Genomic DNA, 56,937 nt, shown 5'->3' with positions numbered 1-56,937 from the left:
GGCCCCGGTTCCCTGGTCGGGGTGTGTCTGCACCGCTCGGTCGACTTGATGGTCACCATCCTGGGTGTGCTCAAGTCGGGTGCGGCCTATGTGCCGCTCGACCCGACGTACCCCGCGGAGCGGCTGCGCCTGAACGTCGCCCAGCTCGCCGCCATGACCCTTGTGGTGGCCTCGGAGGACACGCGCCGGCTGGTCGGCCAAGGCGATGCCGAGGTACTCGCCCCGGACGCCGTCCTGGCCGGGTCCCACGACCACCACACGCCGGAGGGTGACCCTCGTCCGCACCTCGCCCCGGAGGCTCCGTGCTACGTGGTGTTCACCTCCGGGTCGACCGGCACGCCGAAGGCGGCGGCCGTCCGGCACGAGGGCTGGTTCAACCTGCTGGAGTCGCTGGCCGTGTCGTACGGGCTCGATGCTGAGTCGTCCAACCTGGTCGTCAGCTCGTTCGGGTTCGACATCACCCAGCGCAGTCTGCTGATGCCCCTGTTCACCGGCGCCACCCTGCACTTGCTGCCCAGCCGCAGATTCGACGCGCTGCTCGCCCGTCGCCTCATCCGCGAGTTCGGGGTGCGCACGCTGCACTGTGCTCCCAGCACCCTCTACCTGCTGGTCGAGGAGGACGATGAGACGCAGGCGGTTTCCGCGTTGGAATCCCTGCGGGTGCTGTTCTGCGGGGGCGAGGCGCTGTCGGCAGGACGGATCTCCCCCTGGGCGCGCGGCCCGGGCCACGGCTGCCGTCTGGTCAACCTGTACGGAGTCGCCGAGTGCAGCGATGTGTCCACGGCGCACGAACTCCACGACTGGGAGCGCTACACGACCTGCGGTGTGCCGGCAGGGCTTCCGCTCGCCAACACCGACGTACACGTCCTCGACAGCGACCTGGCGCCGGTGGCGCAGGGCCGGACCGGCGAGATATGCGTGGCGGGGCGCGGTGTCGGTGCCGGGTACCTCAACGCCGATCCCGAGAGCGGGAAGCGGTTCACCCGCCTGGCCACGTCCCACGGGTCCGTCGAGCTGTATCGCACCGGAGACCTCGGACGGGTCGGCCCCGACGGTGAGCTGCTCTTCGTCGGACGGATGGATTCCCAGGTCAAGGTGCGGGGCATGCGCGTCGACCTGGGGGACGTCGAGACGGCACTGCGGACGCTGCCCGATGTCGCCGACGCCGCTGCCGTCACCACCGGCGCGGACGAGCTGGTCGCGTACGTCGTACCGGCACCCGCAGGACGGGTGGACGACCGGGCCGTGCGGATCGCGCTGCGGGATTCCGTCCCGGACCACATGGTCCCGCAGCGCGTCGTCCCGGTGTCCGCGTTCCCCCTCAGCCCCAATGGAAAGGTCGACCGGACGGCTCTGACCCGTCTGGCACACAATTGAGGAATTCTCTTGATCACTGAGCAGATGCACCACATTTGGGCCGAGGTCCTGGGCCTGGACGACTTCTCCGACGATGACGACTTCTTCGTGCTGGGCGGGCACTCCCTGCTGATGGTGCGCATGCAGGCGCTCATCAGGCAGCGCCTCGGCGTCGAGGTGCCGATGGACGAGCTCTTCGAGCGACCGACGGTGGCAGGCGTCTGCGCCTACCTGAAGAGCGGAGCGTCCCTGTGATACCGCCTTCCGCCGCCTCTCCCGTGGTCCGGTCCTTCCGGGACGTCACCGGGTCGATCCGGTCGGCGCCCGAGCGTCCGGTGGTCACCCTGTTCAGCGGCGGACTCGACAGCACCTACCTGCTCCACCGGCTGCGGCTGGCGGGAGCGTCGAACGTGCACGCCGTCAGCGTCGGCCTCGACGCGGACGAGCGGCACGACCCCAAGGAGCAGATCGCGGCCAAGCTGGGCGTCACCTTGCACGTGGTCGACGCACGGGAGCGGTTCGCGGCCGAGTTCGTCCGTCCCGCCATCGCCGCCCAAGCGGTGTACCTCGGCACCCATCCCATCAGCTCGTCGCTCAGCCGGCCCCTGATCGCGGCGGAAGCGGTAAGGGTGGCCGACCGGCTCGGTGCGGGGCTGCTGCTGCACACGGCAAACCGCTCGCAGAACACCCTCCGGCGGCTCAACGGCGCCCTGGAGCTGCTCCGCTGGCCCGGCCGCTACGGCAGCCCGTACGACCTGGCCCCGGTGGAGCGCACGCAGAAGATCCAGGAACTGAAGGAGGCCGGTGTCGACGAGCTGGACGGCCGTACCGTGAGCGGCGACTCCAATTTGTGGTGCCGCGAATTCGAATCCGGGCTCCTGGACGATCCGGAATCGCACGCGGTACCGGAGCAACTGTACCGGTGGAGCAGACGTCCCGACGCTCATGCGCTCGGCGGGGAGATGGTGGAGGTGGCGTTCCGGGCGGGCGTTCCGGTGGCGCTCGACGGCAGGGCGCTCCCGCTGACCGCTCTGATCGCCGAGCTGAACGCGCGCGTGGGCCGCTACGGTATGGGGCGCTACAGCGGTCTGGAGCACCTCGACCACGGGGAGAAGGTGCTGGAGATCCGCGAGATGCCGGCGGCCTGGCTGCTGCTGCACGGCTACCGGCTCCTGGAGAACGCCGTGCTGGACGCGGAGACGCTGCGGGAGAAGATGTCCGTTGAGCAGCTCTGGGTCCGCGAGGCCCTGGAGGGCCGCTGGTACGGAGAACTCCGGGCTGCGGTACAGGCGTTCATCGATGTCTGTGCACGCGACATCACGGGTTCGGTGCGCTGGCGGCTCGCGCCTGGTTCGGCGGAGACCCGCTCGATCGTCGCCGAGCGTCCTCGCTACCTACGGGACCGGGAGTCGTGGGAGCGCCAGTCCATCGCGGCGGAGGTCGCCTCGCACCGGCCCGCGATCTGAGCGACCGCTCCGGGCGCCGGGCAGCAGGGACGTGCCCTGCCGGAACCAACTCCGGCAGGGCCAGCGCCGCCGCGCCCCGCACCACCCACGGCCACCACCCCGGCCGCTGCGTCCAGATCGGCTCACTCACCAAGGTCCTCACCGGAACCGCCTTCGTCCGCATGGCCGCAGCCGGCCTGCTGACCGCCGCCGACGCAGTGGAACGCCGGCTCCCGGCAGCCTCCTGGGCTGCCCGGCAAGGACCCCTACCGCGCCGGACGCACCGAGGACGCCGTCACCGCCCTCGCCCAGCACGCCCCCGCGAACGGCCACGTCCTGGCCGGCCACCTCATCGACCTGGGCCGCACGGACGAAGCCCTGACCCTCCTCAAGCCGCCCGCTCCCCCGACGCCGCCCCGTCTGTCAGACGGCGCCCGGCACGACGCTCCGCCGTTCTGAGCCATGCCTCGTACGGGCCGGCACGAAAGGATGCGGAGAGAACACCGCGCGCACGTCCACGGGTGGGGTGACGGTGCCGGCTTCTGCCTCGGCGCGATCCACAAGCACACCGCTTGACGTCGCGAGCCGGGGGGCAGCGGCCTCACGAGGCATCCGCGGCATGCGCTAAGCCCTTCGGGTGGCTCCGGGAATACCCCGCGACCGGTGGTGACTTGGTCCGTACATGAACGCCACTCCATACGACCCGCGCACGCTGCTCGCGGAGAGCCGCCTCGGCATTCTCGCGACGATCAAATCGGACGGCCGTCCGCAGCTCTCGCCCGTCATGCCCTTCTACGATCCGGAGGGCGATGTCCTCTACGTATCGATGACCGAGGGACGTGCCAAGACGGCGAACCTGCGGCGGGACCCCCGCGCCGCACTGGAGGTGACCAGCCCGGACGGCTGGGCCTGGGCCACCGCCGAAGGGAACGTGACCCTGACCGGGCCGGGGACCGACCCGCACGGCCCGGAGGTCGAGGCGCTGGTGCGGTACTACCGCGCTGCCGCCGGCGAGCACCCGGACTGGGACGAGTACCGGAAGGCGATGGTGGCCGATCGGCGGGTGCTGATGACGATGACGGTCGACCACGTGTACGGGGACAAGATCCGCTGAGCGTTCCCCGCACATCGGCCCGTCCCCGCCGTCGGCGGTGGCACGCCCCCCCTGTCGGGCCGGATCAGGTCAGGCTCCACGACCAGGTCCCGTCCGCGGTGACGAGGCAGGCGAGGACGACCAGGTCGGCAAGGCCCAGGGCGATGCCCAAGCGGGCCCGGCCGGGCCTGGTCGTGTCGTGGCGGGCGGCGGTGTTGTCGTCGGCGCGGCCAGGCCGGGCGGCGGATATCCAGATCAGGCGCCCCTTCTCGTCCGTCAGGGCGAGGAAGTGCAGGCCGTGGCTGCGGTGGTTGCCGGAATGGTTGTGCCGGTCGGCCAGAGGCTCTGGACGCGCTCCTTTCGGATGTCGGGGTCCCCGTTCAGCTGCACACATCGCGCACCCGGCGGCCCAAGCCTCCACCGAAGCCCCGTCGGTCACGTTCGGCTCATGCCGGGGTGATCGCCAACAACGGGTGGTCGGGGAGGTCGGGATCTGGCAACGCTGCCGGCTTCTGAGGACCGCTCAGGCCGAGGTCGGTCAGCGCGGCGGGGGCGTCGAGTCAGTCGATCGCACTGACAGACGGCCTACTCCCCAGGCATCCTCCCCTGCCCCCCGGCGGGTGTCCCTGCCGCTCTTCGTACGTGGCGGTGAGGAGGGGGAGTGCGTCCTCGATCTGCTGGCGGCGGGTCGACTGCCAGCCGATGAGCCGCTGGTCGATATGCACCTTTCCACGCGTCACCGCCAACCGTGCACGAGCTCGTCAGGTGCGATCCTGTAGGCATGAACCGTCTCGGCGACGCACGCTGGCACAACGGGACGCTGCGCTTTATGACCCTCATGGCAGCCGGCACTCAGGATCAGATCGCCTGGCTGGGCGAGCGTGAGCTGGAGACGAAGGACGTCGTTGAGGAGGCGGAGCTCCTTTGCCGCGTCTCTGAAGGACTGGCGGAGCGCGGAGTCTTCGAGCCCGCGGATCTGCGCAATCTCCGGGCCATCGGCCGTCGCCTCGGCGAGATCGATGCCACCTGCCGCGTCGGCTTCTGGAACAACGCCCTGGTCACCGACACTGCGTGGGACGACATACGTTCCCTCGCCCGTCAGTTCCTCCTCACGAACCTGGGCGACTGGCGTCAGCCACTGCCACGCCCCGTGCGCCCGCACACAGGCGACCACTGAGCCGTCCAGGCCGTCGTCCCAGACGGACCGAGTGTTGTTCGCTGCTGGGTTTCTGGCGTCCGTTCGCAGCCGACGATGACCCGGAGGAGGAGCAGGGCTGCTACTTCAGCTCGGTCCTGCTGGCACGGCCTGGCTACTACGACACCCCTGCGCAGGCTGCGGAGCGCCTCCGGCAGAGCTCGTGACGGGCTTTCGAGACCGTTGCCGAAGGCGTGGAGGCCGGGCAGGTCGTCGGCGCGGACCACCTTGATCCACTGCCGGAGCTGCCCGGCCTGCGGGTCTCGATGTCGGCCAGAACAGTTCCGTGAGCACGCCTCGACGGGGCGCTCCCGCCCGCCGGGACGGTCTGCCGCCCCTCGGGGTCAGGGGCCGGCCACTGCCTTGGAGGCGGGGGAGGACGTGGACGCTTTGCGCAGGTCTGGCGTCGTGGCACCCACCAGGGCCACGGCTCCGAGGCAGAGCAGGCCGCCGCTGACGAGGGCCGCTGTCCCTGATGCGGCGTCTGCCACGAGGCCGCCGCGCAGGTTGCCGATGTCGGGCCCGGCCTGTCCCACGATCTGTTCGGCCGCGCTGACGCGGCCGAGCAGTTCCTGGGGCGTGTGCATCTGGACGACGGTGCTCCGCGAGACGACGGAGACGGTGTCGGCGGCGCCGGCCAGCACGAGGAAGGCCAGCCCGACCCATCGGTTGGTCGAGGTGCCGAACAGCGCCAGCGCCGCTCCCCAGGTCGCGGAACCGGCGAGCATCACGAGGCCTGGTCGGGGGAACCGGGTGAAGGTCCCGGAGAAGAGGGACGCCGCGACGCCGCCGACGGCGATCGCCGTGAGGAACAGTCCGAGCGTGCGCGGGTTCCCTCCGAACCGCTCCGCGTTGATCAGGGGGAACAGGCTGATGGGCATCGACAGCACGGTCGTGGCCAGGTCGGTGAGCAGGGCCCCGCGAATGACCGGGGTGCGGCCCAGGAAGGCCAGGCCGTCCACGACCCCCCGCAGGCCGGGCCGGGCGGGCTCGTCTCCGGGGGTCATCCGCGGCAGGCCGAAAGCCCCGTAGAACGCGGCGGCGAACGTCAGGGCGTCGATCAGGTAGCAGGCGCCGACTCCCAGCTCGCCGACGATCAGTCCGCCGAGGGCGGGGCCGATCAGCATGGCGCCCTGGAAGGAAATGCGCTTCAGCGCCAGCCCCGCGGCCAGCTGGTGTTTGGGGAGGAGCTGCGGGATGAAGGTGCGCGAGGCGGGCCCGCCGCCCGCGACGAAGCACGACTGGAGTGCGACGAGTCCCAGGACCCCGGCGACGGGAACGTGTCCGAGGAAGCCCTGGAGGGCGAGGAGGAGCGCACACACGGCTTGTCCGCTGGTCGTGAACAGGTAGAACTTGCGCCGGTCCACCCGGTCGACGAGGGATCCTGCGAACAGACCGAGCACGACGAGCGGAACCGCCTGGGCGAGCCCGACGGCACCGGTCCAGGTGGGGCTCTTCGTCATCTGCCAGACCTGGAACATGACGGCGACGACCGTCATCTGACTGCCGAAACCGGAGAAGGTCTGGCCGATCCACAACCGCCGGAAGGGTGGGGACGACCGTAACGGAGCCACGTCGATCAGCGCGCCCGTCAGCCCCATGCGGGATCCTCCTTCAACTTCTCGGAGATCCGGTCGTGGAAGCTCTTGCGCTCCAGGGCCCGCTCGATCTCGGTGACGACCTGGGACAGCGGGGTGGGAATCTCGGCCTCGAGCTCGGCGAGGGCGGCCTCGGTGGCCCGCCATTCCGCCACCAGGCGGTCGACGACGCGACGGGCCTTGTCGGTGAGCTCCACCTTCCTGGTGCGTGCGTCGTCCCCCACGACGGTCCGGACCCAGCCGGCCGTGCGCATCGCGGCGACCTTCTGGCTGAGTGCCGAGTGCGTGAGCTGAACGGACTCGGCGAGTTCCGCGATGGTCATGGGCCCGCGGGAGTGCAGCCGGAGCAACTGCATGACGAAGCTGGGCTTGAGCCCTTCGATCCGCTGCTCGGAGTAGATCCGGGCGATGTCGGCGTCCATGGACGCCTGCAGCAGACGAAGGGGCCGCCAGAGGCTTTGCTGCGTCGGGTCGAGCGCAGAGGTGTCGGCCATGGCGCACATCGTAACAGCACTTATATAAGTACTGTCGCTTCTCGCCGGTTCCAGCCCCACCCGCGCCACCCCGAAGGGAGCGGCCGACCTGCACCGATCGCATCACGGCGATGCCACGCACCGCCCCCTCCGCCCCACCGGCCACGACTGCCACCGGATCCCGCGATGACCTTGAGGGGTTGACGATCACTCGGGCGCTGTGTAAAGGTCGTCAACGGCCCTGATTTCACTGGCCATTCAAATCCATTACCTCTACTGTAGAGCGCATCCCTACCAAGGAAGCAGAGCGTCGCCAGCGCCTGCGTCCTTTTCGAGTGTCCGAGCCGTCGTCCGACTGCTCCGACATACTCCGGGAAAGGGAATAGATTTGATGAACGGCTCCCCGCGAGATGATTCCTTACTCGAGCGGTTCCACTTTCTTGTCAACGCGCCAGCCCTGTTCAACGCGGTCACCACAGCGGTTGAGTTGGGCGTATTCAGCCACCTGTCCGCTCGGCGCTCGGCAACGTTCGAGCAGATTCGCGAGCACGTCTCCATTCCCCCACACCAACTACGCGTGCTGCTCCAGGCCGTGTGCACGACCGGTCTCCTCGTCCGCAGGGACGGTGTGTACGAGAACTCGGCGGTGGCAGAAGATCTGTTGACATCCGATGCCGACGACAGCTGGACGCACATCCTCCTGGGCTGGAAGGAAGTGTATTATCCGGCCTTCTCCCGCATGACCAGTGCGATGCGCTCCGGAACCAACACGGCCCTCTCGGACCATCCCGGCGATGAACCGACCCTCTATCAACGGTTGCCGCGAAACCCCGGTTTGGAGGCCGTGTTCCACCGCGCGATGAGCGCATTCACCCTCCGCTCGATCGACGGGCTCGTGGAGCGCCCGGAATTCTCCGCCGTACGACACCTGCTGGACGTCGGCGGCGGTGACGGAACCACTTCCGCGCATCTCAGCGCCCGCCACCCCGACATGAGGATCACGGTGTTCGACATCCCGAGCGTCTCCGGGATGGCAAAGGACAGGACCGCCTCCCGCTTCGGAGGAAGGATCGAACTGCACCCCGGAGACTTCTTCGAGGACGAGTTCCCCGGGGGCGTCGACGCCGTTCTCTTCAGCCATGTGCTGGAGATATTCTCCGCGGAGCAGATCCTCGCGCAACTGAGGAAGGCCTACGACGTCCTGCCTTCCGGCGGCAGGGTGTTCGTCTACGGCTACAACGTGTCCGACGACGAAACGCGCGGAATCTTCTCGGCGAGACTCGGCCTGTACTTCAACGTCCTCGCGTCCGGGCAGGGCATGGCCTATCCCGCCAAGGACTACGAGACATGGATCGGCCAGGCCGGCTTCGACGAAGTCCACACCATCGGCGGGCTCCCCTACGAACACGGGTTGAGCATGGGCCGCAAGCCCTGACTCCCCGTCCGTCCCGCCTACGAGCCCACCCCCACGAGCTTTCGCCATGCGAGCCGCACGGCCGACGCTGAAGTGCGCCCTCCGGCCGCTGGACGCCCGGCAGGACTCCAGTGGCCGCGCCGGAGCCCTCGCACCCGCTCCCGTACCGGCCCGGCGATCGGCCCCTGGCCCGTCCCGCACGGGCTGATCCGCGCTGCCCTGCGGTCCCGGACGAGGGCATCGCCCCCGCCCCAGCGCGCCTGACGGATCGGCCCCGCCACACGTGATCCGCGTGCCGCACCGGCACACGACCCCATGGAAGGTGAGGCAATGGACGGCCACGCAGAGCGGGATGCCTGGGCTGCGCTCCTGCAAGGCGCCGGCTCTCTGGAGCTCGCCGTGGACCGGCCGCGGCTCACCGCCCGCGACTACCGGCCCGGCAGCGAGTCGGTGAAGATCTCCCCCGAGTCGTTGGCGAAACTGCAGGGTTTCGCCGCCGCACCGGAGCTGGTCGTGCTGACCGCTTGGGCGGGCGTCGCACACCGGCACACCCTGCAGACCGACTTCCTGCTGGGTCTGGACTCCTCCACGTTCTCCGGCCTCCTCAAGGAGCCGACCATCCCGGTCCGCCCGCTGCCGCCCGTCCTGCCGCTGAGGATCCGCCTGTGCCCGGAAGCGTCCTTCCGGACGGCACTCGAGCGAGTGCAGGACTCCGTGATCGAGAGCCTGGATGTCGCGGCCGTCCACGGCGCACCCGACCAGGCCGTGGCACTGCGCGCCTTCGCCGGGGCCGCCCCCGATGCGACACTGCGGCAGCACGCGCCTGACGTGGCACTCCACCTGGGCGACGGACGGCTTGAGTTGCGGTACAACGCGAGCCTGCTCACCCGCGCGGGCGCCCGATGGATGCTGCGCCATTGCTCCACGTTCCTCGACCACGCCGTCACCGGTCCCGACCGGGCGCTGCGCGATCTACCGGTGCAGGGGGGCGATCCGGTTCCGCCCGCCTGGTCCTTACCCGTCCCCGACGGGTACGTCGCCCTCCGGCCCCCGCACCCGGGTGAGAGCCTGGTCGCCCGGTTCGCGGTCACGGCCTCCCTGTACGCGTCACGCGACGCCGTGACCGGGCCTTCGGGCACACTGACCTACGGAGAACTCGATCGTCTCAGCACGAGCACGGCGCGGAGGCTCGCACGATCCGCCGGCCCGGGCCGGCGGATCGGCGTGCTGTGCACGCACGATGTGTACGGTGTCGCCGCCATCTGGTCAGTGCTCAAGACCGGGGCGGCCTATGTCCCGCTCGATCCCCGCCAGCCCGACGGCCGGCTGTCACGCCTGCTGCTCGACGGCGAAGTCAGCGCGGTAGTCTGCGACCCCGGGCTCGTCGATCGCGCCACGTCCCTGGCGCGCGGCAAGCGCGTGGTACCGGTGGACGCCTCGGTCCCACCCCCGGCGGACGCCGGCCTGGATCCCCGGTGCGCCGACGACTCGGTGGCGTACCTCCTGCACACCTCGGGGTCCACGGGGACGCCGAAAGCGGTCGTGCAGAGTCACGGCAACGCCCTGGCGCACGCGTTGACCTACGCGGACCGCCTGCGCATCGGCCCGGGCGACCACATCCCCCTGCTGGCCCGGTGCACCTTCGACGCAGCCGTCATGGACTTGTTCGGCGCCCTGCTCACGGGTGCGACCCTGCACATGGTGGACGCCCTCCTGCCGGCGCCCGACCTCCGGCGTCGACTGGGCGCAACGGGTGCCTCCATCGTCCACTGCACGCCGACGCTCTTCCGGCACCTCACCGGCGATCTGGCCGCCAAGTCACGTGGCCCTGCCGTGGAGTTCGGTACCGTGCGCGCCGTCGTACTGGGCGGGGAAGCCGCCACTCCCCAGGACCTTCGGGCCTTCCTCGCCGCCTTCCCCCCGACGAGCGTGCTCGTGAACGGACTTGGACCCACCGAGTGCACCATGGCTCTCCAGCACGCCGTGACCCGCGACGATCTCGCAGGCACGGGGCTGCCCGTCGGGCACCCCGTGGAAGGCATCGAGGTCCGGCTGGTCGATACCGAAGGTCATCCCACGGAGATCTACGGGGAACTGGAGATCCGCAGCGCGCGCGTCGCGCTCGGGTACCACGGGCAGCCGGAAACGACGAAGGCCGCGTTCGGCGTCGATGAAGCGGGCACGCGCTGCTACCGCACCGGGGACATGGTCCGGCGCAGGGCTGACGGAGCGTTGGTCTTCAGCGGCCGCGCCGATCGCCAGATCAAGATTCGCGGCCACCGCATCGAACCGGGCGAGATCGAAGCCGTCCTGCGCGGCCATCCCACCGTGGCGGAGGCCGTCGTCACCGTCCATGGCGAGCAGGCGGCCGCGCGACTGGTGGCCTATGTGACGCCTTCGACGCCCTTCCCTCCCGATCCGGAGGAACTGCACGGGTTCCTGACGCGCACGCTGCCGGAGTACGCGGTGCCCTGGCGACTGGTGCCTCTGGAGAGGCTTCCGCTGGGGCCCACCGGCAAACTGGACCGCTCGATGCTCCCCGCACCCGACCGGTCCGCAGCTGCGCGGGCCGAGGCGTTCTCCTCGCCCACCGAAGTCGCCGTCGCCGCCGTGTGGTGTCGTGTGCTCGGCGTCTCCTCCGTGGGCCGCAATGCCAACTTCATGGCCAGTGGCGGTGATTCGCTCCGTCTCCTCGAGGTTCTGGCCTCGGTGAAGTCCGAGTTCGACACGGAGGTCGACCTCGTCGACTTCCTCGCCGTCCCCACCATCGCACGCATGGCAGAGATCATCGAACGGGAGAGCGCATGCTGATCCTTCCCGGGCACCGGAAGCAGAGTCCGCCCGCGCGTCCTGATGGCGGGGCCACGACTCGGGTGCTGATAGGCAACGATTTCAGCGAGGACGTCCGCACCGACCGCGGCTGGACCGGATGGTGGGTACAGCGCATGGTCTGGTTCGCGGAGGACGGCGACATCCTGGTCCTTCCGGTACGTCCCGACGATGATCTGACGGAGTACGTCACCGGTCTTACCGGGACGCGCCGGAACACCTTGACCGTGGTCGTGCCGCCCTCCCACGAAGGAAGCGAAGGTACGCTCTCGGCCGCCCGTCTGGCCGACCCCGCGTTCATCGCATCCCTCGAACAGGCGATAGGCGACCGCGAAGTGACCCACCTTTCCGGACTGTGGCCCGACGTCTCCGTCACCCGCCTGGCCCGGGCACTGGGGGTCCAGGAGGCCGTGCCCGGTTACGGGTTCGTCGACCAAGCCGGCGGCGTCATGGTCAACAGCAAGTCGGCCTTCCGGACGCTGGCCGCCGGGGTCGGCGTACCGCTCCCTCCCGGCGCCGTCTGTACCGGTCCCAAGGCCGCGGAGGACGCCGTCCTCGACCTCCTCGACGGCGGACCGGTCGTCCTCAAACACGACTACCTCTCCGGCGGTCACGGCAATGAGATCCTGACGACCGGTGAACCGTTCCGTCCCATCGGCGCCCGCCGAGTCGTCACCGTCGGCGACCGGAACGCGGTCCGCTCGTACCTGGCGGAATCCTGGGAGTGGCTCAGCTCCTCCGGGCGGGGAAAGCCCGTCGTCGAGCGCTACGTGCGGGACAGCTCGGCCTTCTTCGCCGAGTTCCTCATCTCCGCGGACGACGTCGAGCTGACGGGGGACGGCGAGCTGCTCTCGGCCCCCTACGCCGTGGGGGAGATCATGCCCGCGCGGGCCCTGGACCCGGATCTCCTCGACCAGATGGTCGCGGGGGGCCGCAGGCTCGCCTGGGCCCTGCACGCGATCGGCTACCGGGGCGTACTGTGCCCCGACGCGATCGTCACCCCGGAACGGGAAGTGCTGTTCACGGAGTACAACGGGCGCATCACAGGGTCCACCCACATCTACGGCCGGATCGGAAGGGTCGTCGTCGGCGAGGGGTTCGGCAAGGACCGCGTACTCCTCGAGCGCGTCTGGCCCGAAGGCTGGCACACCCCGTCGTTCGCGGCCGCCCTGGACACCCTCGACCGGGCCGGCCTGGCCTACGATCCCCGATCGCGTACGGGCGTCATCCTCACCACGGCCCACGACGGCAACAACGGCGTCATGTACTGCATCGCCGCGGAGGACATCGCCTCGGCCTGGGAACGGGATCGCCAGATCAAGCCGCTCTTCGCCGGCCGCCCGGGGAAATGAAGCCCTGACGCGTCAACCAGCATGTCGATCATCTTGAGAAGGGCAGGAGAATGCCGGTCAATCACGATGTCATAGTCATCGGAAACGGTGCGCTGGGGTCGTCCATCGCCTTCGAGCTGGCTCGCCGTGGAATCAATGTGGCGCGGGTCGGGGGTTCGGCACGGCGGCACGCCGCGTCGACCGCCGCCGGTGCCATGCTCGGGTGCTTCGGCGAGGTCACGGAGCCGCTGATGTCCACCGAGCATGGGCGCTCCAAGCTGTCCCTGGACCACCAGGCGCGGGACCTGTGGGCGGAGTGGCTCCGCGCGCTCTCGGAGTACTCCGGCGACGAATCCGAACTGATCACGGCGGACGGCACGTTCGTGTTCCTGAACTCCGTGGGCACGGCCGCGATCGACACGACCAACTTCGCGGTCATCGAGGCGGCGCTGAACCAGTACGACGAGCCCTACGAGTCGGTCGACGCGGAGAGCATCGACTGGATGCGGCCCAATGAGCTCTTCCGTCCGCTGCGTGCGCTCTACATGCCGCGGGAGCACGCCGTCGACACGTCCCGGCTGTTCGAGAAGCTGGACGCGGCACTGCTCAAGGCCTCGGGCACGATCGTCGAGGACCACGTCGCCTCGCTCGTGATCGAAGGCGATTCCGTGACCGGGGTGGTGCTCGCGGACGGCCGGACCCTCAGCGCGGGACAGGTCGTGGTGGCCGCGGGTGCCAAGTCCGTGGACCTGCTCGCGGACCTGGAGGAGGTCCATCGCAAGATTCCCCCGATGGTGAGCGGGTACGGCGTCTCGGCGCTCGTGCGCACCAAGGACCGGTCGCTCCCGGGCTCCGTACTGCGGACGCCGAACCGCGCCCTCGCCTGCGGGTTGCACTGTGTGCCCCGCGCCGACGGCGTGCTGTACCTCGGAGCGACGAACATCATCTCCGACGCTCCACGCGATCACGCCGATCTCAGGGACCTGAAGTTCCTGGTCGACTGCTCCATCGACCAGCTCCACACGGACCTGGAGGAGGCGGCCCTGCTCAACGTACAGGTCGGCAACCGGCCGATCCCCGCCGACGGTTACCCCCTGTTCGGCGCCACCGGAGTCGCCGGGCTGTGGATGGCGAGCGGCACGTACCGCGACGGGCTGCACCAATCGCCGCTCCTCGCCCGGGAAATGGCGGACATGCTGGAGAACGGCAGCGGCCGGACCGCCGAGCTGAGGGCCTTCGCACCGGTGCGTGCGCCGCTCGCCCCCGGCACTCGCCGACAGGTGGTGTCCAGCGCCGTCTCGCACATGGTCGCCACCGGCTACGAGCGCAAGTGGAACATCACCGGGGAGTGGCCGGCCGTCATCGAGGAGTCGCTGGCCACGAAGTACCTCAAGACGGCCGACTCCCTGGACGAGGAGTTCACTCCTCCCGCGGAGTTCCTCGTGACGATGAGCGACCACAAGTGGGCGGCGCTCCGGCGCTACTACGCCGCGTGGCGCTGACGCATCGACCCGGCCCTGACGCCCATGGGAGCGACGCAGGTGAAGCTCGCTGAACGACTGCCCCTGTCACCATCTCCTGAAATCGTCGGAGTGGGCACGTCGGTGCCCGCGACGACGTACACCCAAGAGGAACTCCTCGCGGAATTCGGCATCACGGATCCGCGCATGAGGTCGGTGTTCCTGAACGGCGCCATCGAACGTCGGGGGCTGACTCTTCCCCCGCGCCGGGAGGACGGCTCGCGCAGTGTGGAAACGCAAGGCGAACTCCTCGGCAAGCACGTCGCGAACGGCCTCGCGATGGGCCGGGAGGCAATCGAATCCTGCCTCAAGGACGCGAACGCCACGCTCGCGGACCTCCGCCATCTGTGTTGCGTGACGTCCACCGGCTTCATCACGCCCGGCTTCTCCGCGCTGCTCATCAAGGAACTCGGCATCAGCCGGCACTGCTCCCGCCTGGACGTCGTCGGGATGGGGTGCAACGCGGGACTCAACGCGCTGTCGTCGGTGGCGGGCTGGTCCCGCGCCCACCCCGGCGAACTCGCCCTGATGGTGTGCATCGAGGTGTGCTCAGCGGCATACGTCTTCGACGGCACCATGCGCACTTCCGTCGTCAACAGCCTGTTCGGTGACGGCTCCGCCGCCGTCGCCGTCAGGACCACGAGCCCGGACGCGCCGTCGCACGCCCTGCCGCGTCCGCGTCTGCTGCGGTTCACCAGCTGCATCATTCCCGACGCCGTGGACGCGATGCGGTACGACTGGGACGACGGTCAGGGAAAGTTCAGCTTCTACCTCGACCCCGATATTCCCTACGTGATCGGCGCCCACGCGGAACTCAGCGTCGACCGGCTTCTCGATGGAACCGGCCTGCGGCGCTCCGACATTTCCCATTGGATCGTTCATTCCGGCGGCAAGAAAGTGATCGACGCCGTCCGTGTCAACCTCGGGCTGACACGGCAGGAAGTCCGGCATACGACAGGGGTCCTGCGCGACCACGGGAACCTGTCGAGCGGATCCTTCCTCTTCTCCTACCGGCGACTGGTGGACGAATTCCTGGTCGAACCGGGAGAGCACGGAATATTCATGACGATGGGGCCCGGATCGACGATCGAAACGGCTCTGGTGGGCTGGTGACGAAGAAGGAGTGCAGCTGATGCAGCAAACCGCCGACCTGAGCAGTGCGCCGGCCGATTGCGCCATCACATTGGAAGTCGAGGGTACCCGGACGCTCGCGGAACTCACTGCCGCGCTCAACGGGACCTGCGAACGGGCGGAGGACCGGAAGGGCGAGCGCGTCGTCGTCGTCCTGCGGCTGGCGGCTTCCGGCACCGGAACCCGGGCCTGGCCCGGTCCCGTCAGCGTTCAGGACGTCAATCGCTGGGAGCGCGCGGTACGCCGCCTGGAGCGCCTTCCCGCCATGAACACCGCCGTCGGGTACGGGGCGTGCAGTGGGCCGGCGCTGGACCTGCTGCTCGCCGCGGACTTCCGGATCGCCTCGCCGGACCTGATGATCGGGCTGCCGGTCAACGACGGGCACTTCTGGCCGGGTATGGCGCTGTACCGGCTCGTGCAGCACGTCGGCCTGTCCCGGGCCCGCCAGATCGTCCTCTGGGGCGGCGACATCACGGCGGCGAGAGCCCAGGAGCTGGGCCTCGTCGACCATGTCGCCGACGACATCGACGCGGCCCTGCACACCGCGACCGTTCTCATGGGCCGCACCTCCGACCAGGAACTCGCCGTGCGGCGTCGGCTCCTGCTGGAGGCCGCCTCCGCCGACTACGACGACGCTCTGGGGGTCCATCTGGCCGCGTGCGACCGGGAGTTACGACGACAGCGCGAGGCGGCCGGAGTCGCGGACGACGACGACCAGGAGGATCGTGGCGAATGAGCACACGACTCGCTCCGGCCCGTCTCCCCTGGGACGAATCCGCACCGGGGTTCACGGGAGCACTGGAAACCGACGCCTCCCTGCTCGCGGACTACGCGGAGGCGGCCGAGCACCACGTGGGCCTCCTGCCTCCGCCACCTCACCGTCTCGGTGATCAACGACTAGAGGCGGAGCGCACCCTGGCACTGGCCCGTACCGCCCGTGGGGCATTCATGGCCCTGCATGCCGACGAGGTCTACAGCCGGCTCACCGAGGACCGCACGCGGTACCTGCGGCTCGACGCCCTCCTGGCCGCCGCAGCGGAGGGCTTTCCCGGGCTGGTGCCGGATCAGGCCCAGGTGCGGGCCGAAGCGGCACGGATCCAGGCCCACAAGGACGGCCGGGAGATGGATCAGGCGGTCTTCTGCGGAGCCGTTCTCCGCTCCGCCTCCGCGGGCACCCACCTGATCGAGGCCATGCTGCGGCCGACCGCCGGGGCACGGGACCTTCTGGAGGAGTTCCGCGGAGTCGGCCGGATCGCCCTGAGCAGCGTCACCGTCGAACGCGAGGGCCGGGCCGCTTACGTCACCTTCCGCAATGCCCACTGCCTCAATGCCGAGGACAACCAGCTCATCGCAGACCTGGAAACCGCGGTCGACCTCGTCCTGCTGGACGATCAGGTAGGCGTCGGGGTCTTGCGCGGAGGGGAGGTGGATCACCGGCGGTACGCGGGGAGACGCGTCTTCAGCGCCGGCATCAACCTCAAGGACCTGCGCAACGGCGACATCTCCTTCGTCGATTTCCTCCTGGGCCGGGAGCTCGGCTACGTGCACAAGATGGCGAGGGGCCTCCTCGTCGACCCGGCTGTGGCCTCCTGGGCCGATCGATGCACCTCGAAGCCCTGGGTGGGTGCCGTCGATTCGTTCGCCATCGGCGGTGGGATGCAATTGCTGCTCGTGCTCGACCACGTCATCGCGGAGAGCGAGGCCTTCTTCTCCCTTCCGGCCGCCGAGGAGGGCATCGTGCCCGGGCTCGCGAACCTGCGGCTCACGCGCGCGGTGGGGACCCGGCTCGCCAGACAGATCATCCTGCGGGGCCGGACCGTTCACGCGAAGGACGCGGAAGCCTCCCTGGTCTGCGACGAGATCGTGCCCGCCGCCGGCATGGAGGCGGCGATCCACCGGGCGGTGCGGGAGCTCGGCGCACCCGCGGTCGCCGCCAACCGCGCCATGCTGTTCCACGCCGAAGAGCCCCTGGACCTCTACCGCACCTACCTGGCCGAATTCGCGACGGTTCAGGCCGCCCGCGCCTACAGCCCCGATGTCCTGGACAAGGTCGAACGCCGGTGGCGGCGGTCGCGAGCCCGGAAGTGATCCCCCGTGCCTTCACTTGCGCTTGACCAGCTCCACGACTCCCTCAGCAGTCCCCTGCTCGGGTCCATCGGCTTCCTCAACGAGGTGATGGGGCGCTACCCGGACGCCGTCTCCTTCGCTCCGGGCGCCCCGCACCCCGCCACTTTCACCGAGATCGACATCGACTCCTGCACCCGGCGGTTCATCGCGCACCTCGCCGACGAAGAGGGGCTGACCGAAGCCCGGGCGCGGCGGACACTGTTCGAGTACGGCCCCAGTCGCGGCATCATCAACGGCCTGGTCGCGGATGCGCTACGGCGCGACTACGGGATGGACGTCCATCCCGACTCCGTCGTCATCACCGTCGGCGCCCAGGAAGCCATGGTCCTCACCCTTCGCGCGCTGTGCGCAGGGCCGCAGGACGTCCTGGCCGTCGCCGATCCGTGTTTCGCCGGCATCACCGGTGCGGCTCGGCTCCTCGGGATTCCCCTGATCGGCGTCGAGGAATCCTCCGCCGGCGTCGATCTGGACGCCCTGCGCCGGGAATGCCGGGCCGCGCGGCGCCGCGGGCAGCGCGTTCGTGCCTGTTACGTGGCCCCGGACTTCTCCAATCCGGGCGGACGCCGCATGCCGCTGGAGAACCGTCACGGCTTGCTCGACGCGGCGGAGCGTGAGGACTTCCACATCCTCGAGGACAACGCCTACGGGTTCACCGCACCCGTCGAATCCGAGATCCCCCAGCTCAAGGCCTTGGACACCGGCCGACGCGTGGTCCACATCGGTACGTTCGCCAAAGTGTGCTTCCCCGGCGCGCGCGTCGGCTACGTGGTCGCGGACCAGCCGGTCCGGGCACCGGGCGGAAGCCAGCTGCTGGCTCGTCATATCGCGGCGCTCAAAAGCACGGTGACGGTCAACACCTCACCGCTCGGCCAGGCGGTGATCGGCGGCATGCTCCTGGAACACGGCGGCTCCCTGATGGAGTTGAGCCGGGAGAAGGCGGCGCTCTACCGCCGCAACCTCACCCATCTCGCCCGCGCCCTGGACCGGGACCTCACGGACGTCGACCCGCGCATCCGATGGAACCTTCCCGAAGGCGGGTTCTTCATCCGTGTCCGGATTCCCGTGCGGGCGGACATGGACCTGCTCGCCGTATCGGCCGAGAAGTACGGGGTGCTCTGGACCCCCATGAGCCAATTCCATCTGGGTCTCGCCGGCGACTGCGAACTCCGCCTGTCGTGCAGCTATCTCACTGCGGAGGAGATCGACGAGGGGGTACGGCGCCTCACCAGATTCCTGAAGACCGAAACGCTGAAGCCTCGTCGCTAACGGAAGCCGTCTGGAGCGGGAGCATTGAGCAGCATCCACATCTCCTCCGTCCGATTCGTCTGCGGTGAACTCCGCAAAGTATCCGAGCTCGTCCACCCGGATCGGGCGTACCTGCAGCCCCTGGTGGAGGAGATCGTTCATTTCCGCGAGACCGACGCGGACATCAGGGAACTGGCCCGGGACGCCGCCGCGCAGACCTTGGCGGACTCCGGAAGGGAGCCTGATCTCATCCTCTACGTCAGCGAGAACGACACGGACAGCTCCGCCTCCTTGGCCTATCTCGCAGACCAGCTGGGCCTTACGGCGACCGACTACCTGGCCCTGTCCGGACACGACTGCGGCAATCTGGCACCGGCGCTGCGCACTGCCGGGGACGCGCTGCTCGCAGGACGGCACCGGCGGGTGCTGCTGGTCCTGGCCGATCGGGCGACATCACAGCGCCGCGTCATGGCGAGCGGCTTGTCCGTCTTCAGTGACAGCGCGGTCGCATGCGTGATCACCCCTGTCCCGGAGGGAGCCGGGCCACGGCTGCGCATGGACGCCGTGGTGCAGCGGACCCTCGTCCGTCACGACGACCGGGCGACGGCGCAGGACCGTGTGCTGGCCACGGTCGAGGTCGCCTCCACAGCCATGCAGGCGCTCGTGACCGCTCTGGGAGTCGAACGCGAGGAGTACGAGTACGCCGTGTTCCCCAATTACCGGCCCGCGGCACAGAAGTTCCTGATGGCGGCCTTGAAGCTTCCTGCGGACAAGCTGGTGCTCGGCCCCGTCACCGAGTTGGGGCACTGCTTCTCCGGAGACGTCCTCATCACCCTGCACCAGCACGCCGGGTCGGGCGCACTCGTCGCCGGGCAGCGGATCCTCGCGTCCGTCAGCGGACCACATTCCTGGGCTTCGATGGCCTTCACCATCCTTCCGGGAACCCCTGAAGCACAGGACACCCAGCGGAGCAGGAGGACCTCCCGTGATTGACGATGCGTTCCATGCCGCCGTGCAGCCCCTCCAGGTCCCCGAGATGGCCACGGATGCCACGGCTCCGCTGCTCTACTGGCTCATCCGGACACTGCGACCGCAGCACGTCCTGGAGGTGGGGATGGGATACACCACCCCCTTCCTCGCGAAGGCGCTGAAAGACAACAAGGAGGCGTACGCGGCCGAACGGGACCTGCTCGGCACCCCGGAATCGCAGACGGTCCAACCCATGGCACACGCCCCCTACTACGACGACCCCTACGAGCCTCGGCTGATCTGCATCGACCGCATGACCGACACCGCGTCCTCCGCTCCCCGCGCCTTGAAGATCCTGGAAGAACTCGGACTCGCCGGCGTGTGCCAGGTCATCGAAGGGGACCTCCGGGGCTCCGCCGGTCAGGTGCGTGAAGCGGTCGGCCTCGTCGACTTCGCCTGGATCGACACATGGGACACGCTGGCCTTCGTCCGCGAGTACTGGGACCTCATCAATCCGGCGGGCGGCATGTTCGCGGCGCACTACCTCATGACCTACCCGGAAGGGCGTGCGGTCCTGCGCTATCTGGAGTCGTTGCGCGGGAGGGAGAACGGACGCCTGGAAATCACGAATCTCCGCGAACCGCATCGGTACGGACAGAACAGTACGACGCTGATCCGGCGGACCCGCGACTACGTGGACCCCGATGATCTCCGCCCCGCCGGAAACAGCAACGACCCCACCGGTGTACTCAACGTCGACTGAGAACGACGAGGAAACCATGGACATCTACTCCGTCACACCGGAATCGATCAGCCCGCACCACACCTTCGAGGAGGATTTCCTCACCCGGGTGCGCGACACCTCGCTTCGATGTGAGGGAGCCGGCTGGTCGGGAATCCTGGTCCCGCACAATCTGCACGAGGTCGACCCCTGGATCGTGGCGGCCTACATCGGGTCGGTGACCCGGACCCTGGTCCCGCTCATCGCCGTGCAACCCTCCTCACTGCCTCCCCATACCGCCGCGTCCATGGCCGCCGCCTACGCCTCGCTCTACGGCCGCCCCCTGTACTTCAACCTGGTCGCGGGCGCACGTGACGACGAGCTCCGACGGACCGGGGACACCCTGACGCATGACGAGCGCTACGCGCGCATGCGGGAGTACGGGCGCATCCTTCGCTCGCTCCTCCGGGGAGAGACCGTCGACCTCGAAGGCGGCCACTACCGGTTCCGCGATTTCAAGCTGGAGCCGCGACCGGATGTCCTCTCCCGGTGCAAGCTGTTCGTCGCCGGCTCCTCTCCGGCCAGCGTCAGCGTCGCGAAGGACATCGCCGATGTCGTGGTCACTCATCCCGCTCCGTACGAGGAATGGGAAGAAACGTTCCTCAAGCCCTTGCGCGGGGAGGGATACACGGGAGAGATCGGCATCCGCATCGGCCTCATTCCCCGGGACGAGCGGACGGAGGCCTGGCGCGTCGCGTACGAGCGCTTCCCCCAGACCTGGCGGGGACGCCAGGAGACCCTCCTGAAGACGCGGTCGCCCAGCGCGTGGTCGCGCCAACTGGCCACACAGGCGGTCGCCGAACAGGAAGCCGGCGCCGACGGCATCGGCGACGACCCCTACTGGCTCGGAGCCTTCCGCAGCAGTCGGGCGAGCGCGCCCTTCCTCGTCGGCTCGCACACGGAGGTGAGCGAGCGGCTCGCCCAGTACGTGCGTGCCGGGGTCGGGCACGTGCTGCTCAACGGCAGTCACGAGGGCGACTACGGCGAGATCTCCCGAGCGGTAGAGCGAGTCCGGCTCAGTACGGCCGGTACGGAATCCCGATATCGACGCCAGGAGGCGCGAGCCATGTCAGAGGTACGCGAACAGTTGGCCAGGATCTGGACGAACCTTCTCAAGGTCGAGGAGGTGACCGACGACTCTGACTTCTTCGACAACGGCGGCACCTCGATCACCGCGGTCTATCTTGCCGCCGACATCCAGGAGGAGTGCCGGCTCGCGGTCGACGCGATCGAAATCATCTCGAACCCCACGTTCGGGAAGCTCGTGGCTCTCGTCCAAGAGCGGTCCGCTGCGTAACGAGGAAGGGAGCACCCAGTGGGAGTCAACCCCGGCAGGCTGGTACCGGTGGACTACGACGGGAGGATCCCGGTCACTCCGAACCAAGAGGAACGGCTCCGCTCCAACGGAGCCCGGAAATTCCTGGTGATGGGCAACCTGCGGTTCTCGGGGGAACTGGACGTCGCCGCTCTCGAAGCCGCACTGACCGGCCTCCTGACCCGGCACCCGTACCTCGGGGCCGTTTTCGGCCTTGACTCGGCCGGCCACTACTGCACGGTGCGACACGCCCCGCGCATCCCTCTCAGGCGGATACGAGTACCGCACGACATCCCGGGCGCCGGGCGCCATGAGGCGGGGCTGAAACTCGTCTCGGACGTGGCGGACGAGCCGTTCACCGTTCTCGGTGAGCCCCTGTTCAGGGCTGTACTCGTCGAAGTGGGCAGCACGGACCACCTTCTCGGCATCACCATGGACCATGTCCTGGCGGACGGCCTTTCCCGAGACATCGTGCTGAACGATCTGATTCGGTTCTACCGGCAGGAAGCCGGGCACGGGCGGGCCGTCCTGCCCGACTCCCCCGCCGGGTTCCCCGAGTACGCGACATGGCTGATGAACCACCTGCGGGGCCCCGACGGCGCGGCAGCCGTGAAGGAATGGACGGACCGCCTCGCGGGAGTGGGGCCGATCCCCCGTTCCCGCCTGATGGACCCCGACGCCCCTGGCGGGGAACCGCACGGCGCCTCTCTCAGCTTGTCCCTAACAGGGGATGCCACATCGAAACTGGAAGCGGCGCTGACGAGCGAGCGCCTGACGACGGGCACTCTGTGCGCGACGGCACTCAAGGTCGCGGTGGCGGGAATGCGGAGGGAACAGGGGGACCTCGATCCCGGAGACGTCGCGATCATGGCATCAGCGGAGAACCGCGTCATGCGGGAGATCCGGAGTGCGGTGGGGTACTTCGCGACGCCGATCACCCTCCGGACCGACCTTTCCGGCGGCCTGACGGTGCTGGAGTCACTGAAATCGGTCCAACTGACATCGCTTCACGCACTGACCCACCAGGAGGTTCCCCATTCCCTGCTCGTACAGGAAATGGATGCGGCCCTCTACGGCGTGCGACACGCGGCGGACCTCGACGCTGCGCCGCCGTACGTCAACTTCGACCACGCGAGGATCGGCGCGACCCGCACCGAGAAGGTCGGCGATCTGCTGATCTCGCCCTTCAGCCTGCCGAATCCATCCATCTCCGTTCCCCGCGGCGGCATACGGATCCAGTCCCTGGAATCGGCCGGCGAGTTGGTCTTCGAGGTCTACTACCGCGGGGACCGATACGGTTCACCCTGGATCCGGCGACTGATCGGGAGGGTCGGAGAATTCATCGACCTGGTCGCGCGGGGCGAATTCAAAGCACCGATGCCCCTTTAGTCCCGGTCCAAGGGGTCGGAGGCGCGGGCGACGATGGTGGTCGGCGGCTTCCTGCGTGATCGGGACGCGCGAGTCGCGGTGCTTGAAACCAGGCTGCCACGACCAGGAGGATGGTCCGCCGGACGACGCCCTGAGCGCTGTACCGCACCCAGGGGCGTTGGGGCGGATTCCGCGCGGGCGGTCGCGGGCCTCGGGCAGGATACGTACGTGCAGACGACGGAGCTGGTCATGAGGGCGGGTGCGCTGGCCGCCCGGGGCGGTCGGCGGATTCTCGGCATCGCCGGGCCGCCGGGGGCCGGGAAGTCGACGCTGGCGGCGCGGATCGCCGGGGCGCTCGGGCCGGAGCGGGCCGTGGTGGTGCCGATGGACGGGTTCCACCTCGCGCAGGCCGAGCTGCACCGGCTGGGGCGGGCCGACCGCAAGGGGGCCCCGGACACCTTCGACGCGGCGGGCTACGTCTGCCTGCTGCGCCGGCTGCGCACGCCCGAGGGGGCCACCGTGTACGCGCCCGCTTTCGACCGCTCGCTGGAGGAGCCGATCGCCGGCAGCATCCCCGTAGGACCGGCCGTACCGCTGGTGATCACCGAGGGAAACTACTTGCTGCACGACGCGGCGGACTGGGCGCCGGTTCGGCCTCTCCTGGATGAGGCCTGGTACCTCGCCCCGGACGAGGCCCTGCGAGTGGCCCGGCTCGTCGACCGGCACGTGCACCACGGCAAGGACCCGGCAGATGCGCGCGCGTGGGTGGCGCGGTCGGACGAGGCCAACGCCCGGCTCGTCGCCCCCGGCCGCCACCGCGCCGACCTCGTCCTCGACTCCGGCTGACGTGCCCGTGCGGGGGCAGAATGGGGCTGTGGCCAGGGAAGTGTCGGTCATCGAGGCACCCTCCGTCCTGGGGCTGCGGCCCTCCGGGGTGCAGGACCTGCCGGAGGCGCTGCTGGGCGCCGGGCTCCTGGCGGAACGCCCCCGGGCGGTCCGCGCCGCCCGGATCGAGGCTCCGGCCTACGATCCGCGGCGGGACCCCGACACCGGCGTCCTCAACCCTGCCGCGCTCGCCGCCTACTCCGTCCGGCTGGCCGACGCGGTCGGCTCCGTGCTCGACGCGGGCCGCTTCCCCCTGGTCCTGGGCGGCGACTGCAGCATCCTGCTCGGCAACCTCCTCGCCCTGCGCCGCCGGGGACGCCACGGGCTGCTGTTCCTCGACGGGCACACCGACTTCTACCAGCCCTCGGCCGAGCCCGCCGGCGAGGCGGCCTCGATGGAACTCGCCCTGGCCACCGGGCGCGGCCCCCTGCTGCTCGCCGACCTCGAAGGACTCGGGCCCCTGGTCCGGGACGAGGACGTCGCCGCCCTCGGCTTCCGCGACTCCGAGGAGTCGCGCCGGGACGGGATGCAGCCGCTGCCCCCGCGGCTGCACGCGATCGACCTCGACGCGGTCCGGGCGGCCGGCGCCGCCTCCGCCGCGCGCGAGGCGATCGGCCGGCTCACCGCGGGCGGCAGTCGCGGCTACTGGGTCCACCTCGACGTGGACGTCCTGGACGACGCGGTCATGCCCGCCGTCGACTACCGCCAGCCCGGCGGGCTGAGCTGGTCCGAGCTGGAGGCCGTACTGCGGACGGCACTGGCCGCGGACCAGGCCGTCGGCTTCGACGTCACGATCTTCAACCCCCGCCTCGATCCCGGTGGACGGCTCGCGGGGCGGCTCGCCACCTGCGTGAACCGGGGTCTGTCGGCACGGACCGACCCCTGAACCGGCCGGCCGGCCTCGCGCTCAGAAGCTGTTGCGGCGGCGCATCCCGAAGGGGCGGCCGTCCGGGTCGATCAGGGCGCGGTGCAGGGGCGCCGCGAGCAGGCGCCGCGTGCGCGACAGGTCCGGCGGGACGTAGCGGCGCAGCCGGCCCGCAGGGCGCGGTCCGCGGCTGCCGGCCGCGTGCCAGTCGTCCAGGGCCGCGGCGGAACGCCCGAACCGATCGAAGGCGGTCTCCGGATCGCGCAGCTCCGGCGCGGTCCCGTCCGGCGCGTCCAGGTGCTCGCGCATGAGCTCCAGGCGCAGCCGCCGGGCGAAGGGGCGGGCTCCGTCCCCCAGCCCGCCCGGATCGTACGGCGGATCGGGATCTCGGCTCCGGTCGAGGACGGTGCAGCTCAGCTCGGAGTCGTGCGTCCACGAGCGCAGGTTGACGTTGTCGGACCCGATGGCGGCCCATACGTCGTCGATCACGCAGACCTTGGCGTGCACGTACACGGGGGTTCCGGCGTGGTTCTCCAGGCCGTACACCGCGACCCGGTCCCCGCCCGCCCGCCGCAGCTCCTCCAGTGCGGTGATCCGCCCGATCAGGTTCATGGGGCGGGTGAGCCGGCCGTCCTGGTCCGGAACGGAGGGGATGACGGCGATCAGCCGGAGCCCGGGGTGTGCGCGCAGCGCCCGGGCGAAGCAGGCCACGACGCGCGGGGACCACAGGTACTGGTCCTCCAGGTAGATGAGCGCCCGGGCGCGCCGCAGGGCCTTGAGGTAGCCGCGGGCGATGCTCCGCTCGCCGTCGGGGGCGAAGGGGTACCCGCGCAGCAGCCGGTTCGGGTAGGTGCGCAGTACCTGTACGGCGTGCGTACCGCACGGCTGGGGGTCGGGCCCCTGCGGAGGCAGCTCGTCGGCGCTGGTGTCCTCCCGGCCCCACCACTGCCGCAGGCGGATCACGGGGCTGCGGGAGAGCGGCGCGGGATCCTCCCACCGTTCGCGGAAGACGGCTTCGACATCGCCGACGACGGGCCCGCTCACGGCCAGCTGGACGTCGTGCCACGGCGGGTGCGGGCCGTACGCCGGGGCCATGGGCAGCGACTGGCGGTCGCCCCGGTGGGCGGAGTCGTCGTTGCGGTTGTGGCACAGGTCGATACCGCCGACGTACGCGATGTCGCGCTCCGGGCGGCCTTCGTGGCGCAGGACGACCAGCTTCTGGTGGTGCGAGCCGCCGGGCCGTACGCGCAGGTCGAGCAGGCATTCGCCGCCCGCGGCCTCGATGTCCTCGCCGAGGGAGCGGTTCTCCTCCTCGCTGAAGCGGAAGCCGTCCAGGTGGGAGCGCCACAACAGCCCCTTGACGATGACACCGCGTTCCGCCGCTCCGCCCAGTACGGCCGCGATCTCCGTACCGGCTCCGGCCAGCCGTTCGTCGGGGTCGCCGCGCCAGTCGGTGAACAGGAGCAGGTCGCCCGCGCGCGTCTCGCGGATCCTGGCGAGGAGCTCCGCGAAGTACGCGGCTCCGTGGACCAGGGGACGGGCGTCGTTGCCCTCGGACCAGGCAGCCCCGCCCGCACGGCGCTCCTCCAGCCGTGTGGCGGGGTTTCCGCGTTCTCCGGGCTCCAGCAGCCAGTCCGAGCGGGCCATGCGACGACCTCCACCCTGTACCTACCCCCTCCCGGGGCCGTGCACCGCGAGCCGGTGCCGGCCGAGGCGCGGGGGCGACCGGTCGTATCGAAGCGGGGCGACCCGTGTCCGTGTCGGCGCGGCCTCCCGTAGCCCGCGTCCGCCTCTCCCGGCGGCCCGCGTCAGGCCGCGGAGGCAGCCCCGGGAGGCTTGCGCAGGACGCCGATCTTGTCGATGCGGTGCTCGGGGTTGCCCTGCGCGTCGCTCCAGAAGTTCCCCTCGGCGTGGTCCTCGGGTGTGGCACAGGTGGAGATCGTGATCATGGCCTGGGTGGCGGTCGCACCGGGCTTCCCGGGTACGGCGGCGCGCTGTTCGCTCAGCGAGCGCTCGGAGCGGAAGGACGTCTTGCGGGTCTCGACGATCTCGTAGGTGTACGTCTGCCCTCCCGCGGTCACGAGGACCGTGTCGCCCTCGTCCACGGCGGGCAGGTCGCGCAGCGGGCCGCCCGCCGAGAGGCGGTGCGCGGTGACCAGGAAATTACCCACCTGGCCAGGTCCGGCTCCGCCGCCCTTCCCGTGTGGGCTGGCCGCGACACCCAGGTCCTGTATGCGGGTCCCCTGTGCGTCGTCGGTCGTGCCCACGTAGGGAACCACGCGCAGCCCGGCGATACCCGCGGAGGGTATGGACAGCATCGATTCCCCGCTCGGAACGGGCACGGGCGCCTGCGGGGAGGGGGCGGCGGGGGCCACCGGGGGCAGCTCCAGGGCGGGCGTGTGCGAGACGGAGGCGGCGGGCGGTGGGGCGGCTGCACCCGCGGCGGCCGAGGGCCCGCACGCCGCCAGCAGCGCGACTACGGCGCCGGCCAGTACGGCGGGTACGGCTCGGGAGGGAGACGGCAGGGACATGGGGCGATTCCGTGTCGGTCGGCCGGGTCCTGCGGCAGATGGGGGGACCCGGTTCTCCGGGCCAGAGTGGCATACGGAGCAAGGGGTCCATAAGGGCCCCGTCCTGTGACCTCGCTCCCCTGCCCGGCACCGGAGGCGCGGAAGAATCCCGGAACACGAAGATCACCGAGCTCGAACTCCACCGGGCCGCCCTCCGTCGGCAGCTCCCGCCGGTGCGCGATCCGGCACCGCATCGTGCCCGGGAAGCGTCGGCTGACCCAGCCGGGTCCGAGAGGCGGGCCTACGCTGAAAGAGCGGCCGGGCAGGTGAGCGGCCTTCCGGCCGCCGGGCCCGGCCGTGGGCGTCTCCTCCCCCTCAGCAGACGCCCGCGCCGGGCCGCGCCGCCAGTGCCGTGTCGTACCTGTGAGCCCCCGGCGACCGGGTCCGTACGGCACGGGCCCCGGTGTCCGCATGCCGGTCCCGGTGTACGCCGACGCGGGTACCTCGCCATGATGGGCCCATGATGCACAGCGACGACCAGCACACCGACTCGCCGGCGATGGCCCTGCTCAAGGAGATGGGAGCGGAGACGACCAAGCACTCCGGCGGCACCCTCCTGACCCACCTGCTGCGCGTCGAGGCGCTGCTCGCCGCGTGGGGTGCACGGCCCGCCTTGCAGACCGCGGCCCTGTGCCACGCCTTCTACGGCACGGACGGGCTGCCGTTGGTACTCCTGGAGCTGTCCGAGCGCGATCGCCTCGCCCAGGCGATCGGTACGGAGGCGGAAGAGCTCGTGTACTTCTACGCCAGCTGCGACCGCAAGGCCTCCTACCCCGGCCTCGCCGCCCCGGACGGGGCGTCGGTGACCTTCCGGGACCGGTTCACGGGTGAGGAGTTCACCCCGTCCCTCCAGCAGCGCCGCGACTTCGCCGAGCTCACGGTGGCCAACGAACTGGACCTGGCCAAGGTGAACGAGTCCTTCCGCGAGCGCAACGGGGCGGCCCTGCTCGAGCTCTTCACGCGCTGGGCGCCCCTCCTGTCGGAGGCGACCCGCCGAGAAGTGACCGCGGTCCTGGGCTGAGCCCGGCCCTCGGGTGACCGCGCGCCGTCGGCGGGATCCGAGGTACGGGAGTGGGCGATGGAGCGGCGTACGCCGGCTCCTGGCCGGACGGCATCCGATCGGCGGATCAACCGGACCGCGGGATGCTGCCGGCGGCGGCCGGCAGGAGGTTTCGCCAGTCGGCGGGCCAGTTGGCCAGGGCGAGGATGCCCATGACGACGAGGTGGGTCGGCGCGGCCCAGCTTTCTCCCGCCGGGTCGTGGTTGACGATGTGGGTGGTGGCCGCGCCGGTGAGCACGAACGCCAGCGTCGTGGCGGCCAGGAAGCGTGTGCGCCGGTCAGGGATCACGAGGAGGACGGCGGCGACGCCTTCCAGGGCACCGACCGCGAAGCGCATCCAGGACGGGTAACCCCAGTCGGCGAACTTCACGGAGTACGCGGTGCTGAACATCGTGTCGCCCGGCCACCACTTCGTCACGGCTCCCAGCGCGAACTCAAGGGCCAGGAACCAGTACAGGCCCGTTTTGACATGTTTCGACATGTGCATCCCTTTCGGGGGGAGTGGGTGACGCCGGTTCTCAGTCCCGCAGGGCGGCGACGGCCTTCTCGATGCGCCGCAGGCGCGTCTCGGGCTTCTTCGCGCTCTCGATGGCGCGCACGTGTTCACGCTTCCGGCTGTCGGTGAGACCGTCGAAGGCGGCGCGGGCGGCCGGGGCGTCGTCGAGGGCTCGGGCGAGGTCCGCGGGCACGACGACGACGCGGGGCTCGGTGTCGAGCTCCACCTCGACCTCGACCTCTTCACCTGTCGCGACACCCGCGGCCCGCCGGTTGGCGTTGCTGAGGCCGAGCAGGTGACGGCCGCGCAGGATGGCGACGCGGCTCTTCCAGCGATGCCCGTTGACGGTGATCGTCACCGGCGGTCGGGCGCCCTCGCCGAGCGCCTCGACCACCTCGGGCGGAACCTCCAGTCCCCGCATGGGCTCGGGCGGCTCGACGAGGGTGCGGAACTTCACGACGTGCTCCTTTGGTCCGTGCGGGGCCGGGCCGGTTCCGTGGGCGGAAGCGGCGGTTGCCATGACCCTCACGCTAGGGGTCGGGTGGCGGCCGGGGCTTCTCGATTCCTGACCGGTCCCGCGACCCGCCCGCCTACGGACGCACGTCAGGTGTCGCACTCGCCGTTCCACGGAGCCGAGAAGCCCTCGGGGGTGGAGCTCGGCCCATTCATCGACGGTGAGCCGGAACGGGCGGATCGCGAGGCGTACGCAGCCGGCGGACCGGCCCGGCCGGTCCGCCGGCCCTGGCCGCTAGCGCTTGACCCTGGTCAGGTGGACGGCCTTGACGTCGCTCCCGGTCACCGAGGCCTGGTAGTCGCTGTCGTAGGCGGTGGCGGTCGCCTTGACCTCGACGTCGCCCGCCTGGAAGGGGCTGGCCCCCGTCGGATCCGCCTCGGCGCTCCAGGCGACGGGGGCCCCGGGACGCACTTCACGACGGTGCTGTACGGGCCCCGGATCAGGGTGTTGCGCTTGACCTGGGTCACCAGGCCCGACACGTCCACCTGGGCCGGCTTGTTGCAGTTGACCTTGCCGTGCACCGTGGCGCGGCCGTTCAGGGCGCCGGCCTGGCCCTCGACCGATACGCCGACGCCCAGGGAGAGCGCGGCCGGGGGTGCGGGGTTCTTGATGTGGACCTGGCCGCGCAGGGCGGGGCCGCTGCCTTCGCAGTGCTGCTCGTAGGCGGCGTCGAGGGCCTCGACGTAGCCGTTCGGGCCCCAGGTGATCTTCGAGATGGTGAAGGAACCGGTCAGGGTGTTGCAGCCGCGGCCGTTTCCGTCATGACTGAGGCCCGGAGCGGCGCCGTCGTTGAACGGGTACCGGGTCGCGCCCTCGTACGTGCCGGCCCGGAGCTCCTGCCCTGCCGGAGCGGCCAGTGAGAGGGACCACCAGTCGCCGTTGGCACCGGTGATGCCGATGCCCAGGGTGGTCCGGGCGGCGGAACCGTTGACCTGGATCTGGTCGGTGCCGGCGGCGTAGGCATAGGATCCGCCGCCGCTGATGTAGTCGCCCGGGTCGCCGGTGAAGCCGACGCTGCCTTCCGCCACCGGCTGCGCGTGCGCGCCGACGGCGGTGATCAGGCCGCCGGTGGCCAGGGCTAGCGTGAGACCCAGCCCGGTGGCGGCACGCGCGAGGGCGCGCCGCATCGGGTGTCGCATCGGGTGTCGCATCGCGATCAAATCCCCCCACGTGTTGCTGCGTGGTCCCCGGGCGGCGGTTGCCGCAAGGGCGAACGGAGTGTCGCAAGGCCGGTGGTGGGCTACAACTCCTTTTACTGGAGCGGCAGATGGGGTTGGCCGGATTTCCACGCGGGCGGCACGGGCCGGTCCCGGCGGCTGCCGGGGGACGCCGTGCGGGCGGAGCCTGGGGCGAGGAGAGGACGCTCCGCCCGCCGGGCCGCGTACACCCCCCGCTGGTAAGATCGGGGGGTTCCAGCCGTGTCGGGGGCCGAGCGGTACGGTCGTGATGCGTGTATGAAGACCTCCCGCGCCTCCCTGCCCTTCCGGCCGTCCCGCCGGGGCCGCGGCGTCCCCGGCCTCCTGGCCCGCGGGGCTCTGGCCGTGTCCTGCTCGGCGGTGCTGATCGCGGGGGCCGCCGCGCCCGGCGGGTGGGCGGCCGCGGTACCGGACCCGGCGGGCACTCCTTCCGCGACGGCCGGCGTGCCCCGTTCCTCCGCCTCCGCGCTGAAGCCCATCGATCCGGCCGCATTCCAGGCCTCCGTCGAACGCATGGCGGAGAAGCTCATGGTGCCCGGCGCGTTCGTTCTGCTCCGCACCCCGCAGGGCACCTACCGGGCCGTCGTCGGCACCACCGAGCGGGGCACCGCGCGGCCGCCGGACGCCCGGGACCACTTCCGGATCGCCTCCAACACCAAGACCATGACCGCGGCGTTGATCATGCTGCTGGCCCAGGACGGGAAGCTGAAGCCGGGCGATCCGGTCTCCGCGTACGTTCCGGGCGTGCCCGACGGCGCCCGCATCACCATCGCCGAACTCCTCAGGATGCGCAGCGGGCTCTACAACTACACCAACGCCCCCGAACTCGCCTCCGCCCTGGACGCCGACCCGGGGAAGGCGTACACCCCACAGGACGTACTGGCCATGGCCTTCCGGCGGCCGCCGAACTTCGCGCCCGACGCGGACTACGAGTACTCCAACACCAACTACGCCCTGCTCGGCCTCGTCGCGGAGAAGGCCGGCGGCCGCCCCCTCGCCGAGCAGCTCCGGGACCGGCTCTTCGCCCCGCTGGGCCTGTCGGGAACCTACCTGCCCGGCATCCACGACAGGTCCCTCGCCGAGCCCTCTTCCCACGGCTACATGTACGGCGGCACGTCCTACGCCCTGGTCGACGAGCCGTACCCGGCCGCCCTCCGCCGGGCCGCCGAGGCGGGGAAGCTCGCGCCCGTCGACTACACCCGCCAGAACCCCTCCTACGCCACCGCCGCCGGAGGAGCCGTCTCCACCGCGCAGGACCTGGCCACCTGGATCAGGTCGCTGGTCACGGGGAAGGTCCTCGGCCCCGCGACCCAGCGGCAGTGGCTCGCCGGCCCGCAGGCCGAGGACCCGGCCGCGCCCGACGGTCAGAAGTACGGCTACGGCATCGCCCAGCAGAAGTTCGGCCCGAACGCGGCGATGTACTACCACGGCGGTGAGCTCCCGGGCTTCAACTCCTTCATCGGTCACGACCCCGCCCATGACGTCACGCTCGTCATCTGGACGAACCTGACCCTGTCGCCCGACGGCCGGACCACCGCCCAGGCCCTGCTCCCCACCGTGCTCAACCAGATCTACACCGGGCTCGACCTGCCGACGGGCTGACGCTCCCGCCCGGCATTCGAGTGCGGTGCCCGGATGCGGGCCCCTGCGGGCCACCGAGGTGCCAGCAGGCCAGTACCTGGGACCGGGCGGGGTCACAGGGTGCACACTGCCGGTCGCGCCTCCGGTCCGCGGGAGGCGGCCTGATGCCACGGTGGGCGGGCCCGCGCGGCCTGTCGAGCAGCGGGTTCACTCGGGCCGGGGCGGCAGCGGGGTACCGCAACCGGTGCAGTAGCGGGCATCGGCTTCGATCGCGTGGCGGTGGCAGCCCCCGCACACCAGATGCACCGCGCACGCCGGGGGCGGGGCGGTGGTGACGCCTTGGATGCTCAGCCCGGAGCGTCGGCGGTGCGCGGTCAGTACGACCAGGCCGTCCGGGCCTGCGAGCAGCGCCCGGGGAGTGCCGCGGGGCAGGAAGGTGAAGCGGCCGGGCGCCAAGGGGAGTTCGGTGGTGCCGCAGGTGAGGGTTCCGCTGCCGGCGATGACGACGAGCAGGACGTCGACCTCGCTTTCGGTGGACAGGCTCCCACCGGTGCCGGGAAGGTGGCGGACCAGGTTCGCGTCCAGTTGGCGGCCGGCTTGCCGGAGGCGCCAAAGGGCTCCGCGCCGGCCGGGTTCGACCGAGGCGAGCAGTTCCCCGACCGTGATGCTCTCGGCCTCCTGTGCCGTACCCATGCCGTGCCTCCCCTTTTCGTGGCCGAGCCGTCCACGAGCAGCATGATCGCCCATCGGCGCCGGGGCGGAGCACAGCGGGGCGCGATCGGCCCCGGGACAGCGATCTGCCGAACGGAGATCCGCACGTGGGCACCGGGGCGGAGCGGCCTCCGCGGTGACCGGGCGGCGGCCGGTCTCACTGTGGGGCCTGCCGTCGGCGACGGCGTTCAGCTGCGTACGCCGCCGGCGACGATGAGGGCGTCGCCGGAACGTGGCCCTCGCCAGACCGGAGCCGGCCGCGCAGGCCGTGGTGAACGCCTTCCCCGGGGACCGACCCGGCCGGGCGACGGCGTCCCTGCGCGATGTGGGGCAGGCCCTGCACGACGGGGTGGCCGTCACCGGTCGCGGGTGACGCTCCAGCCCGGCATGTGCTCGAAGAACGCCACGGCCTCCGGCCGCCAGCGCTCCCGCCACGTGGCGGCCTGCGCCTCGGCCCGACGGGCGTAGCCGTCGGCGTCGGCCCGGAGCCGCCGGTCGACGCCGTGCGCTCGCGCGATGCGGCGTATGCGGTCGAGGGTTTCTTCGTCGCAGCCCGGATCTCCCGAGGCTTCGTCCAGCAGCTTGCGCTCGGCGTCGTCGCAGACGGCCAGAAGAGCGCGGAGGGCGTAGCTGCGGCGACCCGAACGGATGTCGGACCCGACCGGTTTGCCGAGGGCTGCCGGATCGCCGAACAGGTCGAGCCAGTCGTCGTGGATCTGGTTGGCGATCCCCAATGCGGTGGCGTAGCGCCGCAGTTCAGCGTCGTACGGGGCGTGGTCGGCGCCGGCGGCGAGCAGGCCCAGACGCAGCGGGGCGAGCACGGAGTAGCGGGTCGACTTGAATTCGGTGACCGCGTGCAGGAACTCGATGTCGGGGAGGGGGTGGAAGTCGCGTTCCAGATCGATCATCTGCCCGGGCATCGTGGCGGCTCCCGTGTCGGCGTGGACGGCGGCCATGGCCAGGGCGCGGTCGGCGGGCAGACCGCTGGTGAGCAGCACGCGCAGGGACAGGAAGGCCGCGAGGTCGCCGGCGAGGAGGGCCAGCGCGAGGGCGGTGTCGGGCTGGTCGGGGAACTCGTGGCGGTAGGCGTAGTAGGTGGAGGGGCCACCGCGGCGTACGGGCGCGTCGTCGATGATGTCGTCGTGGATCAGGCCGTGGGTCTGCAGCAGTTCGATGCTGATGGCCGCTTCGTCCAGCCCTGGTACGACCTCGTCGGCCACCAGCGCGGCCGCCTCGTGCAGGAGGACCACACGGAGCCGTTTGCCGCCGCGCAGCGACATGTCGCGCACCAAGTCGAGTGCACGGGCGGGGAAGGCGCCGTGCGGCGGGGTCTCGAACATGCCGCCCGCGGGGTCGGTCAGGGAATCGAAGTAGGCTGCGAAGCGGGCTTCGAAACGGTTCTGGTGGCGGGACGCGCGCTGCAGGGCGGCGGAGAGGGCTTCATTCACCGGTCCAGGCTTGCACGGCGGTATCGGCGGGGGTCGACCGGCCGCCTGTTCAGGCCGTGGTCCCGGGTGCGGTGGTCGGGAAACCGTTCGGCACCGCAGTCCGGTTGTCTTGCCACGTACGCGCCGCCCGCCGCCGTGGTCTATTTCTCCAGCCGGGACAGGTCCGGTGCGCGGTCGCCGAGGGCTTCCGGTATCGCGTCGGTGATCGACCGCAACTGCCCGGCCGAGAGCGTGACCGCGAGCGCCCCGGCATTCTCGTCGAGGTGCGTGCGGCGACGCGTGCCCGGAAGGGGGATCACACCGTCCGGCTGTGCCAGAACCCAGGCCAGCGCCAGTTGCGCGGGAGTACAGCCGAGACCCCGGGCCAGGGTCCGTACGCGCTGGACCAGGCGCAGGTTGCCTGCCAGGTTCTCCGTGTGGAACCGGGGGTGATCGCGGCGGATGTCCTCTGCGGCCAGGGTGTCCACGCCGGTCAGTGCTCCTGTGAGGAGACCGCGGCCGAGCGGCGAGTACGCCACCAAGGCGACGCCGAGTTCGCGGGCGGTGGGCCGGATCTCCCGTTCCAGGCCACGTGTCCACAGCGAGTACTCGCTTTGCAGAGCGGCGACCGGCGCTGTCGCACAGGCCCGGCGCAGCGTGCTGGCACTTACCTCCGACAGGCCGATGTAGCGCACCTTGCCTTCGGTCACCAGCTCGCCCATGGCACCGACGGTGTCCTCGATGGGGACGGCCGGGTTGCGACGGTGCAGGTAGTAGAGGTCGATGTGGTCCACCCCGAGTCGGCGCAGTGAGGCGGTGCAGGCCCTCTTGGCGTAGGCGGGTGTCGAGTCGACCCGTCGCGCCCTGTGGTCACCGGAACGTACGACGCCGAACTTGGATGCCAGGAAGACCTCGTCGCGGCGTTTCGCGACGGCTCGTCCCACCAACTCCTCGTTGGTGTACGGGCCGTACATGTCGGCGGTGTCGAGGAAGGTGAGGCCCAGGTCGAGAGCCCGGTGGATCGTGGCGATCGACTCGGACTCCTCGGCTGGGCCGTAGAAGTCGGACATGCCCATGCAGCCCAGGCCCATCGCCGACACCAGGGGGCCATCACGCCCCAGCCGCTTGCGCAGCATCCGAACCTCCTCGTGGGGGTCTTCTCCGCGTTCGCCCTGCCTCCTACCCTCAAGGAAAGCGTCGGTGCACATCCGGAAGGCAGATGTCGATGGCCCTGGACTCCAGGCACGGCTGGTCACAGCAGACCTTCTCCTCCCCCACCGCCTTCCGTCTCCCCTACAGCCCCGACCACGCCGTCCTGGCCCGCCGATTACGTACCGAGGTGCTCGACGGCCACGGTTTCGCCGTGGTGACGGGAACACCGGCCGGCACCATGACCACCGGGGCGGCCCAGGAGTTCGCCACTTCGCTGCTCGGCCACCTCGGCGAACCGCTTCCGCAGGGCCGGGGCCCGGACACCGCCCTGGGGTGGCTGGTCCGCGACGAAGGCGTCTCGGCGTACACCGACGACCGCCGCTTCAGCGAGAACGCCTACACCTCCAAGTCACGCGGCTACCTGCACCTGCACAACGACCGGGCAGTCCAGCCCTTCGGCCAGGAACCCGATGCCATCGCGCTCCTCATGCACCGGAAGGCCCTGCACGGTGGCGCTTCCGTCCTGGCTGACGGCTGGACGGTCCACCGCATACTCCGCGAGTCGGATCCGCACGCACTGGAAGCGCTCAGCACGCCGTACCCCGTGGACCGCCGCCACGTCACACCCCAGGGCGAGAGTCCGGTGGTACGCGTGCCGGTGTTCGAGCAGACCGGCGGCCGCGTCCAGGTCCGATGCAACCTCAAACGCATCGAGACCGCCGCCGAACTGACCGGCGAGCCGATTCCCCCCGAGCAGTGCGCGGCCCTCGAAACCCTGCGCCAAGTGCTGGCCCGCCCGGAACTGAAGGTCACGATCCCGCTGGAGGAGGGCGACTGCCTCGTCATCGACGACCGGCGCGTCCTGCACGGCCGCACGCCCTACGAGGACCACCCCGACGCCGCCCGCCGACGCTGCCTCGTCCGGGTCATGCTGCGGTGCGCACCAGCCCACGGAGCCGCCCGCGAGCCGTAGCCGACCGACCACTGCGGGACCGTCGAGAACGCCGCCTGGAACCACAGCCGAGCGGCTGCCCCCTGGCTCCTGCATCAACCGGAACGATCAGCGTCACGCGAACCCTCGGACCTGGAAGGCAGATCGTGGCTGAGGGAGCCGCTGGCCAGGCCGGCCGTACGGCAGTGCGATCAGCGCGCCGTCGGCCCCCGCCGGACGTCGAGATGCCGCCCGATGGCCCCGTGCGCGCCGGGGTATCACCGGCGTGGCTGGTCCGGCGTTCCTGTTCTCCTGCCCGCGGCCCGGATACCCTCGCGCCGAGCATCTGCGCCGGCTGCGTCAGCCGGGTCCCGACAAGCGAGGGCATGACATGACCAGTCTTGACAGTGCGGCCAAAGCCTCCGCCGCAGCGGCCGGCTACTACGGCACAAGTGATGTCGATGTCTTCTACGGCACCGTGTGGGGCGGCGAGGACATCCACACCGGCGTGTACATCCATCCTCACGAGCCGGTCGCCGTGGCTTCCCGCCGTACCGTCGAAGTCGCAGCGTCGAAGGTCGCCGACCGTCTCGGCACCGGATCCCTTGTGCTCGACCTCGGATCCGGATACGGGGGACCCGCCCGCTACCTGGCCGAGACCTTCGGCTGCCAGGTCGTCGCCCTCAACATCAGCGAGGCCCAGAACGAGCGCCACCGCAAGACCAACACCGAGCGCGGCCTTGACGGGCTCATCGAGGTCGTGACCGGATCGTTCCAGGACATCCCCTCCCCTGACCGGCACTTCGACGTCGTGTGGTCGCAGGAGGCCTTCTGCCACAGCGGAAACCGGGAAGAGCTCCTCTCAGAAGCCGTCCGTGTTCTCAAACCCCAGGGGCACCTCGTCTTCACCGACCTGATGGCAGCCGACCACACCCCGCCCGAGGCGCTGCGCCCTGTGATCGCCCGCCTCCAGGTCGACGAGTTCGCCACCCCCGCCTTCTACCGGCAGCAACTCACCGCCCTGGGGCTGGCCTCGATCGACTTCGACGACCGCAGCGACCAGATGCTCACCCACTACCTCCGCCTCACAGAGGAGACACGGCAGCGGGCGAAGGAACTCCAGGGCCTCATCAGTCCTGCCTACCTGGACGGCCTCCTGAAGAACCTGCCGCTCTGGGTGGAAGCCTGCCGCAAAAACCTGACCAGCTGGGGAATCTTCCACGCGCGCCGCCCCTGACCACTGCCGGGATCGCTGCCAGCGCCGTGGTGATCTCTTCGTCGGTCGGCTGGTACGGGGCTACGTCGGGGTGCGGCATTCGGCCGTTGTCGATCACGCCGGACTCGGTCAGCACGGGGCCCTTCCGGATCGCGTGGCCGCATGTGCCCGAGATGAAGAGCAGACCGCGTTCCCCCTCCTCCACGAAACGCAGATACGGCTGGACCATCACGACCCGGCCCTGGTCCAGCAGTGTCCGGACGTGCCGCTTGGCGTCGGCGTGCTGATCGGGCTCGTAGCGCGCGGTGTCAAGTGCACCCGCGGAAATCGCGGGCTTTACCACCACCGCGCCATACCGGGGTTGGCCACGCAGGGGGTCCCGCAATGCCGTACGAGAAGCGCGTGAACAGAATGGAAATTGCCAGGCGGAGGGCAGAAGGCGCACTGTATCGGCAAGGCGGTAACACGGCTGGCACCTAGGGTGCGCGAACCCCCGCCTTGGGAGCGAACCGGCCGTTCACTGGGCAGGCTCAGGCTCGTCGGCCATGGAACCCACGTGCTCCGGTGCCGCAGCTGGTTGTGCTGGCTGCTCCCGTGACATCCGTACGTGGGAAGAGGAGCCAGGCGACGGATCCGATATCGGCGAGCTTGCCGGCCGCGTTGGCCGGCGGTGTAGGCGGCGAGCTGGGTCGGCAGGTGTGGGCAGGACTCGGTGCGCTGGTGCGTCGGCCATCCCAGCGCGACGAGGACGACGGGCAGCTTTCGACGATCCGTCCGGGAGAGGCGGAGCTGACGCGACTGGAAGAGGGGCCCGCCGGTCCAATGCGGGCCCGAGCACTGAGTGCTGCGCTCGCGATGCGGGCGGCGGCGGACACGGACTTCCACGCACGACTGCAACGGTGGCTCACGCAGGCAACAGCGGGGACGGAGAGACCCGCAACGAGATCAGCGGAGGAACCTTCCATGGTCCGGTTGCACAGGGCCGTGACTTTTCCGGGGCGCCGTTCACCACTCGCACTCAACCCGCGCCGCCGCCGACTCCTCCGGGCGGCTCCGACCCCGGGCAGCGGCCCGCCCCCGGCTTCTTCCGTCTTCACCGGACGCGACCGGGAGATCGGCGAACTACTCCAGGCTTGAGGTCTTCACCGGCATACCGCTGGTTCCGCGCCCACGACGGTGAACGATTCGCATTCGCCCCCCTCGCCGGGTTGCGGCGTCGTATCGTCGCGGCGACCGCACCGGGTGGAGGGGGCTCCTGGATGACCGCTGACGACGTGAACCGCGCTGCCTGGCAGGAGTACGGCCAGCATCACCTGGACCGGCAGACCAAGCTGCCTGAGGTGGAGCGAATCGACTGGGCGGGCTGGGGCACAGGTCCCGGGTCCGAGTTGCTGGGTGTGGTTGCCGGGCTCCGCGCCCTGGACCTCGGGAGCGGTGTTGGCCGGCACGCGGCGCATCTGGTGCGTGACCACGGCGCCGTGGTGGACGCCATCGACGCATCCGCCACCCAGCACCAGCGGGCCCGAGACCGCTACCCGAACGTGCCGGGGCTGACCCTGCTGCACGGGGACGCCGTGGAGCATCTGGCCCGAGCCGAGCCCTACGACCTGATCTATGCCGTCAGCGTCTTCCCGTTCACGGACCCCGCGCTGATGGTCCCGGCCGTGGCCCAAGGCCTGGGCCCGAGGGGGCGACTGGTGTTCTCCGCCCTGCACACCAGCGTCACCGGGCAGGGCCCGGCGAACGAGGTGGTTGCCCGGCGGGAGCTGATCCGGCTCACGGGCGGCGTGGACATCCCGACGGACATGTATGTGCTGGACTCCCCGGTGTGGGCCGGGCTACTCACGGACGCCGGGCTCGTCGTCGACGATGTCCTGACGCTGGACCGCGAAGGCGAGTCGCCGGTGTCGTTCCGAGTGTTCAGTGCCCACCGCCCCTAGCTGACCCTGTCGGGATCAGTAGGCCAGCGTGCCGGGGTGCACAGCTGTTCCGGAGACGGTGCCTGGCGGCATGGCGCATGCTTGGGCCAGCGGCATCGTGGGGGCTGGGGGTCGGCGTGAGCGGTGGCAGGCGTACGCGGGCGGTTTCGATGGTGAGCGGGTCCGCGGCGGCGGCGACGTGCGCGCTGGGGGTTGTGACGAACTACGCCGCGAGCGCCGTGCCGGACTGGGCGTCCCGTCCGTGGGTGGTGTGGTCGGTTTTCGGTGTGCTGGCTGTGGGTGCGGTCGTCTTGGATCTGGTCAGCCGCCGTCTGGACGCCGTTGGGTCCGCGAGGATTGCTGCGCCGCGCAGGTTGGTGCCGTTGGGGCGGGTGCCGGTCGCCGGCATGGCCTCCTTGCGTGCGCCCCAGGGCGCAGGCGCCGTCCGCGGTCGTTACGACGAACTGGATTCGCTGCGTCGGCTGCTGGCCCGGCCCGAGGGCAAGTTCGCCGTGCTGTGCGGGGTCGGGGGAATCGGCAAGACCACGTTGGCCGCTGCTCTGGCTGATGTCGCGCGCGCGGAAGGGCGGAGCGTGTTCTGGATCCGCTGGCGCGACCCAGAGGAGCTGGCGGAGCAGATGACCCGTGCGGCGCTGGCCTGCGGCCTTCCCGAGGCCCGGCTCGAGGAGGCCCGAGCGGGTCGGGCCGGGCTGCCGGATGTGGTGTGGGAGCAGTTGGATCGGGCCTCCGCATGGCTGTTGGTCATCGACAACGTCGACACCCCTCAGGCCGTCGGTCCTGATGGGGAGGAGGTGGCCTCCTACCGGGGATGGATCCGGCCGGGCGGCCGGGGCCTGCTGCTGGTCACCAGCCGGAACACCGACCTCGCGGTGTGGGGCACCCGGGCCGTCCTCCACCACGTCGCCCCGCTGGAGCCCTCAGCCGGCGGCCAGGTCCTCCGGGACGCGGCACCCCAGGCGGGGACTGCCGACGAGGCACGGGCACTTGCGGACCGGCTGGGTGGCCTGCCGCTGGCCCTCCACGCCGTGGGCCGCTATCTGGCTGCCCCCGGCAGCCGCCACCGCAGCTTCACCGCCTACACCGCCGCTCTCGACACACAGCTCGGCACGCTGCTCGGCGCAGCGCAGCTCCGGGCGGTTGACCCGGACGTCGGACGGACCCTCGTGCGCCACACGTGGGAGCTGTCCCTGGACCAACTGGCCGCTGACGGAAACCCCCTCGCACGGCCGGTGCTGCGGCTGCTGTCCCTCCTGGCAGCCGCCCCCGTCCCCATCTCGCTCCTCACACCCGAGCTCGTCACCGATGCCACCAGGCAGCAGACCGGCGTGATCGAAGTGGAGGCCGCGCTCAACGGCCTGCACACCTACGGCCTCGTCGAAACGCCCATCAGCCACGACGGTCAACCCGTCCTCGGACAACTCGTCCTGCACCCCCTGGTGCGCGAGATCACCGCCCACACCCACATCACAGAATCCACAGAGCCGAGCCGCTACCAGCTGGCGCTCACGGGCCGCCTGATCCAGGCAGCCCAGGGGGTGAGGGGTGCCCGGACTGAGGACTGGGACGCGGCTCGTCTCCTCGCCCCTCACCTCCTGATCGCCGCAACGCACTCCGTCAATGAGAACAACCGCCGCCTCGCCGACGCCGTCGATCACATCAGCCAGTCCCTCACAGCTGCGGGCGATTACGGCAGCGTGCTTCAGCTGCGTCAGGCCGCGCACGAGATCACCGTCCGATCCTTGGGCCCCGACCATTCCGAAACCCTCAACAGCCGCAACGACCTCGCCAACGCGCTCGACCTCTTCGGTCGGCACCAGGAGGCCGCGGACCTTCACCATCAGGTCCTCGCTGCCCGTGAACGCATTCTCCCCGCCGACCACCCCGATACCCTGCTCAGCCGCAGCAACCTCGCCAACGCGCTGGACCACCTCGGCCAGCACCAAGAGGCTGCGGACCACCACCGGTACATCCTGGCCGCGCGTGACCGGATCCTCGGCACCGACAACGTGCACACCCTGCACAGCCGCAACAACCTCGGCCTCGCACTCGGCTACCTCGGACGGCACCAAGAATCAGCCGACCTCCACCGCGAGGCGCTCGCCGGCTACGAACGCGTCCTCGGCGCCGGTCACCCCGACAGCCTGAACAGCCGCAACAACCTCGCGCTCGCGCTCGACCACCTCGGCCAGCACCGGGAAGCAGCCGACCTCCACCGGCAGGTCCTCAGCGCCTACGAACGCACCCTCGGCCCGGAGCACCCCGACACCCTTCACAGTCGAGACAACCTCGGCCTCGCGCTCGACCACCTCGGCCAGCACCGGGAAGCAGCCGACCTCCACCGGCAGGTCCTCAGCGCCTACGAACGCACCCTCGGCCCCGACCACCCCAGCACCCTGACCAGCCGCAACAACCTCGGCCTCGCACTCGACCACCTCGGCCACCACCAGGAAGCGGCCGACCTCCACCAGGGCGTGCTCACCACCCGCGAACGCATCCTCGGACCCGCCCACCCCGACACCCAGCGCAGCCGCAGCAACCTCACAGCGGCACTGCGTGCTGGGGGGCGTTCTGGGACCAGGATGCGACCTGGCAGAAGGGGTGGGTTCTTCAGACCCAGTTGAGGGGCGAAGTTCGCATGGCTGTGCGGACCGCTCAATCTGTCGGTCAGGCGACTTCGCTCGCGGGCACACGGCAGCGCGGCTGCAGCGTGCCGGACCGGCGGACGACCCCGAGGCGGCAGGGAAGGCGTTGGCGGCGGAACTTCTCGACACCAGGGCTGAGGTCATTCTTCGGGACGTCCGGGACCGGCTGGCGGCACGGTAACGGGCAGAGGAGGAAACGGTCAGCACAGCACGTCGCCATCGCTGCAGAAGCCGCGCACGGGGGCAGGTCCTGCACACCCAGCCCGATCGTCGGACCGCTGATGGCCGACGAAGAGATTCGTGGCCCGCAGTGCATCGGATCCGGTGTGGGACGTGGACGCCCCGCCATGCCGATTCCAGGCGGGTGGCGCCAGCCGCCAAGAGCCGTTCCCGGAAGCCGGCCTCCGCTGCTTCGGGGCTTCGGGGCTTCGGGGCTTCGGCGAGCGCAGACTCGGCAGAGTCCCCGACCTTGCTGAAGATTGGCCGGGCGGGGGGGTCACGAGATGCCCGGCGGCGCACCGCACCGCGTGCGGCGAGGAGTTCCCCGGCCAGGAACTTTCGAGGAGCTGGGCACCGGCATCAGCCAGGCGGGCTCGGAACGCCTTCTCCGCGCGTAACGAGTGTGCGGGGCGCGCTGGTTGCACGCTTTCCCCCAAGTCGTGGGAGCCCTACGGTAGGCGCGAGACTGCCCGTCGGCACTTCCTGTCCCCCCGATGGAGTGGGTATCGGACCAGGGCGTCGGGAGGGCAAAGGTCGTGCCCCGTCCTCCGGGCAGGGCGGGGCACGCGGGTCCGATAAGCACAACCGTCCCAAGCCGCAGCAAGCCCGTGCATCCCAGGCCACTGCTTCGGCTGTCGCACCGTCGGCACGCAACGCCTCCACGATCAGTGGGAGATCGGCGTCCCGTTCCATGCCGGACTCGCTGGTCACGATCGCGATCCTGGCTGTGCCCACCTGACTCTCCCCCGTCGTAACCCGTCGGACCCTTGCAGCCCAAACGGGACTGTCTCCGCAGCGCAGGCCGGCCTCGCTCATCACAGCTGAGCACTGGCTGCTGCATCGCGCCAGACGGCGGGCAGCGCGAAACGGGTGATTGGCAGCCGGCCCACGGCTCCCGCGCTGGTACGCGTCCCTCGGCACGGCGTCCCGCCCTCCCGGGTCCCAGCCACGACGGCACCCCAGCAGAACCCGGCGGCTACATCGCTCCCCCGGGCGTGCCGCGCGATCCCGCTCACGTGACCGGCGTGAGCTGCGAGACGGCTCTCGGCGGGTGACCGAGAAGCACATCGTGACCTGCGGAGATGCCGGTCGTTCCGACATGTGGCGCGATCCCTGCCGACCGGCCATGAGGGGGGTACTGTCGTCCGGTCACAGACGGCAATCGGATCGCCTGTCCAAACCCAAAGGAACCAATATGACCGATTTGAACTCACTGCGGGCAAGCCTTGCGTCAGGTGAGCACGAGTTCGCCGAGACTCTGGCCTTCGTCGCCGCGCACTACGACTATCAGCCGCAGGCGTTCCGCAACGGGGAGCTGGAAAACGCCGCAGGCGAGAACGAGGGTTCCTGCAAGACCCTGGGACTGGCCCTGCTGGAAGGACTGAGCGACCAGGAGGCGCTGCTGGCATTCGGTGAGCACTACCGCAGTGTGCTGGCGACGCCGAACGACACTGATCACGCCAACATTCGCAACCTCATGGCCCATGGCCTGGGCGGGGTGACCTTCGCCGGGCAACCGTTGACCCGCAAGAGCTGAACGGCGAGATCCGGGCGAGCACCGTCACCGGCTTCTTCCTCATGAGCGCGGGGTTGGCCCGGGTGCCTGGAGGGGTCGGGAGGGGCAGGCGGGCCGGCTCGCAGGACAAGAACCGCGCCGCGGCCGGGGCCTGCCGCACGGCTCAACCAGGTCCTACTGCGGTTTGCGGTGCCGGCCGGGCTGCTTCTTGGGCGCGGTCCGTTCCTGTTCCTGCGGCTGGGGGGCGGGGTTGAGGACGCGGCAGGCAGCAGCGTAGTCCTCGACCACGACAACGGGCACCCACTGGAAGCCGTCCCACTCCAGGATGAGGCGCGGGGCCCCGGGGTCGACGTGGGCAGCTCTCTGCGTACCTGGGCCAAGGGTGACGGCCTTCAGCTCGCCGGGCCTGCGCATCCGGCCCTCGCGGCGCGCGGCCCACTGGTCGAGCGGTTCGTCTTCGGGGTTCATCGTCGTACCTCCGTCGAGCAGGTGCAGCACCTTACCGCGCCGCCGCGAACCCGCCCCTCCCCGACGAGGCCGGCAGGGCAGGACGGCCACCGCCCTGCCTGGGTTCACGGCCACCCTCCACAAGCCCGACGCCGCAGGGGTACGGGCCCTTCTGTGTTCCCTGCGGACTCTCAGCCCGATGAGGGCTCTTCGACGAGAACGCTCGAGCTCGAACCGGGGGCGGCCTTCCGTCTGTTCAGGGCGCGCGGCTCCGCCCGGGCGATGCGGCTGCTCAGCGCGTGAGGATGACGCGCTGGCACACCCGTAGGTCGCTGGTCGCGGTGGCGAGCGGGAAGTCCGCGACGTCTGCACGTGTGATCCTCCCTCGGACGCGTCCTTTGGCTGCCTCCAGCGGGATCGTCTTGTAGTCGCCGGTGGTCTGGCCGTTGCTGAACAGCACGGGCAGGGCGATGGTCCAGGCGCGGTCGCCGCGGGCGATGGTGTCATCGGCGATGCCCTTGTCCGTCATGAGCGGGCCCATCAGCAGCTTCGAAGCGATGGCCTGGAGGAGGGGCTGGTGCCGGACGGTGTCGCCGGAGCCGAGGGCCGAGAGCCGGACGAGGCGTTCCACGCCGGCTGCGGCCATGGCTTCCATGACGGGGCCGGCCGTGCGGGTGGCGAGAGTGGACTTGTAGTCCTTGCCCGGTCCCAGGGCACAGATGAGGGCTTGGCCGCCCCGGATCGCTCCTCGATGTACGTGGCGGAGGCGGCGTCGCCGATGACCACGGTTACGCGCTCGTCGTCGCGCGGTGGCAGCCGGGCTGCGTCACGGACCAGTGCCGTGACGCGGTGCCCGGCTGCGAGGGCCTGCTGGAGTACCTGCCGGCCGATCGGCCCGTGGCGCCGAGGACGGTGAGCTGCATGATCAGCCTCCTTCGGGGTAGTACGGGTCGGCCCCCATCGGGCGAGGGGTCGTACCGAGCCGGGGCTGCCTGAGGCGGCGCCCGGAGATGCCTGCCATCAGTCTTGCGGCGGTAGACGGGCGACGGGGCCATCGCGTCCCCTCTTTCGCACGCACGTGGGAGGCGTCCACGCACGCGCGACTCCTCCGGCGTTCAGCCAGCGCTCCAGGCGCCGCCAGCAGGTCTGCCCGGCGGGTGTGCTGGTCCTCGGCTCGGCCGGGTGGATCGACCAGTGGCGGGAGTCGGGCCGGCCCCTGTCCGAGTGCGCCAGGGCGGCTGCGGCGACGGGTGGAGGCCGTCTTCGTGAGTGGCCGTGCGAGGCGGTCGTGGTTCCGGCAGCCGATGACCGGCCTTTGACGGTGCGGGCGAGCACCTCACCGTCTCCGTTCGACGGGAAACCGACGATCGCGGCCCTGGAGGTCAGTCCCGGTCTTCCGTGGCCGGGGACCGCAGACCGGTCGGTACCGGTAAGGCTCGGGGACCTGCCCGTCGACCGGTGCGGCATGGTTGTCGGCGACGCCGCGGGGCTGGACGCGTGGACGGGAACGGACGACGAGCCGGCCGACGGGCTCGCCGACGTCTTCTACTGGGGCCTGCACGCTGACGACGTGCATGCGCAGTTCGGTGGTGAGCGGATCGCCCGGTACGGCGTCAACGGGCCACACGGACGGCTGGACAGCCTTCTTGGGATCAGTGCCGGCATCGTAAGACCATGGGAACAGCAGGAGCGACACCTGGACCGGAGACCTCAACGCGGAGCGGTCTCACGACTCTGGGTGAGGCGGCGTGCCGTTATCGGGCGGATGAGATCCCGCCAGAGGACCTGCCGGTGATTGCCGCTGAGGCACTCGCGGCTGGGCTGGACAGCCCGACGCTGTGTGAGCTCGCTGGTTGGCCGCGCCACGCGGATACCCGCGACATTCGTGATGCGTTCGAGCAAGCACTCGCCGAGTGCGGCATCGACTTGCCTGATCCGGGGGTGGCCCGGCGCCACGCTCTGCGCCGACTGGCGGCGAGATTCGTCGACGGAGAAGCCGCTCTCGCCGACCTGGTGACGGACGACTCGTGGGAGACCGAAGCCGAAACGGCGGAGGAGCGAGCATTCGCGTCGCCGATCCCGCCGTGCGGATGCTGCATCGAGCACACGGTGGGGCTTGCGGAGCGGACGTGGGTAGCCGAACTGCGGATCGCCGCGCTCGCCTTGGCGTCCTCTGCGCCGATCCGCCCCGGCTGCTGACCCTGCAAGGAGGGTCTCCTGCCGCTGGTCTGCACGCCCATTGGTGACGATCACACAGGGCAGCCCGGCACCCCTGAATGCGGGTTCCTGGTCGATCAGGCTGTTGTCGAGATCCACGGCCGGCAAGGACGCCCGGTTGAGAATCAGGGGTGCAGGGTCATGGGCGCAGTACGGCGCTGTCGTAGGCGGGAGTGGGCCTGCCACACTGCGCCTCGCCGTGCCGGCCGGGCTACGAGACCGTCACGGGCGGTCCTGGGGAGCGTCCGTCGGGTACGACGGCGCAGGCGCCGCCACCTCGTTGTAAGCCTTCCAGATCAGCGGCGGGAGGGCGCTGCCGCGCTCGGAATCGGGGCCGCCCACGCCCTGCATGGGCAGCAGTTGCGGGACGTCGGGTTTCGTGCGGAACATCGCGACCGAGGTGCTCAGTTCCGGCGTCGCCCCGATGAACCAGGCCGCGTTCATACGGTCGTTCGGGCCGGTCTTGCCTGCGCAGGACGGGACGGAGGTCCACTGGCCCTTCGGCGGTCCGACGGCGCTCCAGGCCACCTGGCGGAGCGCCGTGCCGACCGTCGCGGCTGCTTCGGAGCTCATGGCCCGACGCGATTTGGTCTGGCCGAAGCCCTCCACCGCGACGTCGTTCCGCTCGACCTTGGTCACCGAGTAGGGCTCGGTGGCCCGGCCCTGGTTGACGAAGGTCGTATAGGCGCTGGCCAGCCGGACGGCGCTGGGGGTGGAGGTACCGATGGAGAAGGTCGGCTCCAGCTTTGCCATGCTCTCCTCCCGCAGTCCCGACGCGACCGCGAGCTCCTTGACCTTCTTCAACCCGGTCTTCTTGCCGCTCTCCACGAACGGCGTGTGGTCGGAGTTCACCAGCGCCGCTTGGAGGTTCGCGGATGTCGTCGCCGGCCCTGTCGGCGTGGGCTTCAGGGGGTCCGGGGCAGCGCCCTCGGCTGAGCGTTCCCCGCCTTCGAGCTCCTTCTCCATCGCGGCGGCGTACACGAAGGGTTTGAAGGCCGAGGCCGCAGGCACGCCTGAGGTGTCCGCGTTGTTGGTGAAGTGCTCGACCGCGTCGGAGCCGCCGTAGACCGCGACGATCGCTCCGTCCTTGGGGCGTATCGAGGCGGCGCCGACCTGCACGTATTGGTCTTCCGCGCGCTTCTTCGGGTCCAGTCGGTCCGCGCGCACCTGCTCGACGGCCTTGGCCAGCGCGAGCACCTTGTCCTTCTCGAAGGTGGTGTGGACGCTGTAGCCGCCACCGGCCAGATCCTTGCCCGAGATCCCGCCGCGGCTCTTGAGGTACTTGTTGGCGATGTCGACGAGGTAGCCGGTCTGCCCGGCCTGGCTGGTCGGCTTGACCGGAGGCTTCGGCTCGGGGAACTCCGTGTACTTCGCGCGCTCCTCGGCGCTCATCGAACCCGTGTCGACCTGACGGTCCAGGATCCAGCTCCAGCGGTCCTCGGCGCGTTGGCGGTTGTCGGCGCTGAGGGACGGGTCGAAGCTTTCCGCGCCCTTGAGTACGGCGGCCAGCAGCGCGCCCTGGCTGGGGTTCAGATCCTTGGCGGGGATGCCGTAGTACGCGTACGCGGCGGCCTGGACGCCGTACGCGTCGCGGCCGAACCAGGAGGTGTTGAGGTACCCCTCAAGGATCTCCGTCTTGGGCCGCTGGTTGCTGACCTTGAGGGAGAGGAAGAGTTCCTTGACCTTTCGCTGGACGGTCTGGTCCTGGCTCAGATAGGTGTTCTTCACGTACTGCTGGGTGATCGTCGAGCCGCCCTGGGTCTCCTTGCCCTTGACGATGTTGACGGCGGCGCGGCCGATGCCCGTCACCGAGACGCCCGAGTCGCTGTAGAAGTCCGCGTTCTCCGCCGCGATGACGGCGCGCTGGACGGAGTCGGGCACCTGGGAGAGCTTCACGTCCTGCCGGTTCACATCGCCGACGCTCACCATCCGGCTGCCGTCCGCCCAGTAGTAGACGGTGCCCTGCCGGCTCGCCGAGTCGTGCGGGTCCGGGATCTCGACCTGTATGTAGACGGCGGTGAAGAGGCCGGCGAGGGCGCCGGTGAAGAGCAGGAACAGGCCGGAGGTCAGCTTCCAGGAGGGCGTCCAGCGCCGCCGGCCCCGCCGACCGCGCCTGGGGTAGTCGATGAGGGGGCGACGGGCCTTCCGGGCGGCTCTCCTGCGGCTCTTCGTTCGGCGCGTGGGGCGTCGTCTGCGCCGCGGGCCTTCCCGCCGCTCCGGGCTTGCGGTGTCGTCCCTGCTGTCCGTGCGGTCCGCGCGGCGTTTGTGGGGGAGCCTCATGGGGGGTGCGGAACTCCTCGATCACGAGCCGTCATTTCGGGGGTGTCGACGGACTCGATCGGAAGGATGATCGGACCGTGTCCCCGGGCTGGGCCGTTTATGGATCTCCATGGACCTTCATGGACGACACGGGGACTTGGGGTGCGCAGATCATCAGATCGTCTGTTTGGCATCGGTCTGGCGGGTTCCAGGGTCCTCGCCGAATCGGCGGGCACCCTCGGGCGCCGACTGCGGGGGGCTTCGTCCTGCGGCGCGGCCGGGACGCCTCGACCCGAGCCGCCCGCTGACGGGCCGGAAAGGGCTCAGCGCATCCCGATCGGCACTATCCTGCCTGGCTGCCCAGCCCCAGCAGGTAGGAGATGCGCGGGCGTTGGGGCGGATTCCCCCGCATCATGTCCGTCAGACTCGCATAGCTTCGCCCGTCGACGACCACCGGACTTCCGGTACCCCCGTTCCTCGTCCGGAAGGCCAGTCGGGTCAATGGTGCCCACCGGTTCTCCAACGCGATTCCGAACGATCCCAGGGTCGTCTGCCAGCCGTATCCGTCCGATTCGCCGCCGTTCCTGATGGTGTTCGAGATGCGGTTCTGGATCCACCCGAAGCGGGCTGCCTCCGAAGTGGCCTGGACTATGTTCGCGAGGTTCAGCCGGTAGTTGTAACGGGTGTTGTAGGTGAACCCGGTGAGTCCCATGAACTGGTTGCGCAGGTTCGGCCCGGTGTACACGGTGTTCGCACGGGCGTCGTCGGCGTCCAGGCCGCCGTTCTGGTAGCTCCCCGAGTAGATGGTCGTGAAGAGCTGATCGCCATTCCCGAAGTTCCGTACCAGGTGGGACTGGGCGTCGCTGAACCGGTAGTTGCGACCCGCCATCCTGAAGCCGTCCAGGTAGAGGTTGTCCGTGCGGTAGAACAGGCTGAGGAACTGGTTGCCGTTGTCCGTGACCCGTATCTCGATGTAGCGCCCTGTTTCAGCCTCGGTCCTGCCGAGAACACCGCCGTGATCGGCATCGACCGTGTAGCCCGCCAGATGGCGGAGCTCCCTCAGCATGTCGTCGTAGCGCTGGGCCGCCAGAGGGCCTCCTTGCTGGAGGCTGGTGATGTCCCAGGACATGACGGTCCATATCCGGGACGTGGTCGCGCGAGCGGGCGGGGCCGTGGTCAGCTGGAGCAGACCCAGCAGCGCGACAAGGGCGGCGAGGGCCGCCCTGGGCACCTTCAAGGACAGCAGGTTCAAGGCCGTGCCTCTCTTCGGGAACCGGCCCGTGTCGGAGGACGAAACGGAACGGGCCGGGCTTGTGGAGAATCCCATGCTGACCACGGCCGCTAACACTCCACTGACTCCCTCCTAACGCCTCCGTCGGGCATGGGAGTCGTTCCCGCGGGGGTGGGCGGTATGACAGACAGTTCCGACTCCGTTTCCGCGGAGGGAATCGACCGCCAGGTGACAGGGCGCGCCCTCGGTCCGCCCCTTGAGTGAGGCCTGGCAGACGAGGAGCGCCTGCCCGTCCGCGAGGAGTTCCGCCGGACACCCACGCGGAGCGATGCGCCTTCGGCGATGACAGGGCCCGCCCGGCACTACACACTTGTGCTGAACCAGGCGGTGGGGAGGCGCTGATGGGCCGGGCTCTTCGTATCGGCATGCCGGCGGGTGTCGTGGTGCTGGTGGCATGTGCACCGCTGTACGCCCCTTACTACTCCACCGTCCTGGTGTGGGAGCTGCGCAAGCTCTTCGCCTGGCTGGCCCTGCCGCTGCTGGCCGTGGCGTTCGTCGCGCTGGCGGGGCTCGTGCGGTGGCTCATGCGCAGGCTGCGGGGCAAGGCCGGTGCCGGGTCGGGCGGTGTGGCGGGGGTGCTCGGCTGCCTGGGGGCCGTCGTCGGCCTCGCGCTCGCCGTCTGGTGGCTGGTGTACGGCGCGTACCTGCAGGACCGCGGCTATATGGAGGCCACGCGGGTGGTGACCGAGCCGGTGCCCGCGCTGGCGCCCCGCGCCCCCTACCTCGTCGGCAAGGCACAGGCCGCCCCGCACCTGGGCGATGTCACCGGTGAGATCTCGGACATCACGTACCTGCCCGACTCGGACCGCTTCACCACCCTCGTCGAGCGCAGCGGCTGGCTCTCCGGGTACGAGGTCGGCCTCGTACAGGATGTTCCGCTCGGCGGTACCAGCCGTTCGCGGCAGCGCTGTCCGTTCGACGTGGACGTGGCGGACGCACGCATGGGCGGCTGGTTCGGTCACAACCTGGGCCGGAAGATCTCCGCCCAGGAGCGCTGGGTCCGCTTCGAGGCCCAGGACGCCTACGTGACCTGCTCGGGCGATACGCCCATCGTGGTCGTACCCCTCAAGAGGCAGACCGGGGTTCTGGTCGTGACGGAACGTCCCGCAGGAGTCGCGCTCTACGACGGCCGGACGGGCGAGGTCACCATCACCACGGAGACGGACACCGTCCCCGGCCCGTCCTACCCGCTGAGCCTCGCCGCCCGTCAGCGGGAGGCGGTCGCCGCCGTCGGCGGCTTCGCCGACTGGTGGTTCGAACGCAGCGGCTGGGACGCCTCGGAAGACGGCGCGAACGAGGGGAACGAATCGGAGTTCACCTTGCGCCACGGCGATTCGAGCGGACGCAGCGTCTACGTCACGCCCCTCACACCGCAGGGCGAGGCCAGCTCGGTCGTCGCCGTCGCGACGGTGCCCGCCCGCCATCAGGGCAGCGGGCTGGCACCCCTGACCGTCCACCGGCTCGATCCGACCTGGTCCTCGCCGAAGGCGGTCATCGCGCTGATCAAGGCCGAGTACCGGGACGTCTGCTGCTACAACGACGACAGGGTGTTCGAGGTGGTCCCCACGGGCGGCACCACCTGGACCGCCACGATCGGCAGCGAGCAGGACATCCGCTACCGGGTGGAGGGCAGGGGCCAGGTCGCGGGCCGCGAGGCGACCTGTCTGAAGGCCGCCGACGGCACGCTGATCCGGTGTGCGTTCGCGGCGCCCGGCTCACCGGAGGAGCAAGAGCTCAAGCGGCGCGAGGAGCAGGCGAAGGGCAAACCCCGGGCCGGCCCACCGGACCTCGGCGACCTCACCGCCTACACCCCCGAGCAGTTGGCCGAGCTCAACCGTCGTGTCAACGAAGAGGTCAACCGCCGGCTCAAGGGCTGACAGGAGCCGTCCTGCGACCGGCCTCTGACGTCCAGGCGCTTGCCCGTCACGGCGCGGTACAGGTGTGCGCCCCCGGGTACGGTGCCGGCGGCCGCCGGGGCGGCCTGGGCGGGGGTGACGCCCGCGAAGAGGCAGGTGGAAGCGGTGAAGGCCCCGGCGCTGTTCCGTCTGGCGCACCTGACAGCCGCGGCGGGCGTCGTGCTCAAGGACCGGGTGGACGGCCGGAGCGTGGCCCTGTTGGCCTGTGTCCGCGCCCTCTCGGTGGTTCTCTACGTGCCCGCCCTCGTACGCGCTGGTTCTCCGGTCCGGGGGTCTGGGCCGACGTACCGGTCACCGGGTGCGGTCTCCCGTGGATCGCCGTCGCCGTCGCCGTCATCGGTGAGGGGGAGGCCGTGGCACCGCACGGCTGGTTGATGGTGCAGAGCCTGTCGGCTGCCGCGGCCGCGGTGGTCGCGTTCGGGTGGCGTGGCACCGTCCTCGTCCTCGTACTGCTGCCAGCCACCTCGCCGGCTCTGCACGGGGCGGTGCCGGACGCACGGGCCGCGCTGGAGGAGGCCGTGCACCGGGCGGAGGGTCTCGGGCTCACTCTGAAGGCGCAGTACCATGCCGTGCCGGACCTGCCCCGGGAGGTCGCCGAAGCCCTCGCTGCCGCGGTTTCCGATGCCCTGGACAACGTGGGCAGGCATCCGGGCACCGACACGGCCCATGTGAACTGGCCCGAAGGGTGCACGAGGACGGTCTCCACTCGTGCACCCCCAGGGGCGGTGGTCGCGGGTTCCTACGTGGTTCGCGGCGCGGATTCCCGCGGGGCCGGCGGGTGGCACGCGGCGCGGGTGCCGTCTTCCTCCGTGCGCGGCCAGTAGCGTCCTTCGAGGGCCTCCGCGCTGCGGTTGAGCCGGACCAGGGCGTCCTCCAGCTCGCGTACCTCCTCGGGGGACCAGTCGGCTACGACCCGGGCCAGGCAGGACCGGTTGACCTCCCGGTCTCCGGTGAGCCGGCGCCCGCCCTCGGCGGTGATGCGCAGTTTGCGGGCCATGCCGCCGTCCGGGTCGGCGACGCGTTCGGCCAGTCCGCAGCGCAGCAGTGCGGCCGTCTGGCGGTTCACGGTCGAGGTGTCGAGCCCGAAGGCCTCTGCCAGCTGGCCGATGGACATGGGGCCCTGGGTGTCGATCCGGCTGAGCAGCAGGTACGCCGACCGCTCCAGGCGCTCGGGGTCCCGCTCGCGCCGGGCAAGCACCTGGTGCCGCGAGAGCAGCATCAGCTCCCGCTCCAGTTTCTCCAGCACTGCGCCTCCCGCTCCTTCCGGCGCTCCATTATCGCCGACCCGTGGACCGGCGGATGCTGCTGCAATATGCATGATACATAGCATGTGTATTATGCACTTCTCGTTGCCACCCGACGAGCCACAGCCTCAACCCGGAGGACCCGCATGACCGTCACCACGTCCACCGCCTCCCGCGCGGCCGAGATCCTCTCCCGGCCCGTCACGCTGAACGGCCTGACCGTCCCCAACCGCATCGCGATGGCTCCGATGACGCGGATGTTCTCCCCCGGCGGCGTGCCCGGCGAGGACGTGCTGGCGTACTACGCCAGCCGGGCCGCCGCGGGCGTGGGCCTGATCATCACCGAGGGCACCTACGTCGGCCACGAGTCCGCCGGGCAGAGCGACCGGGTGCCGCGGTTCCACGGCGAGGAGCAGCTGGCGGGGTGGGCGAAGGTCGCCGCGGCCGTGCACGAGGCGGGCGGCACGATCGTGCCCCAGCTGTGGCACATAGGCATGGTGCGCAAGCAGGGTGAGGCGCCGTACGCCGACGCGCCCGCCGTCGGCCCCTCCGGCATCCGCGTCGACGGCACCGAGGGGACCGGCAAGGCGATGACCCGCGCCGACCTCGACGACGTCATCGGCGCGTTCGCCGACGCCGCCGCGGAGGCCGAGCGGATCGGCTTCGACGGCGTCGAACTGCACGGCGCCCACGGCTACCTGATCGACCAGTTCCTGTGGGAGCGGACCAACCGCCGCAGCGACGCCTACGGCGGCGACGCGGTCGCCCGTACGAAGTTCGCCGCGGAGGTCGTGGCCGCGGTCCGCGAGCGCGTCTCGGCCGAGTTCCCGGTGATCTTCCGCTACTCGCAGTGGAAGCAGGAGGCCTACGACGGCCGTCTCGCGCAGACCCCGGAGGAGCTGGAGGCGATCCTGGCCCCCCTGGCGGCGGCGGGCGTCGACGTCTTCCACGCCTCCACCCGGCGCTACTGGATCCCGGAGTTCGAGGGCTCGGACCTGAACCTTGCGGGCTGGACCAGGAAGCTCACGGGACGGCCGGCCATCACCGTCGGCTCGGTGGGTCTCGACGGGGACTTCATCCGCTCCTTCGCCGGCGAGGGAGCGGCACTCGGCGACATCGACAACCTGCTGGACCGCATGGAACGCGACGAGTTCGACATGGTCGCGGTCGGCCGGGCGCTGCTCCAGGACCCGCAGTGGGCGGCGAAGGTCCTCGGCAACCGGTTCGACGAGCTGAAGCCGTACGACGCGGCGGCGCTCGGGTCGCTCAGCCGGTAGCCGGTAGCCGTCCGGGCGGCCGGACGGCCGGACGGCCTGACGGCCTGACGGTTTGCCCAAAGACGCCCCGCGATTGCCGGTCCGCCGGCCTCGCGGGGCGTACGCGCTCCGGGCGGCCCCTGCCCGAGCACGGCATCCCGTACCTCCTCGACCGGGCCGGTGAGGGGCGGATCGCTCCCGCATGGCCGAAACCGCGCCTCTCGGTCATGTGCCGCATTGACCCCACAGTGCCTTCGCGGTTGCATGCTCTGGTCCTCCGGCAGGGAACCGGAGGCGAGGGTTTGTCCTGACTGGGGGGAAAATGAGGGGAAACACGAACAGGGTCACCACCAGACGCCTGCGGGCCGCCCTGAGCGCGGCCGTCGCGGTCTGCGCTGTCACGGCGGTGCTGCCCGGAGCCGCCTGGGCCGAGCCCGCGGCAGTGGCGCGCGAGGGCGGGGCCGGTGTCGAGAGGGTCAGTGTCGCGGCCGACGGCACCCAGGGCGACGACGGCTCCGGCGGCGCCTCGATCACGCCGGACGGCCGCCACGTCGTCTTCTCGTCCTCGGCGAGGAACCTCACGGCCGACAGCACGACGGGCGGCGACAGGGTGTTCGTCCGCGACCAGCAGGCGGGGCAGACCAAGCGGTTCGGGGACTACACCCCGCTCCAGCCCCCGGTGATCAGCGGTGACGGAGCATACGTCGCCTATCCCCTGCAGTGGATGAACAACGTACGCATTCGCCAGTATCAGGTGAGCACGGGAAGGACGGTCTCCGCCGACTGCTCGACGTACAGCTGCAGCCAGCCGTCGTTGAGCGCGGACGGCCGCTTCATCGCCCTTGCCATCCTCATCAGGCAAACGTCGTCCAGCCGCCAGCGCATCGAGGTCCACGACGAGAACACCGGCGCCAAGGTGACCGTCGCCGCCTTCGACCACACCCATCCGGCCCGTCCGTCCATCAGCGGCGACGGCCGCTACGTCGCCTACCAGGACGGCAAGGCGGGGGACGTCTTCGTGTGGGACCGGACCACCGGCACCGCCTCCGGCCCGATCGAGGGCCCGTCCGCCGGGGCGACCCTCGTCCAGCTCAGCGACGACGGCAGCACGGTCGTCTACCTCTCGGGCTCCGACACCTACGTCCACGACGTGCGCTCGGGCACCGCCCGACCGGTACCGAACGTGCGGGGCGTGGCCATCGATCCCACCGGCCGCCACCTGCTGTACGCCCCGCACGAGACGACCGGACCCTCACTGGTCCTGCGCGACCTGCAGACCGGCACCGACGAGATCGTCTCGAGCCGGCCCGCCACCGCAGGGACCGACTCGGTCAGCGCCGACGGGCGCGACGTGGTCTTCCAGTCCACGGCCGACGACATCGTGCCCGGCGACACCAACGGCAAGTCGGACGTCTTCGTCCGCCACCTCCTCTGACCGGCCGACCGGCCGGCCGCCGAGCTCTGGTGCAGTGCCCGGAGCGGTCAGGGAAGACGGATCTTGTGCGGTCGCCCGCACACGAGAAAGAATCGCGGCATGCCCAGCGACAGGCTCATGCGCATCCACAGCGCCGAGTTCCAGGCCATGGCCGAGAGGGTCCTGCGGGTCACCGGACTCACCTCCCGCCTGAACGTCCTGCCCTTCGAGGACGAAGAGGGCAGGGCCGAACTGCTGGAACAGATCCTCGGCAAGCCGCTGCCGCCGAGAGTCACCGTCTATCCGCCCTTCTACACGGACCACGGCCTGCACCTCGACCTCGCCGAGCGCGTGTTCATCAACCAGAACTGCACGTTCCTGGACTACGCGGGCATCCGGCTCGGCGAGCGCGTGATGGTCGGCCCGAAGGTCACGTTCATCACCAGCGGCCACCCGGTCGATCCCCAGGAGCGGCGGCTGTACCTCACCGGCGCGCCCATCGACGTCGCGGAGAACGTGTGGATCGGCGCCGGTGCCACGATCCTGCCCGGCGTCAGCATCGGACGTGATGCCGTGATCGCCGCCGGCGCGGTCGTGGCCGATGACGTTCCACCCGCAACTCTGGTGACCGGCGCGAAAGCCACGGTGCGGCGTCAGTGGTGACGGCAGTGGTGCCGAGGGGGGGGGGGGGGGGGGGGGGGGGGGGGGGGGGGGGGGGGGGGGGGGGGGGATCGCCAGGGGGTCCGGCCTTCCAAATTGTTTGGTGGGGGAAACAGCAGAGG

General features: G+C 70.4%; 47 protein-coding genes and 1 pseudogene (1 of these 48 cut by a window edge). 32 read left to right on the top strand and 16 right to left on the bottom strand.

Annotated elements, in window-relative coordinates:
• From ACZ7IF_RS28395 to ACZ7IF_RS28380, 4 genes are all read left to right on the top strand, one after another.
• Nucleotides 1-1,377 carry the 3' portion of an amino acid adenylation domain-containing protein gene (locus tag ACZ7IF_RS28395; RefSeq protein ID WP_470976902.1) on the top strand. It extends 183 nt beyond the left edge of the window, so 1,377 of the gene's 1,560 nt are visible here — the last part of the coding sequence; its start codon lies off the left edge, out of view; its stop codon occupies nucleotides 1,375-1,377.
• A 9-nt stretch (nucleotides 1,378-1,386) separates the two neighbouring features.
• A complete protein-coding gene (locus ACZ7IF_RS28390; RefSeq protein ID WP_470976899.1) occupies nucleotides 1,387-1,611 on the top strand; it encodes an acyl carrier protein in 225 nt (74 codons plus the stop codon).
• The gene (locus ACZ7IF_RS28385) at nucleotides 1,608-2,822 is read left to right on the top strand and encodes an argininosuccinate synthase-related protein (RefSeq protein ID WP_470976896.1); all 1,215 of its coding nucleotides are present in this window, start codon (nucleotides 1,608-1,610) and stop codon (nucleotides 2,820-2,822) included. The genes ACZ7IF_RS28390 and ACZ7IF_RS28385 overlap by 4 nt, the downstream gene beginning before the upstream one ends.
• Before the next feature lie 661 nt (nucleotides 2,823-3,483).
• Nucleotides 3,484-3,915, top strand: coding sequence for a PPOX class F420-dependent oxidoreductase (locus tag ACZ7IF_RS28380; RefSeq protein ID WP_470976893.1), 432 nt, complete (start codon nucleotides 3,484-3,486; stop codon nucleotides 3,913-3,915).
• 64 nt (nucleotides 3,916-3,979) lie between these two features.
• Here ACZ7IF_RS28380 and ACZ7IF_RS28375 read toward each other — a convergent pair whose 3' ends face one another.
• A complete protein-coding gene (locus ACZ7IF_RS28375) occupies nucleotides 3,980-4,288 on the bottom strand; it encodes a transposase family protein (protein ID WP_470976890.1) in 309 nt (102 codons plus the stop codon).
• 387 nt (nucleotides 4,289-4,675) lie between these two features.
• Here ACZ7IF_RS28375 and ACZ7IF_RS28370 point away from each other — a divergent pair, with 387 nt between their 5' ends.
• Nucleotides 4,676-5,071 carry a hypothetical protein gene (locus ACZ7IF_RS28370; RefSeq protein ID WP_470976887.1) on the top strand — a complete coding sequence of 132 codons (396 nt, stop codon included), beginning with the start codon at nucleotides 4,676-4,678 and terminating at the stop codon, nucleotides 5,069-5,071.
• A 362-nt stretch (nucleotides 5,072-5,433) separates the two neighbouring features.
• Here ACZ7IF_RS28370 and ACZ7IF_RS28365 read toward each other — a convergent pair whose 3' ends face one another.
• Both ACZ7IF_RS28365 and ACZ7IF_RS28360 read right to left on the bottom strand, forming a co-directional pair.
• Nucleotides 5,434-6,690: an MFS transporter gene (locus tag ACZ7IF_RS28365; protein WP_470976884.1), complete on the bottom strand. Its 1,257-nt coding sequence runs from the start codon at nucleotides 6,688-6,690 to the stop codon at nucleotides 5,434-5,436.
• A complete protein-coding gene (locus tag ACZ7IF_RS28360; protein ID WP_470976881.1) occupies nucleotides 6,681-7,181 on the bottom strand; it encodes a MarR family winged helix-turn-helix transcriptional regulator in 501 nt (166 codons plus the stop codon). Before ACZ7IF_RS28360 ends, ACZ7IF_RS28365 begins: the two co-directional genes overlap by 10 nt.
• 370 nt (nucleotides 7,182-7,551) lie before the next feature.
• On the opposite strand from ACZ7IF_RS28360, the gene ACZ7IF_RS28355 reads away from it, so the two are divergent.
• The 14 genes from ACZ7IF_RS28355 to ACZ7IF_RS28290 all read left to right on the top strand — a co-directional run bounded on the left by ACZ7IF_RS28355 (nucleotide 7,552) and on the right by ACZ7IF_RS28290 (nucleotide 24,961).
• Nucleotides 7,552-8,595, top strand: a complete 1,044-nt coding sequence (locus ACZ7IF_RS28355; protein WP_470976879.1) for a methyltransferase — start codon at nucleotides 7,552-7,554, stop codon at nucleotides 8,593-8,595.
• 309 nt (nucleotides 8,596-8,904) lie between these two features.
• A complete protein-coding gene (locus tag ACZ7IF_RS28350; protein ID WP_470976876.1) occupies nucleotides 8,905-11,385 on the top strand; it encodes an amino acid adenylation domain-containing protein in 2,481 nt (826 codons plus the stop codon).
• A 62-nt stretch (nucleotides 11,386-11,447) separates the two neighbouring features.
• Entirely contained in the window at nucleotides 11,448-12,755 is a 1,308-nt protein-coding gene (locus tag ACZ7IF_RS28345; protein WP_470976873.1) for a preATP grasp domain-containing protein, read from the top strand.
• Between the two features lie 50 nt (nucleotides 12,756-12,805).
• A complete protein-coding gene (locus ACZ7IF_RS28340) occupies nucleotides 12,806-14,236 on the top strand; it encodes an NAD(P)/FAD-dependent oxidoreductase (RefSeq protein ID WP_470976870.1) in 1,431 nt (476 codons plus the stop codon).
• A 24-nt stretch (nucleotides 14,237-14,260) separates the two neighbouring features.
• Nucleotides 14,261-15,367, top strand: a complete 1,107-nt coding sequence (dpgA, locus tag ACZ7IF_RS28335) for a 3,5-dihydroxyphenylacetyl-CoA synthase DpgA (protein WP_470976867.1) — start codon at nucleotides 14,261-14,263, stop codon at nucleotides 15,365-15,367.
• Nucleotides 15,368-15,386: 19 nt separating this feature from the next.
• Entirely contained in the window at nucleotides 15,387-16,121 is a 735-nt protein-coding gene (dpgB, locus tag ACZ7IF_RS28330) for an enoyl-CoA-hydratase DpgB (protein ID WP_470976864.1), read from the top strand.
• Nucleotides 16,118-17,473, top strand: coding sequence for a (3,5-dihydroxyphenyl)acetyl-CoA 1,2-dioxygenase DpgC (gene dpgC, locus ACZ7IF_RS28325; RefSeq protein WP_470976861.1), 1,356 nt, complete (start codon nucleotides 16,118-16,120; stop codon nucleotides 17,471-17,473). The genes dpgB and dpgC overlap by 4 nt, the downstream gene beginning before the upstream one ends.
• An 87-nt stretch (nucleotides 17,474-17,560) precedes the next feature.
• Nucleotides 17,561-18,778 (top strand): aminotransferase-like domain-containing protein, encoded by a 1,218-nt coding sequence (locus ACZ7IF_RS28320; protein ID WP_470976858.1) that lies wholly within the window; start codon nucleotides 17,561-17,563, stop codon nucleotides 18,776-18,778.
• 24 nt (nucleotides 18,779-18,802) lie between these two features.
• Entirely contained in the window at nucleotides 18,803-19,750 is a 948-nt protein-coding gene (locus ACZ7IF_RS28315; RefSeq protein ID WP_470976855.1) for a beta-ketoacyl-[acyl-carrier-protein] synthase family protein, read from the top strand.
• Nucleotides 19,743-20,489 carry an O-methyltransferase gene (locus tag ACZ7IF_RS28310; RefSeq protein WP_470976852.1) on the top strand — a complete coding sequence of 249 codons (747 nt, stop codon included), beginning with the start codon at nucleotides 19,743-19,745 and terminating at the stop codon, nucleotides 20,487-20,489. The genes ACZ7IF_RS28315 and ACZ7IF_RS28310 overlap by 8 nt, the downstream gene beginning before the upstream one ends.
• A gap of 16 nt (nucleotides 20,490-20,505) precedes the next feature.
• Entirely contained in the window at nucleotides 20,506-21,804 is a 1,299-nt protein-coding gene (locus ACZ7IF_RS28305) for an LLM class flavin-dependent oxidoreductase (protein WP_470976848.1), read from the top strand.
• Nucleotides 21,805-21,852: 48 nt separating this feature from the next.
• Nucleotides 21,853-23,211, top strand: a complete 1,359-nt coding sequence (locus ACZ7IF_RS28300) for a condensation domain-containing protein (protein WP_470976845.1) — start codon at nucleotides 21,853-21,855, stop codon at nucleotides 23,209-23,211.
• 207 nt (nucleotides 23,212-23,418) lie between these two features.
• A complete protein-coding gene (locus ACZ7IF_RS28295) occupies nucleotides 23,419-24,036 on the top strand; it encodes a nucleoside/nucleotide kinase family protein (protein WP_470976842.1) in 618 nt (205 codons plus the stop codon).
• Between the two features lie 28 nt (nucleotides 24,037-24,064).
• A complete protein-coding gene (locus tag ACZ7IF_RS28290) occupies nucleotides 24,065-24,961 on the top strand; it encodes an arginase family protein (protein ID WP_470976839.1) in 897 nt (298 codons plus the stop codon).
• A gap of 21 nt (nucleotides 24,962-24,982) precedes the next feature.
• On the opposite strand, the gene ACZ7IF_RS28285 is transcribed toward ACZ7IF_RS28290, so the two are convergent.
• Together ACZ7IF_RS28285 and ACZ7IF_RS28280 are read right to left on the bottom strand one after the other, a co-directional pair.
• The gene (locus ACZ7IF_RS28285; protein ID WP_470976836.1) at nucleotides 24,983-26,587 is read right to left on the bottom strand and encodes a phospholipase D family protein; all 1,605 of its coding nucleotides are present in this window, start codon (nucleotides 26,585-26,587) and stop codon (nucleotides 24,983-24,985) included.
• A 161-nt stretch (nucleotides 26,588-26,748) separates the two neighbouring features.
• The gene (locus ACZ7IF_RS28280; RefSeq protein WP_470976832.1) at nucleotides 26,749-27,471 is read right to left on the bottom strand and encodes a sortase domain-containing protein; all 723 of its coding nucleotides are present in this window, start codon (nucleotides 27,469-27,471) and stop codon (nucleotides 26,749-26,751) included.
• Nucleotides 27,472-27,970: 499 nt separating this feature from the next.
• Between ACZ7IF_RS28280 and ACZ7IF_RS28275 the strand changes: the two genes are divergently transcribed.
• Nucleotides 27,971-28,531 carry a DUF6817 domain-containing protein gene (locus tag ACZ7IF_RS28275; protein ID WP_470976829.1) on the top strand — a complete coding sequence of 187 codons (561 nt, stop codon included), beginning with the start codon at nucleotides 27,971-27,973 and terminating at the stop codon, nucleotides 28,529-28,531.
• Between the two features lie 106 nt (nucleotides 28,532-28,637).
• Here the strand turns inward: ACZ7IF_RS28275 and ACZ7IF_RS28270 are convergent, their stop codons facing one another.
• The 3 genes from ACZ7IF_RS28270 to ACZ7IF_RS28260 form a co-directional block, all read right to left on the bottom strand.
• Nucleotides 28,638-29,051 (bottom strand): DoxX family protein, encoded by a 414-nt coding sequence (locus ACZ7IF_RS28270; protein ID WP_470976825.1) that lies wholly within the window; start codon nucleotides 29,049-29,051, stop codon nucleotides 28,638-28,640.
• A 37-nt stretch (nucleotides 29,052-29,088) separates the two neighbouring features.
• Nucleotides 29,089-29,523, bottom strand: coding sequence for a YdeI/OmpD-associated family protein (locus ACZ7IF_RS28265; protein ID WP_470976822.1), 435 nt, complete (start codon nucleotides 29,521-29,523; stop codon nucleotides 29,089-29,091).
• 338 nt (nucleotides 29,524-29,861) lie between these two features.
• A complete protein-coding gene (locus tag ACZ7IF_RS28260) occupies nucleotides 29,862-30,731 on the bottom strand; it encodes a hypothetical protein (protein WP_470976819.1) in 870 nt (289 codons plus the stop codon).
• A gap of 303 nt (nucleotides 30,732-31,034) precedes the next feature.
• Between ACZ7IF_RS28260 and ACZ7IF_RS28255 the strand changes: the two genes are divergently transcribed.
• Nucleotides 31,035-32,378 carry a serine hydrolase domain-containing protein gene (locus ACZ7IF_RS28255; RefSeq protein WP_470976816.1) on the top strand — a complete coding sequence of 448 codons (1,344 nt, stop codon included), beginning with the start codon at nucleotides 31,035-31,037 and terminating at the stop codon, nucleotides 32,376-32,378.
• 186 nt (nucleotides 32,379-32,564) lie between these two features.
• On the opposite strand, the gene ACZ7IF_RS28250 is transcribed toward ACZ7IF_RS28255, so the two are convergent.
• The gene (locus ACZ7IF_RS28250; protein ID WP_470976813.1) at nucleotides 32,565-33,050 is read right to left on the bottom strand and encodes a cupin domain-containing protein; all 486 of its coding nucleotides are present in this window, start codon (nucleotides 33,048-33,050) and stop codon (nucleotides 32,565-32,567) included.
• A gap of 250 nt (nucleotides 33,051-33,300) precedes the next feature.
• On the opposite strand from ACZ7IF_RS28250, the gene ACZ7IF_RS28245 reads away from it, so the two are divergent.
• Nucleotides 33,301-33,441: a hypothetical protein gene (locus ACZ7IF_RS28245; RefSeq protein ID WP_470976810.1), complete on the top strand. Its 141-nt coding sequence runs from the start codon at nucleotides 33,301-33,303 to the stop codon at nucleotides 33,439-33,441.
• On the opposite strand, the gene ACZ7IF_RS28240 is transcribed toward ACZ7IF_RS28245, so the two are convergent.
• Both ACZ7IF_RS28240 and ACZ7IF_RS28235 read right to left on the bottom strand, forming a co-directional pair.
• Complete coding sequence (locus ACZ7IF_RS28240) at nucleotides 33,425-34,516, bottom strand: polyprenyl synthetase family protein (RefSeq protein WP_470976807.1); 1,092 nt, start codon at nucleotides 34,514-34,516, stop codon at nucleotides 33,425-33,427. The two genes, ACZ7IF_RS28245 and ACZ7IF_RS28240, sit on opposite strands and share 17 nt — an antisense overlap.
• Nucleotides 34,517-34,656: 140 nt before the next feature.
• Complete coding sequence (locus ACZ7IF_RS28235) at nucleotides 34,657-35,631, bottom strand: aldo/keto reductase (RefSeq protein ID WP_470976804.1); 975 nt, start codon at nucleotides 35,629-35,631, stop codon at nucleotides 34,657-34,659.
• An 83-nt stretch (nucleotides 35,632-35,714) separates the two neighbouring features.
• Here ACZ7IF_RS28235 and ACZ7IF_RS28230 point away from each other — a divergent pair, with 83 nt between their 5' ends.
• From ACZ7IF_RS28230 to ACZ7IF_RS28210, 5 genes are all read left to right on the top strand, one after another.
• Nucleotides 35,715-36,620 carry a TauD/TfdA family dioxygenase gene (locus ACZ7IF_RS28230; protein WP_470976801.1) on the top strand — a complete coding sequence of 302 codons (906 nt, stop codon included), beginning with the start codon at nucleotides 35,715-35,717 and terminating at the stop codon, nucleotides 36,618-36,620.
• Nucleotides 36,621-36,969: 349 nt separating this feature from the next.
• Nucleotides 36,970-37,815: an SAM-dependent methyltransferase gene (locus ACZ7IF_RS28225; protein WP_470976798.1), complete on the top strand. Its 846-nt coding sequence runs from the start codon at nucleotides 36,970-36,972 to the stop codon at nucleotides 37,813-37,815.
• A 1,238-nt stretch (nucleotides 37,816-39,053) separates the two neighbouring features.
• Nucleotides 39,054-39,734, top strand: a complete 681-nt coding sequence (locus ACZ7IF_RS28220) for a class I SAM-dependent methyltransferase (protein WP_470976795.1) — start codon at nucleotides 39,054-39,056, stop codon at nucleotides 39,732-39,734.
• A gap of 386 nt (nucleotides 39,735-40,120) precedes the next feature.
• Nucleotides 40,121-42,355, top strand: a complete 2,235-nt coding sequence (fxsT, locus tag ACZ7IF_RS28215; RefSeq protein ID WP_470976792.1) for an FxSxx-COOH system tetratricopeptide repeat protein — start codon at nucleotides 40,121-40,123, stop codon at nucleotides 42,353-42,355.
• Nucleotides 42,356-43,790: 1,435 nt separating this feature from the next.
• Nucleotides 43,791-44,132 (top strand): HopJ type III effector protein, encoded by a 342-nt coding sequence (locus ACZ7IF_RS28210; RefSeq protein WP_470976789.1) that lies wholly within the window; start codon nucleotides 43,791-43,793, stop codon nucleotides 44,130-44,132.
• A 153-nt stretch (nucleotides 44,133-44,285) separates the two neighbouring features.
• On the opposite strand, the gene ACZ7IF_RS28205 is transcribed toward ACZ7IF_RS28210, so the two are convergent.
• Both ACZ7IF_RS28205 and ACZ7IF_RS28200 read right to left on the bottom strand, forming a co-directional pair.
• A complete protein-coding gene (locus ACZ7IF_RS28205; RefSeq protein WP_470976786.1) occupies nucleotides 44,286-44,579 on the bottom strand; it encodes a DUF6087 family protein in 294 nt (97 codons plus the stop codon).
• Between the two features lie 271 nt (nucleotides 44,580-44,850).
• Nucleotides 44,851-45,449: pseudogene (locus tag ACZ7IF_RS28200) on the bottom strand (NAD(P)-dependent oxidoreductase).
• Between the two features lie 900 nt (nucleotides 45,450-46,349).
• Between ACZ7IF_RS28200 and ACZ7IF_RS28195 the strand changes: the two are divergent.
• Nucleotides 46,350-46,757, top strand: a complete 408-nt coding sequence (locus tag ACZ7IF_RS28195) for a hypothetical protein (protein ID WP_470976783.1) — start codon at nucleotides 46,350-46,352, stop codon at nucleotides 46,755-46,757.
• Between the two features lie 240 nt (nucleotides 46,758-46,997).
• Here ACZ7IF_RS28195 and ACZ7IF_RS28190 read toward each other — a convergent pair whose 3' ends face one another.
• Entirely contained in the window at nucleotides 46,998-49,055 is a 2,058-nt protein-coding gene (locus tag ACZ7IF_RS28190) for a transglycosylase domain-containing protein (protein ID WP_470976780.1), read from the bottom strand.
• A gap of 322 nt (nucleotides 49,056-49,377) precedes the next feature.
• On the bottom strand, nucleotides 49,378-50,286 hold the full coding sequence (locus ACZ7IF_RS28185) for a ribosome-inactivating family protein (RefSeq protein WP_470976777.1): 909 nt from the start codon (nucleotides 50,284-50,286) through the stop codon (nucleotides 49,378-49,380).
• 380 nt (nucleotides 50,287-50,666) lie between these two features.
• On the opposite strand from ACZ7IF_RS28185, the gene ACZ7IF_RS28180 reads away from it, so the two are divergent.
• Entirely contained in the window at nucleotides 50,667-52,202 is a 1,536-nt protein-coding gene (locus ACZ7IF_RS28180; RefSeq protein ID WP_470976774.1) for a hypothetical protein, read from the top strand.
• A gap of 778 nt (nucleotides 52,203-52,980) precedes the next feature.
• On the opposite strand, the gene ACZ7IF_RS28175 is transcribed toward ACZ7IF_RS28180, so the two are convergent.
• Complete coding sequence (locus ACZ7IF_RS28175; RefSeq protein ID WP_470976912.1) at nucleotides 52,981-53,460, bottom strand: MarR family winged helix-turn-helix transcriptional regulator; 480 nt, start codon at nucleotides 53,458-53,460, stop codon at nucleotides 52,981-52,983.
• 171 nt (nucleotides 53,461-53,631) lie between these two features.
• Here ACZ7IF_RS28175 and ACZ7IF_RS28170 point away from each other — a divergent pair, with 171 nt between their 5' ends.
• From ACZ7IF_RS28170 to ACZ7IF_RS28160, 3 genes are all read left to right on the top strand, one after another.
• Nucleotides 53,632-54,762, top strand: a complete 1,131-nt coding sequence (locus ACZ7IF_RS28170; protein WP_470976771.1) for an NADH:flavin oxidoreductase — start codon at nucleotides 53,632-53,634, stop codon at nucleotides 54,760-54,762.
• 301 nt (nucleotides 54,763-55,063) lie between these two features.
• A complete protein-coding gene (locus ACZ7IF_RS28165; protein WP_470976768.1) occupies nucleotides 55,064-56,176 on the top strand; it encodes a TolB family protein in 1,113 nt (370 codons plus the stop codon).
• A 99-nt stretch (nucleotides 56,177-56,275) separates the two neighbouring features.
• Nucleotides 56,276-56,818, top strand: coding sequence for a DapH/DapD/GlmU-related protein (locus ACZ7IF_RS28160; protein ID WP_470976765.1), 543 nt, complete (start codon nucleotides 56,276-56,278; stop codon nucleotides 56,816-56,818).
• Nucleotides 56,819-56,937 lie beyond the last annotated feature (119 nt).

The sequence above is a fragment of the Streptomyces sp. NPDC037421 genome (genome assembly GCF_055602105.1).
Note: the sequence above shows the minus strand (reverse complement) of the source record. Positions and strands in the feature narration are given on the sequence as shown.

Excerpts from the sequence above, each read along its gene's own strand:
- ACZ7IF_RS28380 (WP_470976893.1), top strand. The coding sequence starts at position 3,484 with ATGAACGCCACTCCATACGACCCGCGCACGCTGCTCGCGGAGAGCCGC.
- ACZ7IF_RS28375 (WP_470976890.1), bottom strand. The coding sequence starts at position 4,288 with ATGTGTGCAGCTGAACGGGGACCCCGACATCCGAAAGGAGCGCGTCCA.
- ACZ7IF_RS28370 (WP_470976887.1), top strand. The coding sequence starts at position 4,676 with ATGAACCGTCTCGGCGACGCACGCTGGCACAACGGGACGCTGCGCTTT.
- ACZ7IF_RS28365 (WP_470976884.1), bottom strand. The coding sequence starts at position 6,690 with ATGGGGCTGACGGGCGCGCTGATCGACGTGGCTCCGTTACGGTCGTCC.
- ACZ7IF_RS28360 (WP_470976881.1), bottom strand. The coding sequence starts at position 7,181 with ATGGCCGACACCTCTGCGCTCGACCCGACGCAGCAAAGCCTCTGGCGG.
- ACZ7IF_RS28355 (WP_470976879.1), top strand. The coding sequence starts at position 7,552 with ATGAACGGCTCCCCGCGAGATGATTCCTTACTCGAGCGGTTCCACTTT.
- ACZ7IF_RS28350 (WP_470976876.1), top strand. The coding sequence starts at position 8,905 with ATGGACGGCCACGCAGAGCGGGATGCCTGGGCTGCGCTCCTGCAAGGC.
- ACZ7IF_RS28340 (WP_470976870.1), top strand. The coding sequence starts at position 12,806 with ATGCCGGTCAATCACGATGTCATAGTCATCGGAAACGGTGCGCTGGGG.
- dpgA (WP_470976867.1), top strand. The coding sequence starts at position 14,261 with ATGGGAGCGACGCAGGTGAAGCTCGCTGAACGACTGCCCCTGTCACCA.
- dpgB (WP_470976864.1), top strand. The coding sequence starts at position 15,387 with ATGCAGCAAACCGCCGACCTGAGCAGTGCGCCGGCCGATTGCGCCATC.
- dpgC (WP_470976861.1), top strand. The coding sequence starts at position 16,118 with ATGAGCACACGACTCGCTCCGGCCCGTCTCCCCTGGGACGAATCCGCA.
- ACZ7IF_RS28320 (WP_470976858.1), top strand. The coding sequence starts at position 17,561 with ATGGGGCGCTACCCGGACGCCGTCTCCTTCGCTCCGGGCGCCCCGCAC.
- ACZ7IF_RS28305 (WP_470976848.1), top strand. The coding sequence starts at position 20,506 with ATGGACATCTACTCCGTCACACCGGAATCGATCAGCCCGCACCACACC.
- ACZ7IF_RS28285 (WP_470976836.1), bottom strand. The coding sequence starts at position 26,587 with ATGGCCCGCTCGGACTGGCTGCTGGAGCCCGGAGAACGCGGAAACCCC.
- ACZ7IF_RS28280 (WP_470976832.1), bottom strand. The coding sequence starts at position 27,471 with ATGTCCCTGCCGTCTCCCTCCCGAGCCGTACCCGCCGTACTGGCCGGC.
- ACZ7IF_RS28275 (WP_470976829.1), top strand. The coding sequence starts at position 27,971 with ATGATGCACAGCGACGACCAGCACACCGACTCGCCGGCGATGGCCCTG.
- ACZ7IF_RS28270 (WP_470976825.1), bottom strand. The coding sequence starts at position 29,051 with ATGTCGAAACATGTCAAAACGGGCCTGTACTGGTTCCTGGCCCTTGAG.
- ACZ7IF_RS28260 (WP_470976819.1), bottom strand. The coding sequence starts at position 30,731 with ATGCGACACCCGATGCGACACCCGATGCGGCGCGCCCTCGCGCGTGCC.
- ACZ7IF_RS28255 (WP_470976816.1), top strand. The coding sequence starts at position 31,035 with ATGAAGACCTCCCGCGCCTCCCTGCCCTTCCGGCCGTCCCGCCGGGGC.
- ACZ7IF_RS28250 (WP_470976813.1), bottom strand. The coding sequence starts at position 33,050 with ATGGGTACGGCACAGGAGGCCGAGAGCATCACGGTCGGGGAACTGCTC.
- ACZ7IF_RS28235 (WP_470976804.1), bottom strand. The coding sequence starts at position 35,631 with ATGCTGCGCAAGCGGCTGGGGCGTGATGGCCCCCTGGTGTCGGCGATG.
- ACZ7IF_RS28230 (WP_470976801.1), top strand. The coding sequence starts at position 35,715 with ATGTCGATGGCCCTGGACTCCAGGCACGGCTGGTCACAGCAGACCTTC.
- ACZ7IF_RS28225 (WP_470976798.1), top strand. The coding sequence starts at position 36,970 with ATGACCAGTCTTGACAGTGCGGCCAAAGCCTCCGCCGCAGCGGCCGGC.
- ACZ7IF_RS28220 (WP_470976795.1), top strand. The coding sequence starts at position 39,054 with ATGACCGCTGACGACGTGAACCGCGCTGCCTGGCAGGAGTACGGCCAG.
- fxsT (WP_470976792.1), top strand. The coding sequence starts at position 40,121 with ATGGCCTCCTTGCGTGCGCCCCAGGGCGCAGGCGCCGTCCGCGGTCGT.
- ACZ7IF_RS28210 (WP_470976789.1), top strand. The coding sequence starts at position 43,791 with ATGACCGATTTGAACTCACTGCGGGCAAGCCTTGCGTCAGGTGAGCAC.
- ACZ7IF_RS28205 (WP_470976786.1), bottom strand. The coding sequence starts at position 44,579 with ATGAACCCCGAAGACGAACCGCTCGACCAGTGGGCCGCGCGCCGCGAG.
- ACZ7IF_RS28190 (WP_470976780.1), bottom strand. The coding sequence starts at position 49,055 with ATGAGGCTCCCCCACAAACGCCGCGCGGACCGCACGGACAGCAGGGAC.
- ACZ7IF_RS28180 (WP_470976774.1), top strand. The coding sequence starts at position 50,667 with ATGGGCCGGGCTCTTCGTATCGGCATGCCGGCGGGTGTCGTGGTGCTG.
- ACZ7IF_RS28175 (WP_470976912.1), bottom strand. The coding sequence starts at position 53,460 with ATGCTGCTCTCGCGGCACCAGGTGCTTGCCCGGCGCGAGCGGGACCCC.
- ACZ7IF_RS28170 (WP_470976771.1), top strand. The coding sequence starts at position 53,632 with ATGACCGTCACCACGTCCACCGCCTCCCGCGCGGCCGAGATCCTCTCC.
- ACZ7IF_RS28165 (WP_470976768.1), top strand. The coding sequence starts at position 55,064 with ATGAGGGGAAACACGAACAGGGTCACCACCAGACGCCTGCGGGCCGCC.
- ACZ7IF_RS28160 (WP_470976765.1), top strand. The coding sequence starts at position 56,276 with ATGCCCAGCGACAGGCTCATGCGCATCCACAGCGCCGAGTTCCAGGCC.